This is a genomic window from Pseudomonas sp. HMSC066A08, from assembly GCF_001813025.1.
Taxonomy (GTDB): Bacteria; Pseudomonadota; Gammaproteobacteria; order Pseudomonadales; family Pseudomonadaceae; genus Pseudomonas; species Pseudomonas aeruginosa.
Genome location: NZ_KV811299.1, coordinates 310,132 through 364,920 on the forward strand (window position 1 = coordinate 310,132; position 54,789 = coordinate 364,920).

The window sequence follows — 54,789 nt, forward strand, 5'->3', positions numbered from 1 at the left end:
CCAGCTCCAACTTCGGCAACGTGTTCTCGGTACTGGTGGCCAGCGCCTTCATCCCCTTCCTGCCGATGCTGGCGATCCACCTGCTGCTGCAGAACCTGATGTACGACATCTCCCAGCTGTCGCTGCCGTGGGACAAGATGGACAAGGAGTTCCTCGCCAAGCCGCGCAAGTGGGACTCGAAGAACATCGGCCGCTTCATGGTCTGGATCGGCCCGACCTCGTCGATCTTCGACATCACCACCTACGCGCTGATGTGGTTCGTGTTCGCCGCCAACAGCCCGGAAATGCAGTCGCTGTTCCAGTCCGGCTGGTTCATCGAGGGCCTGCTCTCGCAGACCCTGGTGGTGCACATGCTGCGTACCCAGAAGATTCCCTTCATCCAGAGCACCGCGGCGCTGCCGGTGATGCTGATGACCGGGCTGGTGATGGCGCTGGGCATCTACGTGCCGTTCTCGCCGCTGGGGGCGATGGTCGGCCTGCAGCCGCTGCCGTGGGAGTACTTCCCCTGGCTGGTGGGCACGCTGCTCTGCTACTGCGTCACCGCGCAGACCATGAAGACCCTCTACATCCGCCGCTTCGGCCAGTGGTTCTGAGCGATCGGCCGGGCTTCGTCCCGGCCTTTCCCGGCGCGTCGGCCCTCGCCGTGCCGCGCAAAGCACACCGGACCCACGCATGGAGAGACGCATCATGACCCTGCACGACCGGCGCCCGCGGGCGCCCCTTTTCCAACCGCTGCCGGCCGCGCTGCGACGCGCCCTGTCCTGGCGCCTGGGCTTCGTCGCCGCCGCGCTTGCCTGCCTCCTGCTGCTGGCGCTGCTGTCCGAGGCTCGCGCCGCGGGCGGCGCCTACCGGGTCGACGACGGCGAGATCGATCCCGTCGGCGAATGCAACCTGGACGCCTGGCACCAGCGCGAACGCCACCACGGCAACCGCTACCAGTCGGTGCTGTCGCCAGCCTGCACCTTCTCCGCCCTACCATCGGTGCAGCTCGGCGCGGCGCTGGTGCGCGAGGGCGACGCAGGCGATCGGCACAGCCGCCTCAGCCCCGAGCTGAAGACACCGCTGCTGGCCCGCGACGACCTCGGCCTGGCGTTGGCCCTGGCGCTCTCGGCGGATCTCTACCTGGACCGCCGGCACGCCTTCGAAGGCGCCGGCTTCAACCTGCCGCTGAGCTACCAGCCGTTCGAGGCCCTGCGTCTGAACGCCGGGGTCGGCCTTGGGCATGCCTACGCCGAGGGCGAGCGCCGGCATCGCTGGAATTGGGGCGTGGGCATGGAGTACCGGGTCGGCCAGCCGTTGACCCTGGTCGCCGAACGCTTCGGCGAGTCGGCCGGCGACAGCGGCTGGCAGGCCGGACCGCGGCTGCACCTGGGCGAACGGCTGGACCTCGACCTGCTGGTCGGCGGCCACCTGCGCGGCGAGCGCGAGCGATGGCTGGTCTCGGGAGCGACCTTGCGTTTCTGAGCCCAAGGGCGTGCCGCGCTGCGGCGCGCTCCTCCACCGAGGAAGCAGCCATGAACGTCGTACGCAAATGCCTGGGTGCGTCTCGCCGCGCGCTCTGTGGCCTGGCAGCCCGGCTGCTGGCGAAGGCCGCGCACCTGCTGATGGTGGTCAGTGTGCGCGCATACGCCAGCGGCCGCCTGAGCCAGGTCGAAGTGAAATACCTGCTGGACTGCTCGAGCGCGCTCAACCGTGCCTCGCTCAGGCTGGCCATGGGTCAATGAACCCCTTCCCTTCACGATCCCTTCCGAACCGGGAGTTCCGCCATGCTGGGAACCATCCTCCTGATCAACCTGGCCGGTGCCGTGGCCCTCCTGTTGTGGGGTACGCACATGGTCTCCAGTGGCGTGCTGCGCGGTTTCGGCACTGCGCTGCGCAACTGGCTCGGCCGCCACCTGGGCAACCGCTGGCTGGCCCTGCTCGCCGGGCTCGGCATCACCGGCCTGCTGCAGAGCAGCACCGCCACCAGCCTGATGGCAGCGTCTTTCACCGCCAGTGGCACCCTGGGCCTGGCGCCGGCGCTGGCAGTGATGCTCGGCGCCAACGTCGGCACCACCCTGGTGGTGCAACTGCTCAGCTTCGACACCTCGTTGCTGGCGCCGCTGGCCATGCTGGCCGGCCTGCTGCTGTTCCGCCTGGGTGACGGTCCGCGCCTGGAGAGCCTTGGCCAGTGCCTGATCGGACTCGGCCTGATGCTTCTGGCGCTGGCGTTGCTCGGCCATTCCCTGCAGCAGATCGAGGCCTCGCCAGCCTTTGTCGCGGTGATCCACGGCCTCGAAGGCGATCCGCTGATCGCCCTGCTGCTCGCTGCGCTGCTGACCTGGGCCTGCCATTCCAGTGTCGCGGTGGTGTTGCTGGTGGCGTCCCTGGCCCAGGCCGGACTGGTCTCGCTGCCCATCGCCCTGGCCCTGGTGCTCGGTGCCAACCTCGGAGGCGCCTTGCCGGCGCTGGGGGTGGCCGGTAGCCGGGTGGCGCGGCGCCTGCCGTTGGGCAACCTGCTGGTGCGCCTGCTCGGTTGCCTGCTGGTGCTGCCCTGGTTGACGGCGCTGGCGCAACCGGCCCACGCACTCGGCGGTGCGGCGGCGGTCTGGTTCCACAGTGCTTTCAACCTGGCCCTGGCACTGCTGGCGATCGGCTTCACCGGACCGCTTGCGGCGCTGCTCGCGCGCCTGTTGCCGGAAGAGGCACAGTCCGACGACCCGGGCATGCCGCGCTACCTCGACGAAGCCGGGCTGGAGGTGGCCAACATCGGCCTGGCAACGCTACTCGCGAAGTCCTGCGGCTGGCCGACATGGCCAGTCTGATGCTGCGCGCCACCAGCGGCCTGTTGCAGCGACCGGAGGCGAAGGTGGCGGCGGAAATCCGTCGCCAGGACCAGGCCCTCGACCAGTTGAGTGCGGCGATCCGCGCCTACCTGGCAGACCTCGGCCAGGACGGCCTCGGCGATGGCGACGCCGATCGTGCCCAGGAAATCCTCCTGTTCGCCATCAACATCGAGCACATCGGCGATCTCGTCGCCAACAGCCTGCTGCCCCTGGCGATGCGCTGGGCCGGACGCAGCCGCGCCGGCAGCGAGTTCGAGCTGGGCCGCATGCTGCCGTTGCAGGCGGCGATCGAGGAGAGCCTGCACCTGGCGATCAGCGCGTTCCTTCGCGAAGACCTGGACGCCGCGCTGCGCCTGGTGGCGCGCAAGAAGTTGCTGCAGCGACTGGAGGCCGACGCCAGTCGCGAGCGCTTCCGTCGCCTGCGCGACGATCGCGGCGCCTGGGTAGAGTCCGGTGACGTGTTCCAGCGCATTCTCCGCGACTACCGACGCATCCACCACCATGTCACCGCCCTGGCCTATCCGCTGCTCGAACGCAGCGGCATCGATGCGATGGCGAAGCGGCCGGACGAGCCAGGGCAAGGGGAGGGATCGGCATGCGCCTCCTGATCTGCGCCGGACGCCATTTCAAGGACGCCGAACGCCTGCGCCTGGCGCTCGACCAGTGCCACGGCCTGCAACCGGTGGCGCTGCTCGGCCACCTGCTGCATGCCGGCAGCGGCCTGCCGGACGAGGCCGAGCGCTGGTGCCGCGAGCGTGGCGCGGATTCGCGCGCCTACGATTATCCGGAGCGCAGTGGCAGCGACAATGCCCTGCGCGAGTATGGCGAGGCCGTCCTCGGCGATGCCGCGCCGGACCTGGTGCTGGTGTTTCCCGGCGGGCGCCTGGCCAGCGAACTGGTACAGGTCGCGCACGCTGCCGACGTCCCGCTGATGCTCGCCTATCGCCCGCTGTCGGCGCCCTGGGCGGCGAACCAGCCATCGCGGCGGGTCAGGCGCCAGCCGTAGGCGGCCAGGACCAGCCCGCGCAGCAGCATGAAGGCGAGGAACGCCAGCCATAGCCCGTGGTTGCCCAGCCCCTGCAACAGCCAGCCGAGGGGCAGGCTGGCGGCCACCGCGACGAGCATCGCGTTACGCATCTCGCGGGCGCGGGTGGCGCCGATGAACAGGCCGTCGAGCAGGTAGCTCCACATCCCCAGCAGCGGCAGGCAGGCCAGGTACGGCAGATAGGCGTAGGCGACTTCGCGGACCCCGGCGATGTCGCTCTGCAGGTCGATGAACAGGTGGCCGAACAGGGCGAACAGCGCGGCGAACGCCAGGCTTGCCAGCAGCGACCAACCACCGGCCACCACCAGCGCGCGGCGCAGGGCGGTTCGGTCGCGGGCGCCGATGGCGTGGCCGCAGAGCGCCTCCACCGCGTGGGCGAGACCGTCGAGGGCGTAGGACGTCAGGAGCAGGCCGTTGAGCAGCAGGGCGTTGGCGGCTACCGTGGCGTCGCCGAGGCGGGTGCCCTGTACGGTGAGCAGGAAGAACACCAGTTGCAGGGCCAGGCTGCGGACGAAGATATCCCGGTTGACCATCAGCAGCGGTAGCCAGGACAGCCAGTGGCGCAGGCGTTGCCACTGCGCCCGCCCGGGGCGCCGGGCCAGGTCGCGGCGGGCCAGGGCCAGGCCGAGCAGGGCGCCGCTCCATTCCGCCAGCACCGAGGCGCGGGCCGCGCCTTGCACGCCCCAGTCGAGGCCGTGGACGAACCAGAGCACCAGGGCGATGTTGCTCAGGTTGGTGGTCAACAGGATCGCCAATGGCGCCCGTGCGTTCTGCGTGCCGAGGAACCAGCCGACCAGTGCGTAGCTGGCCAGGGCCGCCGGCAGGCCGAGCAGGCGGGTATGGAAGAAGGCGCGGGCCTCGCCGGTCAGTTCCGCCGACGGTTGCATCAGTTGCAGGGCCCAGCCGCTCAGGGGCAGGGCCAGCGCGCCGAGCAGCAGGGCCAGGAGCAGCGCCATGCCCAGGCCCTGGGCGAGGATCAGGCGCAGCGCGCCGCCATCGTCGCGGCCGGCGGCCTGGGCGGCGAAGCCGGTGGTGCCCATGCGCAGGAAGCCGAGCACGCCGACCATCAGGGTGTACAGGCTGCCGCCCACGGCTACCGCGCCGAGCTGGTAGGCGTGCGGCAGGTGGCCGACCACCGTGCTGTCCACCAGGTGTACCAGGGGAACGGAAACGTTCGACAGAATCATCGGCCCGGCCAGCGCCCAGACCCTGTGGTGGGTCGGGGCGTGGCGCCAGGCATCGCGCAACAGGTTCATGGGGTCCTCCGGATCGGCCGGGCAGTATAGCGACGGCGGCGAGACCTGCGGAAAACCCGTTTTTCATATCCGGTAACAGACCTCTGCCTGCCGTGTATTCCTTGTCCGACGCGGCTTCCAGGCCTACCGCGGGGAACCCTGCGAAAACCTGTCAGGAAGCTTGCGCAGCGCTAACCGCGGGGCTTTGCGCACCTTCCTAGAATGCCGGCGTCGGTTGTTTCCAGAGGAAGCCATGCATGCTCCTGGGGCGTTTCGTCTCGGTCGGTGCCGGTGCCACCGCCGTTCATTACCTGGTGCTGACCCTCCTGGTCGAGGGCTTCGCCGTCGGTGCCGCCGTGGCCGCTGCGACGGGAGCAGGCTGCGGGGCTCTGGCTGCCTACCTGGGGCATCGCTGGAAGACTTTCCGCCACCGTGGCCCGGTGTTCCGTTCGCTGTCGCGCTTCTTCGCCGTCAGCCTGCTTTGCGTACTCGGCAACGCCGTCCTGGTGTTGCTGCTCGGCGACCTCGCCGGACTCGACTACCGCCTGGCCCAGCTCGCCGCGACCGGCGCACTGCTGTTGGCGACCTATCACCTTCATCGACTCTGGACCTTCTCATGATGATCGAACCTTCCCTGGCGTCGAAGCTCGAGGCTCCCTGCCTGCTCAGCGTAGTAGTGCCGGTGTTCAACGAGGAGGCGGTGCTGCCGGCCTTCCACCAGCGCCTCGGCGCCGTGCTCGGCGACCTTGGCGACGATTGCGAGGTGCTCTATGTCGACGACGGCAGCACCGACCGCAGCGCGACGATCCTCGCCCAGCTACAGGCCGCCGACCGCCGGGTGGGCGTGGCCCGCTTCACCCGCAACTTCGGCAAGGAACAGGCGATGAGCGCCGGGCTCAAGCTGTCGCGCGGCGCCGCGGTGATCGTCATCGATGCCGACCTGCAGGATCCCCCGGAACTGATCCCGCAGATGCTCGACGCCTGGATCGGCGGCGCCGAAATGGTCAACATGCGCCGCCGTAGCCGGGCCGGTGAAAGCTGGCTGAAGCGCGCCTCGGCGAGCGCCTTCTACCGGCTGATCAACCGCCTCAGCGAGGTGCCGATCCCGCGCGACGTCGGCGACTTCCGCCTGCTCGACCGGCGGGTGGTCGATGCCCTTTGCGAGCTGCCGGAAGGCAATCGCTTCATGAAGGGACTGTTCGCCTGGGTCGGTTTCCGCCAGGTCGATATCGCCTATAGCCGCGCCGCTCGCGTCGCCGGCCACAGCAAGTGGCGCTACTGGCGGCTGTGGAACTTCGCCCTGGAAGGCATCACCGGGTTTTCCACCGCGCCGTTGAAGGTCGCCGGCTACCTCGGTCTGCTCAGCCTGCTGGCGGCCCTGGCGACCCTGCTCGCCGGGATCTTCGGCCAACAGGAGATCCACGAGCACTGGCCGGTGATCGCCGCGCTGTTCCTGATCGGTGGCCTGCAACTGCTGGCCATCGGCGTGTGCAGCGAATACCTCGGGCGGATGACCATGGAAGCGCGGCGCCGCCCGCTCTACCTGATCGACCGCTACCTGCCGGCGCAGGTCGGCGGGGCCAATCCGTGAGGGCGCTGCGCGGCTGGCCGCTGGCCTGGTTCCTGCTCGCCCTGGCCTTCGCCATCCGCCTGCTGAGCCTGGGCAGCTATCCGTTGATGGACACCACCGAGGCCCGCTATGGCGAGGTGGCGCGGAAGATGGCCGAACTGGGCGACTGGATCACGCCCTGGTACGACGTCGGCGTGCCGTTCTGGGGCAAGCCGCCGCTGGCCTTCTGGCTCAGCGCCGGCGGCCAGCTTCTGCTCGGCGCCAACGAGTTCGCCAGCCGCCTGCCGCACTGGCTGCTGGGCGTGCTGGTGCTGTGGCTGGTATGGGACTGGCAGGCTCGCGAAGATCGTCGGCAGGCGCGGATCGCCTGCGTCCTGCTGGGCAGTTCGGCGCTGTTCTTCGTCGCCTCCGGGGCGGTGATGACCGACATGGCCCTGGCCCTGGCGCTGGTCCTGGCCATGCGCGGCTTCTGGCTGGGCCTGCATGGCGTGGAGGGAATCCGGCGCCGCGAGGGCTGGCTGATGTTCCTCGGCCTCGGCCTCGGGCTGCTGGCGAAGGGGCCGCTGACGCTGATCCTCGCCGGACTGCCGATCGGCCTGTGGGCCATGCTGGAGTGGCGCTGGCGCGCGCTCTGGCGGGGCCTGCCATGGATCCGCGGAAGCCTGCTGATGCTCCTGGTGGCCGCGCCCTGGTACCTGCTGGCGGAGTTGAAGACGCCGGGCTTCCTCGAGTACTTCCTGCTCGGCGAGCATTGGCAGCGCTTCGTCACCGCCGGCTGGGACGGCGACCGCTACGGCAATGCCCACGCCTATCCCTACGGCAGCGTCTGGCTGTTCCTGCTGGCCGCCGCGTTTCCCTGGAGCCTCTGGCTGCCGCTGCTGCTCTGGCTGGGCTGGCGCCAGCGCGGGGAGGTGGTCGATGGCGTCGCCTCGCGCAGGCGCTACTGGCTGTTCTGGGGACTGGCGCCGTGCCTGTTCTTCACCTTCGCCGGCAACGTCCTCTGGACTTACGTGCTGCCCGGCCTGCCGGCCCTGGCGTTGCTCGCCGCCGACCTGCTGCGCGGGCCGCTGGCGCGCAGCGCCTGGCTGCGGCGTGGCGGGTTGGCTTGCCTGGCGCTGACCCCATTGCTGTTCGCGCTGTTCCTCGGCTCCCTGCTGCTGGGCTCGCGCGCCGAGCAGAAGTCCACCGCCGCGCTGCTGGCCAGCGACACCGGCTGGCGCGAGCGGCCGCTGGTGTTCTGGCCGAAGCGGCCGTACTCGGCAGTGTTCTACAGCGGCGGGCGGGCGCAACGGGCGGAGGACAGCGAGCTGGCCGGCTGGTTGCGTCGCGACGCCCTGCTGGCGATCCGCTCGCGTTCGTTCGGCGCCTTGCCCGAGGAGGTGCGCCAGCGCGTGCGCTGCCGGCCCCCGGTGGGACAGTACCAGCTATGCCAGGGCGTGGCGCCGCCTGGCTGAGACTACCTCGGCCGGTAGGCGCAGTGGCCGGGACGCGGGCCGATGCGCGGGTGGTTGCGGCAGGTGTCCGGGCGGCGGGCATAGATGGTGCACAGGCGGGTCTTGCGGTCGAGGTACAGGCAGTCGCCGTTGGCCATGCGGGTGAGGGTGAAGATCTCGCGCTTGTGGTTGAAGTGCTCGATCACGCCATCCTTTTCCAGTCGCTTGGCGATCCGCTTGGCCGGCTCCTCGCGCTCGAACTCGTCGACCAGTCGCATGCGGATCAGGTCGTCGATGCGCACTTCCACCGGCAGCGTGCAGCAGGTCGCGTTGCACTCGCCGCACAGGCCTTCGCGGTATTTCACCCAGGTATCCAGGCGGTCGGGGTCGGCGGCGGCGAGCGGGATCTTCTTCATCGACGGGCGGGTACGTGGAAAACGGGCGCGCAATGATAGTGGCTGCGCGCCCGTTGCGCTCGTCCGGGCGATGAGCGTCAGTGCCGTGGGGCCTCCCGCCATACCGGCCGGTCCTGCTCGTCCAGCGCCCAGTGCGCGGTGCCGGCGCGCAGGCGTACGCCGCCGACCCAGCGTTCGGGGGCGCCGAGGTCGAGGCGGTAGCGCCGCCCGGCCAGGACCTCGCGGCCCGCAGCGGTCAGCGCCAGCGGCTGGCGTTCCCAGGGCAGTTCCGGCGCCGGCGTGCGCAGCAGCGCGCCGGGCTCTTCCAGCAGCGCGCGAAGCAGGACGCGGAACATCAGGTCGCCGAGATAGGGCAGCGGCTCGCGCCGTGTGGTCATTTCGGCGAAGACCTGGCCAGCGCTCGGCTGCTCGCCGTCGCGGACGATCTCCAGGGTCAGCCGTTCGCTCAGCGACAGGCCGTCGCGCAGGGCCGGCAGTTCATGCAGTTGCCGACGCAGCGCCGGCCCCAGCAGCGGTAGCGCCGGGGTTGGCGCGGCGGCCAGTTGTGCCCAGCGCAGTGGCACCGGATCGCGGTAGGCGTCCCAGGCCGCGCGGGCCAGCGCCAGGGCTTCGGCGTCCAGCGGGCGACGCCGAGTCCACAGCCAGGCGAGCAGCTCAGGCGCCAGTTGGCCGATGCCGACGAAGCGCTCGACGCCTGGCACGCGGTCGATCTCGATCAGTTCCAGGTGCTCCGGCGGCGTCTGCATTCCTGCCAGCACCCGGACCAGGAACAACTGGTCGTAGGCGTCCGCCTCGCACCAGAGCGCCACCCGCGAGTATTCGCCGAGCCGCTCGAGCCCGGCGTATTCCTGGCTCTGGCGGGCCTGGGCGTCGGCCGGGTCGAGGTCGAAGGCGCGGCTCAGGTAGTCGCTGCGCAGGGCGAGGAACTCGGGCAACGGCAGGTTCGGCATCGGTCCCATGGTCAGCGGGTCGGCGAACATCCGGAAGTCGCCGCGAAAGCCGGCGAGCTTCAGGCCGTGGGCGATGTCGTTGCCGCAGCGCAGGTGCAGGGTCGCGGCCTCATCGCCGCCGACCAGGTCGGGGTGGCGGCTGGCGAAGGCGATGGCGTCGACATGCGCCTTGAGTCGCGGCCAACTGGCGAAGCCCAGCTCGCGCGCCACCTGCCACTGGGCGTCGGCCAGGCGCGGCTCCTGCCCCGGAAGCCCTGTACGGCTGGCCGGGTCGCGGCGCCACTGGCGCAACAGCTCCTTGGCGCGCTTGCGTTGCTGTTCGAGATTGATCCGGCCGTCGCCGAGAGTGCGGGAAAAGGACATACGATCTCCTCTGCAGCCTTGTCCGCCATCAGGCCTGGAGTCGCATGCGCGATGCGTGGGGTGGATCGCCTGGGCGCTGCCCTTTCCGCGGACGGGAGGCGTGGAGAACGCCGAGGCCGACTATAGGCCGGCCGACGCGTCCGCGGCAAGACGCACTCAGCCCTTGCGGATCATCCAGATGCCGGCGCCGATCAGTGCCAACCCGCCCAGCTTCAGCGCGCTGATCGGTGCCTCGCGGAAGCCGGCCCAACCGAAGTGGTCGAGGCTCATGGCCATGCCCAACTGGCCGGCGAGCACCAGCACCATGAACATCAGCGCGCCGATGCGTGGCGCGGCGAAGGCGGCGATGAAGATGAAGAACATGCCGAGGAAGCCGCCGCACCAGTGCCACCAGCTCAGCCCGCGCAATGCCGCCAGGCCGGGAAACTCGCGCTGCGAGAGGGTCAGGGCGAGCAACCCGAGGGTGCCGACGAAGAACGAGATCAGTGCCGCGGCGAGGACGCTGGACACCTGCTTGGCCAACTGGCCGTTGATCCCCGCCTGCAGCGGCAGGCAGGCGCCGGCGAGCAGGGGCAGGACGAACAGCCACCAGGGTGGAGTGGGCATGGAAGACTCCTGGAACGATGACGGCGAGCGCGCCCCGCGCATGGCGAGGGACGGGCCGGAGTGGTACGGGGAGTCGCACAGTATGCACCAGGCGGGGGCGGAGGAGGAAAACGCGAGGCCCCATCGCACGCCCTCGGATTCCGCCCGGCGGGTAACCGCGAGCGGTTGTTCGCCCTACGGCAGCCATACCACCAGCGGCGTTATCCCCCTACAAGCGCGCCGCCAGCATGGCCCCCTCGCGAATCGCCCGCTTGGCATCCAGTTCCCCTGCCACCCGCGCCCCGCCGATCAGGTGGAAGCGCAGGCTTTCCGCCGCCTGGCTGATCTGCAACTCGCGCAGCGGCTCCTGGCCGGCGCAGATCACCACGTTGTCCACCTCCAGCCAGCGTTCCTCGCCGTCGACGCGGATCAACAGGCCGCGTTCGTCGATCTTCAGGTACTCCACCCCGCCGAGCATGCGTACGGCGTTGTGCCTGAGGTGCGCGCGGTGTACCCAGCCGCTGGTCTTGCCGAGCTGCGCGCCGGGGGCGCCGGGCTTGCGCTGGAGCAGCCAGACCTGGCGCGCCGGCCGCGTCGGAGCGGGTTCGCGGAGGCCGCCGGGCTGGCTGTTGTCGAGGTCCACGCCCCATTCCGCGAGCCATTCGCCGAGCGCCCGCGGCTGGCCGTCGCTGGGTGCGGCGACGAGGAAGGCGGCGACGTCGAAGCCGATGCCGCCGGCGCCGACGATGGCGACCCGCGCGCCCACCGGCGCGCCGCGCAGCACGTCCACGTAGCTGAGTACGGTCGGTCCGCCGATGCCGTCGATCCTCGGCCGGCGTGGCTGGATGCCGGTGGCCACCACCACGTCGTCGAACTGACCGTCCAGCTCGCCCTGGCGCACCCGGTGGCCGAGGCGCAGGTCGACGCCGAGGCGTTCCAGACGCACGCGGAAGTAGCGCAGGGTTTCGCGGAACTCTTCCTTGCCGGGAATCCGTTTGGCCAGGTTGAACTGCCCGCCGATTTCCCCGCTCGCCTCGAACAGGCTGACCCGATGCCCGCGCTCGGCGGCCACGCAGGCGGCGGAGAGCCCGGCGGGGCCGGCGCCGATCACCGCGATGCGCTTCTGCGTGCGCGCCTTGCGGTAGCGCAATTCGGTCTCGAAGGCCGCCCGCGGGTTGACCAGGCAGGTGGCGCGGCGGTTGGCGAAGGCATGATCGAGGCAGGCCTGGTTGCAGGCGATGCAGGTGTTGATCTCCTCGGCCCGGCCGGCACCGGCCTTGGCCACGAACTGCGGGTCGGCCAGCAGCGGCCGGGCCATCGACACCAGGTCGGCCTTGCCGGCGGCGAGCAGGGATTCGGCGACCTCCGGGGTATTGATCCGGTTGCTGGCGATCACCGGCACCTTCAGCTCGTGGCGCAGCCGTGCGCTGACCTCGGCGAAGGCCGCGCGCGGCACCGAGGTGACGATGGTCGGCACGCGCGACTCGTGCCAGCCGATGCCGGTGTTGAGCAGGGTGATGCCGGCTTCCTCCAGGGCCAGGGCGATGCGCCGCACCTCGTCCCAGGTATTGCCACCCTCGACCAGGTCGAGCAGTGACAGGCGATAGCAGAGAATGAAGCGTTGGCCGACGATCCGCCGGATGCCGCGGACGATCTCCAGCGCCAGGCGCATGCGGTTTTCCAGCGGGCCGCCCCACTGGTCGTCGCGGCGGTTGGTGCGCGGGCAGAGGAACTGGTTGAGCAGGTAGCCTTCGCTGCCCATCACCTCTACGCCGTCGTAGGCGGCGGCCTTGGCCAGCCGCGCGCAACGGACGAAGGCGCGGATGGTCTTGCGGATGCCGCGCTCGGAGAGCTCGCGTGGGGTGAACCAACTGATCGGCGACTTCAACGGCGAGGCGGACACCGCCATCGGGTGGTAGCCATAGCGCCCGGCGTGGAGGATCTGCAGCAGGATCTTGCCGCCCTCGGCATGCACCGCCTGGGTCAGGCGACGATGGGCGGGCACCTCCAGGGCGCTGGTGAGGCTGCTGCCGAAGGGCAGCAGCCAACCTTCGCGGCAGGGCGCGAAGCCGCCGGTGACGATCAGCCCGACGCCGCCCCGGGCGCGCTCGCGGTAGTAGGCGGCGAGCTTGCCGAAGTCCCACAGGCGATCCTCCAGACCGGTATGCATCGAACCCATCACCACGCGGTTGCGCAAACGGGTGAAGCCCAGGTCCAGCGGGGCCAGCAGGTGCGGATAGGGAGCGGCGGCGAGCGGCGGGTAGGGGTTGCGCATGGCGCGGTTCCGGTAGCCAGGGACGCTTCACCATAGGAAGTTGCGCCGCCGCCGAATGCGGCCCGCTTGCCGGAACCGCCAGGCATTTCGGTCAAGCCGGCGGACTGGCTGATCGGATAGGTACTCGCTGCGCTGCGCCGCTGTGGCCCCGGGTGACAGGCGTCGAAAGCTCTCGGACAGCACTTGCGGCGCGGCGGGCGGAATGGGAACGGCGGCGCTGTTACCCGGGGTAATGCCGCGCGCCGGGGGCCTAACTTAAGCACGGCTCGACGCCTTTGGCGGCGCTGTCAGGCTGGGTTCCGGCCCGCTCAGTACGTGCCTTGCCAACTGCCTGTCCAATCCGAACGGAGTCTCGACGATGAACAAGAACAAGACGTTCCTCGCGGCGGCGCTGGTAGCGCTGGCCGCCAGCCTTCCCGTGCACGCTGCGACCGACTACACCCGCACGCGCTATCCCATCGTGCTGTCCCACGGTCTGTTCGGCTTCAAGAGCGTCGGCCCGGTGGACTACTGGCACGCTATCGTGCCGGCCCTGGAGAAGGACGGCGCGAAGGTCTTCGCCACCTCGCAATCGCCGGTGAACAGCAACGAGGTGCGCGGCGAACAGCTACTGGCGCAGGTGGAGGAGATTCTGGCCCTGACCGGCGCGGAGAAAGTCAACCTGATCGGCCACAGCCAGGGCGGCATGACCGTGCGCTACGTCGCCGGGGTGGCGCCGCACGTCGTGGCCTCGGTCACCACCATGGGCACGCCGCACAAGGGCACGCCGGTAGCCGACGCGGTGACCGGCTTCAGCGAGTTCCTCGGGCCGATCGGCACCGAGGTGATCGCCTCGGCGGTGGAGGCGCTGTTCTCGGTGGTCGACATCGTCGATGGCGGCGAGTGGGTCAAGGGCGATGCGCTGGCTGCCCTGAACAGTCTCAACACTCCCGGCACCGCGCAGTTCAACCAGCGCTTCCCGCAGGCGATCCCGGCCAGCGCCTGTGGCCAGGGCGCGGAGACGGTAGCCGGGGTGCGCTACTACTCGATGAGCGGCACCGGCTCCCTGACCAATGCGCTCGACCCGAGCTCCGCCGGCCTGGCGGTGACCGGGCTGCTGTTCGGCGAGGCCAACGACGGCCTGGTCGGCCAATGCTCCAGCCACCTGGGCAGCGTGGTGAAGGACAACTACCGGATGGACCATCTGGACGAGGTCAACCAGTTGCTCGGCCTGGTCAGCCTGTTCGAGAGCGACCCGACCCAGGTCTATCGGCAGCATGCCAATCGCCTCAGGAACGTCGGACTCTGATCCGCTCGCCGGGTCGCCGCAGCCCCAGGCGACCCGGCATTAGTCTTTGGTCTAATGGCACCTGGATATCATCTCCTGTTCGCGCGCCTCGCGGCGTTCGGACCTGTCCCGATTCCGCGCACCTTGCTGGACAAGGCTTGCGCCGCCGTGTAATGACTCCGGTCAAGGCAGAAAAACCCAGCGTTCGTGTAGGGTTCGCTGCCCCGTAGCCATGCCCGGCTGGCGTACCTCGCCAGGCTGGCTATCTTTTAACCAGAGACATCCGGCCATGTCCCGGATGTCCTTTGCCTGATGCAGGAGATGCACGATGGATATGAACCGTCGGCAATTCTTCAAGGTCTGCGGTATAGGCCTTGGAGGATCGAGCCTTGCGGCGCTCGGGATGGCCCCCACGGAGGCCTTCGCCGACCAGGTCCGCCACTTCAAGCTGGCGCACACGGTCGAGACCCGCAACACCTGTACCTACTGTTCGGTCGGTTGCGGCCTGATCATGTACAGCCAGGGCGACGGCGCCAAGAACGTCGCGCAGAACATCATCCATATCGAGGGCGACGCCGACCATCCGGTCAACCGCGGCACCCTCTGCCCGAAAGGCGCCGGCCTGCTGGACTACATCCACAGCCCGAACCGCCTGAAGTATCCGGAAGTGCGCGAGGCCGGCTCCAGCGAGTGGAAGCGCATCGAGTGGGACGAAGCCCTCGAGCGCATCGCCAAGCTGATGAAGGAAGACCGCGACGCCAACTTCGTCGAGAAGAACGAGCAGGGCCAGACCGTCAACCGCTGGTTGACCACCGGCTTCCTCGCCGCGTCCGCCTCGTCCAACGAGGCCGGCTACATCACCCACAAGGTGATGCGTTCCCTCGGCATCCTGGGATTCGACAACCAGGCGCGTGTCTGACACGGCCCGACGGTGGCAAGTCTTGCCCCGACGTTTGGCCGTGGAGCCATGACCAACCACTGGACCGACATCAAGAATGCCGATCTGGTGCTGATCATGGGCGGCAACGCCGCCGAAGCCCACCCGTGCGGATTCAAATGGGTCACCGAAGCCAAGGCGCACAACAAGGCGCGGCTGCTGGTGGTCGATCCGCGTTTCACCCGTTCCGCCTCGGTCGCCGACTACTACGCGCCGATCCGGACCGGCACCGACATCGCCTTCCTCGGCGGCCTGATCAACTACCTGCTGGAAAACGACAAGATCCAGCACGAATACGTGCGCAACTACACCGATGTCTCGTTCATCGTGAAGGAAGGCTTCAGCTTCGAGGACGGCCTGTTCAACGGCTACGACGCCGAGAAGCGAACCTACCCGGACAAGTCCTCCTGGGGCTACGAGATCGGTGAGGACGGCTATGCCAAGGTCGACCCGACCCTGACCCACCCGCGCTGCGTGTTCAACCTGCTCAAGCAGCACTACAGCCGCTACACCCCGGACGTGGTGAGCAACATCTGCGGTACGCCGAAGGACATGATGCTCAAGGTCTGGGCGGAAATCGCCGAGACCTCCAAGCCGGGCAAGGTCATGACCATCATGTACGCCCTGGGCTGGACCCAGCACTCGGTGGGCGCGCAGATGATCCGCACCGGCGCGATGGTCCAGCTGCTGCTGGGCAACATCGGCATGCCCGGCGGCGGCATGAACGCCCTGCGTGGCCACTCCAACATCCAGGGCCTGACCGACCTCGGCCTGCTGTCCAACTCGCTGCCGGGCTACCTGACCCTGGCAATGGACGCCGAGCAGGACTACGACGCCTACATCGCCAAGCGCACGGCCAAGCCGCTGCGCCCGGGACAGCTGTCCTATTGGCAGAACTACGGCAAGTTCCACGTCAGCCTGATGAAGGCCTGGTTCGGCAAGTCGGCGACCAAGGAAAACAACTGGTGCTACGACTGGCTGCCCAAGCTCGACATGCCGGGCGCCGGCTACGACGTGCTGCGCTACTTCGACATGATGTACCAGGGCAAGGTCAACGGTTACTTCTGCCAGGGCTTCAACCCCATCGCCTCGTTCCCCAACAAGGCCAAGGTCGGCGCCGCGCTGGCGCGCCTGAAGTGGATGGTGGTGATGGACCCGCTGGTGACCGAGACCTCGGAGTTCTGGCGCAACGTCGGCGAGTACAACGACGTCGACACCGCCAGCATCAAGACCACGGTGTTCCGCCTGCCCACCTCCTGCTTCGCCGAGGAAGACGGCTCGATCGTCAACAGCGGCCGCTGGTTGCAGTGGCACTGGAAGGGCGCCGAGCCGCCGGGCCAGGCGCGCCCGGACATCGCCATCATGGCCGGGCTGTTCCACCGCCTGCGCGAGATGTACCGCAAGGACGGCGGGGCCTTCCCCGACCCGATCCTCGGCCTCGACTGGTCCTACCTCAAGCCCGACGAACCGGGCCCGGACGAACTGGCCCGGGAGTTCAACGGCAAGGCCCTGAGCGACCTGGTCGACCCGGCCAACGGCATGATCCTGGCCAAGGCCGGCGAGCAGTTGCCGGGCTTCGCCCTGCTGCGCGACGACGGCAGCACGGCGAGCGGCTGCTGGATCTTCGCCGGTTCCTGGACCCAGCAGGGCAACCAGATGGGGCGCCGCGACAACAGCGATCCCTACGGCATGGGCCAGACCCTCGGCTGGGCCTGGGCCTGGCCGGCGAACCGGCGGATTCTCTACAACCGCGCCTCGGCCGACGTCAGCGGCAAGCCGTGGGACCCGGAGAAGAAGCGCCTGGTGTGGTGGAACGGCAAGTCCTGGGGCGGCACCGACGTGCCCGACTACAAGGCCGACGTACCGCCGGAAGCCGGGATGAACCCGTTCATCATGAACCCCGAAGGGGTGGCCCGCCTGTTCGCCGTCGACAAGATGGCCGAAGGCCCGTTCCCCGAGCACTACGAGCCGTTCGAGACGCCGATCGGGGTGAACCCCTTGCACCGAGACAACCGCAAGGCGATCAGCAACCCGGCGGCACGGGTGTTCAAGAACGACATGGAACTGTTCGGCACGGCCGACGAGTTCCCCTACGCGGCGACCACCTACCGGCTCACCGAGCACTTCCACTACTGGACCAAGCACTGCCGGCTGAATGCGATCACCCAGCCCGAGCAGTTCGTCGAGATCGGCGAGGCGCTGGCCAAGGAGCTGGGCATCAATGCCGGCGACAAGGTCAAGGTCTCCTCCAACCGCGGCTACATCAAGGCGGTGGCGGTGGTGACCAAGCGCATCCGCCCGCTGCAGGTGGACGGCAAGACCGTGCACCACGTCGGCATCCCGATCCACTGGGGCTTCGCCGGCATGGCGCGCAACGGCTTCCTGGCCAACACCCTGACCCCCTTCGTGGGCGACGGGAATACCCAGACGCCGGAGTTCAAGTCGTTCCTGGTCAACGTGGAAAAGGCGTGAGGTGAAACATGAGTAGTCAGGACATCCACGCCCGCTCCGCGACCACCACGCCGATGCCCTCGGTGCGGAACCAGCAGGAAGTGGCGAAACTGATCGACGTGTCCAAGTGCATCGGTTGCAAGGCCTGCCAGGTCGCCTGCTCGGAATGGAACGAGCTGCGCGACGAGGTCGGCCACAACCACGGCACCTACGACAACCCCATGGACCTGACGGCCGACTCGTGGACGGTGATGCGTTTCACCGAGCACGAGAACGAGGCCGGCAACCTCGAGTGGCTGATCCGCAAGGATGGCTGCATGCACTGCGCCGAGCCGGGCTGCCTGAAGGCCTGCCCGAGCCCGGGGGCGATCGTGAAGTACGCCAACGGCATCGTCGACTTCAACCAGGACAAGTGCATCGGTTGCGGCTACTGCATCACCGGTTGCCCGTTCGACATCCCCCGGATCTCGCAGAAGGACCACAAGGCCTACAAGTGCAGCCTGTGTTCCGACCGCGTCTCGGTGGGCATGGAGCCGGCCTGCGTGAAGACCTGCCCGACCGGCGCCATCGTCTTCGGCAGCAAGGAGGACATGAAGGAACACGCCGCCGAACGCATCGTCGACCTGAAGAGCCGCGGCTACGAGAACGCCGGCCTGTACGACCCCGAAGGGGTGGGCGGCACCCACGTGATGTACGTGCTGCACCACGCCGACAAGCCGTCGCTCTACGCCGGCCTGGCCGACCAGCCGAGCGTCAGCCCGCTGGTCAGCCTGTGGAAGGGCGTGACCAAGCCGCTGGCGCTGCTGGCCATGGGCGCCACGGTGCTCGCCGGGTTCTTCCACTATGTGCGCGTCGGTCCCAACCGCGCGGACGACGAGGAAGACCACGGGCAAGCCGAGGCACCGGTGCACCAGGTCGATCCGTCGGTACACACCTTTGACCCGCACGAGCGTCGTTGAGCCTGCGCGCGGGCGTTGCCGCCGGTCCTCCGCGACCCGGCGGCAGCGGCGGCGCTCTCGAGGAGTCGGAAATGAAAAATGAAATCCAGCGCTACAACGCCAACGAGCGCAGCAACCACTGGGCCGTGGCGATCCTGTTCTTCATGGCCGGGCTGTCCGGGCTGGCGCTGTTCCACCCGGCGCTGTTCTGGCTGACCAACCTGTTCGGCGGCGGTCCCTGGACGCGTATCCTGCACCCCTTCCTGGGGCTGGCGATGTTCGTCTTCTTCCTCGGCCTGGTGGTGCGCTTCGCCCACCACAACCGGGTGCAGAAGAGCGATATCCAGTGGCTCAAGCAGTGGCGCGACGTGGTCAGCAACCGCGAGGAGAACCTCCCGGAAGTCGGCCGCTACAACGCCGGGCAGAAGCTGCTGTTCTGGGTGCTGCTGCTGAGCATGCTGACCCTGCTGGTCACCGGCATCGTGATCTGGCGCCAGTACTTCAGCGCCTGGTTCGGCATCGAGGCGATCCGCCTGTCGGCGCTCCTGCACGCCTTCGCCGCCTTCGTCCTGATCGCCAGCATCATCGTGCACATCTACGCCGGCATCTGGGTCAAGGGCTCGATGGGCGCGATGCTCTACGGCAAGGTCAGCCGCGCCTGGGCGCGCAAGCACCACAACGGCTGGCTGAAGGAAGTCGGCAAGGGCGAGGAGCACTGACGCGTATAGTGTCGCCATCGCCCGACCGGAGGCCCCAGCGATGGGGCCTTTGCATTCATTCCGCGCCCCTCCGGGCGCCCGATCGTTGCGGCGCGGCCCACCGGCCCGCCGGCGCAGACCCGAGGAGTTCCCGTGTCACGCACCATTCTTCAGCCGGGGCAGATAGAAGCCGCCGCCAACATTCCCCCGCACCTGCACCAGCCGTCGCGCGACCTGTTCGCCCGCCGCGGCGAGCGCTTGCTGCAACTGGCCGAGGGGCACCCGATGGGCGACTACCTGCGCCTGGTCGCCGGTCTCTGCCGGCTCCAGCAGGCGCTGCTGGACAACCCGCCGGCGCTGGCCCCGCTCGACCCCGAGCGCCTGCGCAAGAGCCGCGAGCACGGCATGCCGCCGCTCGCCTACGACCTGCTGGTGCGCGAAGGCGCCTGGCTGCCCTGGCTGGATGCCCTGCTCGCGGGCTACCCGGCGCCGGCCAACGCCGCCGTCGGCGCGGCACTCGAACAATTGCGCGAAGCCGACGACGGCCAGCGCAAGGCCTGGGCCATCGCCTTGCTCAGCGGTCAGTTCGACCTCCTGCCGGCGGCCCTGGTGCCGTTCCTCGGCGCCGCCCTGCAGGTAGCCTGGAGCCATTGGCTGCTGGGGCTGGAGGAGGGCGCGGTGGTCGAGACCGAGAGCCGGACCCTGTGCCCCGCCTGCGGCTCGCCGCCGATGGCCGGGATGATCCGCCAGGGCGGCAAGGAAACCGGTCTGCGCTACCTGAGCTGCTCGCTGTGCGCCTGCGAATGGCACTACGTGCGAATCAAGTGCAGCCACTGCGAGGAAAGCAAGCACCTGGCCTACCTGTCCCTGGAGCATGACGGGCAGCCGGCGGAAAAGGCCGTGCTGCGCGCCGAGACCTGCCCCAGTTGCCAGGGCTACCTGAAACAGTTCTACCTGGAGTTCGACCGTCACGCCGATGCCCTTGCCGACGACCTGGCCAGCCTGGCGCTGGACATGCGCCTGGCCGAGGACGGCTACCTGCGGCGTTCGCCGAACCTGTTGCTGGCCCCCGGCGGCGAATAGCCGAAGACGCTGCGGGCCTGCGCCGACGCGTCTATGATGGGCGTGTCGGTGACCCTACCCTGTGGATAAGGTTTCTCCATGAGTTCCGTTCGCTTGCCTTCGGTCGACCGCCTGCTGCGCAGCGCGGCGGCCGCTCCCCTGCACCAGCGCTACGGCCGCGAGGCGTTGCTGGCGACCCTCCGCGACCTGCTCGACGAACTGCGCGAGCCGGCCCGACGCGGTGCCCTAGCCGAGATCGAACTGAGCGAGGCGGTGCTCGCCGGGCGCGCCGGCGAACGTCTCGCCGCGCAGCATGCCAGCCGCGTTCGGCGGGTGTTCAACCTGACCGGCACGGTGTTGCATACCAACCTCGGCCGCGCCCTGTTGCCGGACGAAGCCATCGAGGCGATCACCCTGGCCGCGCGCTACCCGCTGAACCTGGAGTTCGACCTGGCCAGCGGCAAGCGCGGCGACCGCGACGACCTGATCGCCGGGCTGATCCGCGAACTCACCGGCGCCGAGGCGGTCACCGTGGTCAACAACAACGCGGCGGCGGTGCTGCTGGCGCTGAACAGCCTGGGGGCGCGCAAGGAAGGGATCATCTCGCGCGGGGAGCTGATCGAGATCGGCGGCGCCTTCCGCATTCCCGACATCATGGCCCGCGCCGGCGTGCGCTTGCACGAGGTGGGCACCACCAACCGTACCCACGCCAAGGACTACGAAGCCGCCATCGGCCCGCGCAGCGGCCTGCTGATGCGCGTGCACACCAGCAATTACAGCGTCCAGGGCTTCACCGCCAGCGTGCCCACCGCGCAACTGGCGGCCATCGCCCATGGCCACGGCCTGCCGCTGCTGGAAGACCTCGGCAGCGGCACCCTGGTGGACCTGACCCGCTGGGGCCTGCCCAAGGAACCGACGGTGCAGGAAGCCCTGGCCGACGGCGCCGACATCGTTACCTTCAGCGGCGACAAATTGCTCGGCGGGCCCCAGGCCGGGCTGATCCTCGGCAACCGCGAACTGATCGGGCGGATCAAGAAGAACCCGCTCAAGCGCGCCCTGCGCGTCGACAAGCTGACCCTCGCCGCCCTCGAGGCGGTGCTCGGCCTGTACCGCGATCCGGACCGCCTCGCCGAACGCCTGACCACCCTGCGCCTGCTCAGCCGCCCGGCGGCGGAGATCCGCGCCCAGGCCGAGCGCCTGGCGCCGGCGCTGGGCGAGGCGCTCGGCGAGGGCTGGGAGGTCGCCGTGGTCGACGCCCTGGGCATGATCGGCAGCGGCGCGCAGCCGGTGGCGCGGCTGGCCAGCGCCGCGCTGTGCCTGCGTCCGCGGCAGCCCAGGCGCCTGCGCGGACGCGCCCTGCGCAACCTCGAGGAAGCCCTGCGCGGGTTGCCGCTGCCGGTGATCGGCCGGCTCGACGACGACGCCCTCTGGCTCGACCTGCGCCAGCTCGACGACGAGCCGGCGTTCCGTGCCCAGTTGCCGCGACTGCGGAGCGAGCTGTCGTGATCGTCGGCACCGCCGGGCACATCGACCACGGCAAGACCTCGCTGCTGCGCGCCCTCACCGGCATCGAGGGCGACCGCCGCCCGGCCGAGCGCCAGCGGGGGATCACCATCGACCTGGGCTATCTCTACGCCGACCTTGGCGACGGCAGCCCCACCGGCTTCATCGACGTGCCCGGCCACGAGCGCTTCGTCCACAACATGCTGGCCGGCGCCAGCGGCATCGATTGCGTGCTGCTGGTGGTGGCCGCCGACGACGGCCTGATGCCGCAGACCCGCGAGCACCTGGCGATCGTCGAACTGCTCGGCATCCGCCGGGCGCTGGTGGCGCTGACCAAGATCGACCGGGTCGAGCCGCAGCGGGTGCAGCAGGTGCGGACCCAGGTCGAACACCTGCTGGCCTCCGGCCCGCTGGCGCGCTCGCCGATCTTCCCGCTCTCCAGCAGCACCGGAGAGGGCGTCGCGGCGCTGCGCGAAGCACTCGGCGGGCTCGCCGGCGAAGTCCGCGAGCGTAGCCGCGAGGGATACTTCCGCCTGGCGGTGGACCGGGCCTTCAGCGTCGCCGGCAGTGGCATCGTGGTCACCGGCACGGCCTTCTCCGGACAGGTCGCGGTGGGCGACGAACTGCTCCTCGGCAACGCCGGACGGCCGGTGCGGGTGCGCGGCCTACACGCGCAGAACCGGCCCGCGCAACAGGCCTGGGCCGGCCAGCGCGTGGCCTTGAACATCGCCGGCGAGCGCCTCGCGCTGGAACAGATCCAGCGCGGCGACTGGCTGCTGCAGGCAGCGCTGCACGCGCCGACCACGCGGGTCGACATCGACTTCCGCCTGTTGCCCGACGAACTCCGCGACTTCACCCACTGGACCCCGGTGCACCTGCACCTGGGCACCCAGGACGTCACCGGACGCCTGGCCCTGCTCGAAGGCGAACAACTGGAGCCTGGCCACCGCGCCTTCGCCCAACTGGTGCTGAACGCGCCGATCCAGGCCCTGCACGGCGACCGCCTGGTGCTGCGCGACCAGTCGGCGCAGCGGACCCTTGGCGGCGGGCGGGTGCTCGACGGCGCCGCGCCGGCGCGCAACCGGCGAACGCCGGCACGCCTGGCACAGCTCCAGGCGCTGCGCCAGGAAAGCCTGGAGGAAGCGCTGCCGACCTTGCTCGGCGCGGCCGAGAACGGCCTCGACCCGCAACGCCTGGTGCAATCCTTCAACCGCCCGCGCGAGCACTGGCGGCTGCCGGAAGAGGTGGTCGAGGTGCAGACCCGCCTCGGCCCCCGGTTGTTCGCCGGGGAGCGCTGGTTCGCCCTGGTCGAGCAACTGCTCGCCGGCCTGCGGCGCTTCCACGAAGAGCTACCGGACGAACTCGGTCCCGACCGCGACCGCCTGCGTCGCTACGCCCTGCCGCAGCTGGAGCGGCCGGTGTTCATCGCCCTGCTCGAGGCCGCCCTGGCCGGCGGCGACGTGCACAGCAGCGGGCCCTGGCTGCACCTGCCCGGCCACGAAGTGCGCCTGAGCGATAGCGAGGAGCAATTGCGCGCGCGCCTCTGGCCGTTGCTCGAAGCCGGCCGCTACGACCCGCCCTGGGTCCGCGACCTGGCCCGCGAGCTGCGCCAGGATGAAGCCGTCATGCGCAACCTGCTGCGCAAGCTGGCACGCCTGGGCCAGTTGCAGCAGGTGGTGCGCGACCTGTTCTACCCGGAAGCCACCCTGCGTCAATTGGCCGAGATCGCCGTGCAGGTCCGCGATCCCGCCGGGCTGATCCGCCCGGCGGAATTCCGCGACCGCCTGGGCATCGGCCGCAAGCGCAGCATCCAGATCCTCGAGCACTTCGACCGCATCGGCCTGACCCGCCGCATCGGCAACGACCGCCGCCTGCGCGAGGGCTCGGCGCTGGCCGAACAGCTTCTCGGCGTGTCCACGGCCTGATGCCGAGGGGGCGCCGTCGCGCACCCCAGGCTCACCGCTGACCGCGCCTTCAACGGCAGCCTGGAAACGCCTGTGAAGCGCTTCCGGGTGGACTACGCTCTGCTCGCCGGGTCCCGCGGGCGGTTTTCCATGACATCCGGCATTTCTTCTTCGGACCTCGGCCTGATAAGCTCGCACCTCGAAGAAAATATCTTGCAAATCAAAGAGGAAGGCAATCACGCCCGGTGGCGTGGCCGGACTTCAAATCCGGTGGGGGACGGCAGCCGTTCCTGGGTGGGTTCGACTCCCACTGCCTTCCGCCAATTCTCCGCTCGCTTTCGGCGGCCATCGCGTCTCACAGGATCAAGCGTCTATCTCGGTCCATTCCAGCAGAAGCAGCGTCTCCCCCGTCCCCGTCGTCTCCCTGACCAGCGCTCCCCGCTCATTCCAAAACGCACTCCTGCCCGCCGCCTTCCAGCCACCCGTCGGCCCGCCATGGTTGGCCAGCAGCACGCCCATTCCGTGCTCGCGGGCATAACCGGCGAGCAGGGCCGAGTCGGCCGGGTAGCCGTTTTCTCCTATCAGCGCGCTGGCGATGTAGAGGCGAGCGCCGGCACGGGCGGCGTGGGCCGGGTGGCTGGGCTGGCTGAAGTCGGCGCAGACTGCCAACGCCACCGGCAGGCCGTCGATCTCCAGCAGGGGGCCGCCGTCGCCGGCTGAGAAGTGACGTTCCTCGCCCGCGTGCAGATGCTGCTTGGCATAGACGCCGAGGCTGCCGTCGGCGCCGAGGATCAGGGCGGCGATCAGTGGCTTGGCATGCTTCGGCGAGCGCAGCGGCAGGCCGACCACCGTGGTCATCCGTGCCTGCTCGGCGAGCTGGCGCAGCGGTTGCAGCAGGGGCGTATCCGCCGGCTGGGCGAGGGCGGCGGCAACGGTGGGCTCGTAGCCGGTGAGCGACAGTTCGGGAAACACCAGCAGGCGCACGCCCCGTGCCTGGGCGATACGCATCAGGCGCAGGTGGTCGTCGAGGTTGCGTGGCAGGTCGGCGGGGTGGGCGCAGCTCTGGGCGGCGGCGATCAGCGTCATGGGGCTGCCTCGGGTATGGATGGCACGAATTCGCCAGTAGAGCCGAAGGCAGCATTTCCGGGAAGAGGCGATTAGCGGCTGCGCTACGTTTGGCTGGGGAGGGCGCTTTCGTCGCCGCGAAGCCGTAAGATAACGCGCTTCATGGCGCGCCCGACGGACGGGTGCGCACCCTTGCCTCGGGAGAACAGGGATGGCCGAGATCAATCCGCTTTCAACGGACCTGCAACAGCAACTGGCGGACTTGCAGGCACAGGGGCTCGCCTTGCTTGGCGTCGCCGCGGACGAGACGCCGGCGCGGATCGTCGCCGCCGTCACCGACTACGTGCGCGATGCGAGGGCGCAGGGGCGCAGCCTCGACGACGAGGCGGTCTTCGCCCTTGGCGCGTTGATCGGGGCGCAGTACGTGCGCGGCCTCGGTTGGCATTGGGGCGACGTGACCTGGGACGGCGACCCGGACAGCGCCGCCGTGGGCGTGCTCAGCCCCGACGAATCGCTGTTCAACAACCCCATCGGCTGGGTAAGCCAGATCGCCGAAAGCGACGGCGGGGTGCCGTTCATGCTCAGCTACAACATGATCCTGGCCAACCAGGTGCCGCTGTTCGAGCGGGGCAGCGCCACCGGTCTCTATTGAGCATGCAGGCGGATCGCAGCGACGCGCCGGCGCATCCCGCCAGGCGGGGCCGACAACCTGAACGGCCGGCGTCAGGCGCCACGACCCGCCGAGCAGCGCCAACCGGCGAACGAGGTGCGGGCGACCGTGGTGGAACAGACGCTGCCTCTGAGAAACCGCGCCTGCGGCGCTTTCCAGGAAGGCAGCCTGGAACGACGCGACTGCCGAGCCCATATCGGGCTGCAATTCCGCGATTGAGTGGGCTGCGGGTTCGCGACTCGGCTGGCCTTCCTGGGAACACTTCTGAGGTTTTCGCATGACGGATCTTGAACACGCGGTGGAAAGCAACCGACGCGCCTGGGACGCGTCCGCCGACAGTCACCTGCGTGGCAGCGGCTGGCAGGAATTGTCGCTGGCGGTACAGGAAACCGGCTTCAGTTGCCTGGACGAGACCCTGGCTGGCGTGCTGCGCAATCTGGACCTGGCCGGCAAGGCGGCGGTCCAGGTCGGCTGCAACAACGGCCGGGAAGTGCTTTCGCTGTACGCCTTCGGCGTCGCGCGGGCGGTGGGGATCGACCAGTCCGCCGCCTTCCTCGCCCAGGCGCGGCAACTGGCCGAGCGCTCGCCGCACCAGCCGCGTTTCGTCGAAGCCAATGCCTACGAGCTGCCGGCCGAGCTGGACGGTCAGTTCGACCTGCTGCTGATCACCATTGGTGTGCTCAACTGGATGCCCGACATCGCGCGCTTCTTCGCCTCGGTGAGCGGCCTGCTGAAGCCGGGCGGGCAATTGGCGATCTATGAAACCCACCCGTTCCTGGAGATGCTCGAACCCGAGTCGGAGCGACCGTTCGAACTGCGCAACGACTACTTCACCGATACGCCCCACGTATCCCGGGAGGCCATCGTCTACGAAGGCAGCGGCAGCGATACCGGCATCGCCAGCTACTGGTACGTCCACCCGCTCGGCGACATCCTCGGCGGGCTGCTCGGCGCCGGCCTGCGCCTGAGTCACTTCAAGGAATACCCGCACTCGAACCGCGAGGAACTCTACGACCTCTACGAGGACGGACCGCTGGCGATCCCGATGTGCTACACGCTGGTCGCGGTCAAGGCATGACCTGCGTCGAGGCCGAGCAAGGCGCGCCGCTGCGTGTGGTGGTGGTCGGCACCAGCGGGGCCGGGAAGTCGACCTTCTCCGCCGCGCTGGCCGCCAGGCTGGGTTGTACGCATGTCGAACTCGACCGACTCTACTGGGGCCCCGGCTGGCAAGCCGTGCCCCACGAACGCTTCGAGCACGCCGTGGAGCAGGCGACGACGGCGCCGCGCTGGGTCGCCGACGGCAACTACAGCGCCGTCCGCGAGCTGCTCTGGGGCCGCGCCACCCACGTGGTATGGCTGAATTTCGGGCGCTGGACGGTGTTCTCCCGGGTCCTTCGCCGCACCCTGGCCCGGGGCCTGTTGCGCACCCGCCTGTCCCACGGCAACCGTGAATCGCTGCGGATGGCGTTCTGCTCCAGGGATTCGATCCTGCTCTGGTCATGGAACACCTTCGCAGGCAACCGCCGCAAATACGCCGGCCTGCGCGAGGATCCGCGGTTCGCGCATTTGCGCTGGGTGGAGGTTGGCGAGCCGGGGAGGCTGGGGGAGGTGATCGAGAGGTTGGTGGAAGCCGCGCTCGCACAGTCGTAGTAGTGAGCGAAGCACGCTATCCGCCTCAGCCCTGGGGCTTGCTTACCCGGCTGCGCAGCGACTCGAAATAGGCTGTATCGGCGGGGCCGCCTGGCGTCGATTCCGCGCCGGCGACCAGCGTTTCACGCAGACTCCTGGCGTGCGTTTCGCGTTCTCCCCTTACCAGGCCACTCTGTATTGTTGGGTGCCGCGTCGCCGCCAGCGCCCGGCCGAGAATCCTTGCGACGACCTCGTCCTTGCCACGGGTATAGGCCTCGCGGTCGGTGGGGTAGCGGCGGGCCAGGGCGTGCTTGGTTTCGGCGTAGAGGCGGGCGTCGTCGGGGTGGTTGCGCAGCCAGTCGCGGAACAGCAGGTAGCGGTCGGCCTGGGCCAGGGGCATGACATGGACATGGTGGGTGCGGCCATGGCCGAAGGGCGGCATGCCTTTGACGAAGAACATCCGTTGAGTGTTCGGGTTCTCGCGCCAGAACTGGTAGCCGAGTCCCTCCAGCGGGGCTACCAGCCGTTGCGGATCGTGGCCGGGCGGCGGCAGCAGGAGGATGTCGATGATCGGCTTGGCGTCGAGCCCGGGCACCGCGGTGCTGCCGACATGCTCGATGCCCAGCCCGGGCAGCGCCAGCGCCGTGCGAATGGCCTCGGCTTCGGCGGCGAAGCGTTGTGGCCAGGCGGGGTCGGCGGGCAGTACCTCGATGCGGTCGTCGTCGGCGTTGCTCCAGCGTTGGCCGTCGAAGCGGGGCGGTTGGGGTGGGGACATGGCGGGTTCCGTGGATATTCGGGAGGTTGGAGGCGATGGGGCTGGGGTAGGGCGAATAACGCCAGCGGCGTTATCCGCCTTTTGGGGCGGGAGTACGGCGCAGACCGCTCGTTGAATAACTTGTGCGTGCTTTGAGCTTGGCGGTCAAGCTGATTCGCGTGCCTGCCTTGGCCTCTTGTTTCGCCTTTCCAGGAGAGTCACCTTCTCGCTCGCCGGATGGTCGGCCGCCGATAACGTAACCAAAGCGCTTGTCCCTGCATCCGATGCCAGTTACTGCGCTCCCTCGCGACATCATTGTCCCTGGCAGCTCTCGCGCCGCCCTGCCGCTCGTTCGCCTTCGCAACGACTCCACTCGGCCTTCTGATGGCGGGTCGCCGCCCCGCCATCAGGAGAGAAAGCATGGCTTCGCGCATGCCTCAATCTTGGTTTCGGCTGGATGCTGCGGGGGCGTTTGTCGAACGCTCAGCTACTGTTCATCCCGCAATCGTTCGCTGTTTCTCCCACGCCTCCTCGTAGCGTGCCTGCGCCTCGTCCAGCAGGTATTCGATCCCGCACAGTGCGCCGGAGAGTATCTCCGGCGCTGGCGTGCCGAGGTTTTCGGCGCCGGACAACAGGCGCAACAGGTCACGGGCGGCGTTCTGGTGGGCGATGGCTTCGTCGAGGAGTTCGAGGGTGGTCATGGGGTGCTTTCCCTTGATGATGAGCGATTGCCGCCGGTCCTGCCGGCAGATTTTCTCAGTCGTTCGGGACGCCAGACCCGTCTGCCGAGTGGCAGCAGGGATACATTAGGAGGCCGGTGGAGAGCGGGCAAGGAGAGCGAGGGGCATGAAGTTGAGGGGGGCAGCCCCGATGGACGGGAAGCCCTCGTATGGCGCGGGCTTGAAGCGAGACAGGACGAAAGGGCTTACGGGATAGGGCATTGATTCTCCGTTTCGCCTGGGTGCGGCCTGAAGGCGATTGGCGGATAACGCCATTGGCGTTATGCGCCCTACGGATCTAGTCACAACCTGCCGAAGGGTTAGGCAGGTACAGGATATTTTTATGCACCTCCGCCTGATCGGCGAATAACGCCGCCGACGTTATTCTCCCTCCGCAAGCGGGGTGCGGGTAAAGCCCGGGAGTCTCAGAAATCCAGCGCCTGTACCCCTGGATGCTGCGGATCGAACCCATCCAGGCGCATACGCTCCGCGAATGCCTCCCGCGCCGTGTCTCCCAGGAGAAATGCGCCCCGCGCCGAGGCCCAGTCGTCCGGTTGCAGCCGCACCATCCAGCCCTCGCCGTAGCAATCCCGGTTGATCAGCGCCGGGCGCTTGACCACCGCCGCGTTGCTCGCCAGCAGGGTCCCGGCCAACGGGCTGCGGGCCGAGGAGGCAGCCTTGGCGAACTCGACCACGCCGAAGCTGCGGTCGCGCTCGATATGCCAGCCATCGCGCTTGGGGGTGAAGGCGAAGATTTCGCCATACAGCGCGCAGCCGTAGGCGCTCAGGCCCAGGGTCAGGCTGCCGTCGACTTCCTCGCGCAGCCACAGGTTGTAGTCCGGGGCGTAGAACAGCCCGTCGGGGAATTCCAGGCCGTGCAGGTTCGCGCTCATAGGGTCAGTACCCGCTCGGATTCGAGGATCAGCCGTGCCAGTTCGCCGCCGCTGGAGATTTCGTCGAGTTCCTCGATCAGTTCGCTTTCGTCGATGTTCACCCCGGGCTGGCGGCACATCAGCAGGCGCGCGCCGGCTTCGCGGGCTTGGCGGATGAAGTGGCGCAGCGGCTCGCCGCCGTCCAGCGCGCGCAACTGGTCGGCGACGGCGCGGCGCGCCAACTGTACGCCTTCGCCGCTGAGGAACAGGGTCACCTCGGCGTCCATGCAGGCCAGCAGGGTCGCGGTGTGGAAGGGCGCGGCGCAGCGGGCCGGGGTGCTCGGGCCGCTGGAGACGATGATGAGGACGCGCTGGGCGTGGATGTCAGGGTTCAAGGGGCTTGTCCATCTGGATCAGCGCCACGCGCCGGCCGTCCGGATCGTGGCGTCCGGCGATGGCGCGCGGCTGATAGCCGAGCTGGGTATAGAGCAGCAGCCCGGCGGCGTTGGCGTTGAAGCAGGAAATCTTCATCAGGCGCGCTTTGTACTGTTCGCGGGCGAGGTTTTCCATGACCCCGATCAGGTAGCGGGCCACGCCCAGGCCGCGCGCGGCGGGCGCCACCATCATGTTGCCGAGGGCGCAGAAGTCGCCGTGCTGCCACTGGTAGAAATTGGCGAAGCCGACCACCTGCCCGTCGTGCACGGCCACGGTGCTGCCGCGGCGTTCGGCGATGGCGGCGGCCAGTTGGGCGACGCTGAACGGCCAGATCGCCTTGGGGTAGCAATAAAAGAGTTCGTCGCGGTCCTGGGGGAAGCCGGCGACCGTCTCCAGGTCGCCGGTCTCCGCCGGGCGGTGGCTGAGCTGCATGTCAGCGCGGCGGGTATTGCGACATGACTTTCTGCACCGTCTCGCGGATCGCCTGCTCGCGCTCGGCCGGACTCGGCGGACTGGTGCGCATGATCTGCTCGCCGCTGCCGCGCCAGACCAGCTTGCCGTCCTTGCCGTCGAACAGGTCGACCTGGAGGGTGGCAACCTTGTAATTCACGGTGCGCGTCTCGGCCATCGCCGGGCCGCCCCAGTATCCTCCCCAGTAGCCGCCCCAGTAACCGCCGCCGTAGTTGGTGGTGATCTGGTCCTGGCGATCGTCGACGATCAGATAGGCGCGCACCGTGACGTCGCCCCCGGCGTTGCCCTGGGCCGGACGCAGGCCGCGCTGGTCGAGCTGCTGGGCGACGGCTTCGCGGATGCGTTGCTCGGTGAGGTCGCTCTTGATGCGTGGGTCGTCGGGGCGGTATTCGAAGGCGGGTCGCGACCAGCTCCAGCTGCGGTAGGCGGCGAAGTCGCGGGAGCTGTCGAAGTCGCGGTCGAGCTGGGTGGTTTCGCAGGCTGCGAGGCTGAGGAGCAGGCCGAGCAGCAGGATTCGGCGGATCATGGTTTTTCTCCAGTCAGAGTTCACATCCAAGCTCAGCGCCGGATGAAAGGCAAGAGGAAACGCGGGTTTGAAACGTCTTCACAAGTAACGTTGGCGAGTGCCCGCCCTATAGGGCGCGACGGGAGAATGAAATGAATCGAAGTATTGCGATCCTGCTGCTGGGCCTGTCGCTGACCGGCTGCGTCGAGGCCCGCTCGGTGGTACCGGCGGATGGCCCGGGCCCGCTGCTGGTGGCCCATCGCGCCGGCACCGCGGACTACCCGGAGAACACCCTGCTGGCGATCCGCAAGGCGTTGGACAACGGCGCCGATGCGCTATGGCTCTCGGTGCAGTTGAGCGCCGATGGCCATCCGGTGCTCTATCGCCCCGCTGACCTGGCGGTCCTGACCCAGGGCGCCGGCGCGGTCGGCCAGTCGAGCCTGGCCGAGCTGGCGCGCTTGAACGCCGGCTATATGTTCAAGGCCGAGGACGGCAGCTATCCCTACCGCCAGAAGCCGCTGCGGATTCCGACGCTGCGCCAGGCGCTGCGGGCGATCCCGCCGCAGGTGCCGGTGTTCCTCGACATGAAGTCGCTGCCGGTGGAGCCGCTGGTCGATGCCGTGGCCGGCGAGCTGGAACGGCAGAAGGCTTGGTCGCGGGTGCGTTTCTATTCCACCGAGAAGGCCGCCAACGACTACCTGGCGCAGCGCTACGCGGACCGCGCGCGACAGTTCGAAAGCCGCGATGCGACGCGCAACCGCCTGGTCGGCCTGGCCTTTGGCGAGCGCTGCGAGGCACCGCCGGCCGGCGGCACCTGGATGGGCATCGAACTGCGCCGCGAACTGACGGTGACCGAGCGCTTCACCCTTGGCGAGTCCTCCTACGAGGTGCCGGCGGCGCAGTTGTGGACGCGCAAAGCGATGGACTGCGTGCGCCGCGAGCCGGTGAAGGTGGTGATGTTCGGCATCGAGACCGCCGAGGACTACCGCATCGCGCGTGCCCTGGGCGCCGACGCGGTGATGAGCAACTCGCCCAGGAAGATGGAGGCGATCCGCCGCCGGGTGCTCGCCGATCAGCCCGGCGGGTAGCTCGACAGCGCCCGTTTCACCGCTTCGCGCAGGGCCTTGGCCTGTTCGCTGGCGGAGTCGCCGGAGTCGAACTCGGCGCTGTTGCCCCACACCGGCTGGCCGCTGCGGGCGTCGTTCAGCTCGACGCGGACCACGGTGACCTGCACGGTGTAGCTGCGGGTCACCGGGTAGCTGGCGCCATAGCCGTACCAGGGATCGCGCCAGCCGCCGTAGTTGCCGTAGTAGCCGCCGTAGTAGTCGGTGACCTGGCGGGTGCGCAGTTCGTTGCGCAGGAACGCGCTGACCTGCAGGTCGGCCGCGCTGCCCGGCCGCGCCGGGCGCAGGCCGCGCTGGTCGAGCTGCTGGCTGACGGCGTCGCGCAACTGGTTGTCGTCCAGGCCCTGGGGAAAGCCGCTGACCCCGGCGGCGGCCCAGCTCCAGCTACGGTAGCGGGCGTAGTCGCGCGGCGCCGCCGGATAGGCGCCGGGATCGAGGCCGGGATTGGCCGCGGTGGCCGGCTGCGGCGGGTAGGGCAGGGAGCTGGCGCGGTAGGGATTGTCGCCCTGGCAGGCGCCGAGGGCGGCCAGGCTGGCGAGTAACGGCAGGATCAACAGTCGCGATTGCATGCTCGACGCTCCGTGGCCGCGCTACGTCGGCGGCCCTTGCAGGCTCAGACTGCATTCTGCGCCTTTCATTGCGGGCGGCACAGCCAGTGCAGGTAGCGGCCAAGCCCGGCAAAGACCGTGTGGCGGCGGTAGGCCAGTTCCATTTCCACTAGGTCGAGCAGTTCGGCCTTGGCCTGGAAATCGCTCGGCATGTAGTCGTGGAACACCCGCACGCCGCTGCGCGCCTCGATGCGCCAACGCGCTGCCATCGCCTGTTCCAGCTCGCGCGGGTCGAGCGGGCGCTGCGGGGTCAGGCTCTGCCCCTCGCCGGCGAAGCGTTCCTTGCGCAGCTTGCGGAAGTGGCCCTTGAGCAGGTTGCGGTAGATCAGCGCGTCGCGGTTGTAGAAGGCCAGCGACAGCCAGCCGCCGGGTGCGCAGAGTTGGTGCAGCACCGGCAGGATCGCATGGGGTTCGGCCAGCCACTCGAGCACGGCGTGGCAGAGCACCAGGTCGTAGGGCTCGGTGAGCTGGCCGAGCAGTTCCTGCCAGGGCGCCTGGATGAATTCGGCGGCCTGCCCGGCTTCGGCGAAGCGCTGGCGGGCGCCGTCGAGCATGGGTTGCGCTGGCTCGGCGAGGGTTACGCGGTGGCCGCGAGCGGCCAGCCAGAGCGACATGTGGCCGAGCCCGGCGCCGATGTCGAGTACCCGCAGAGGCCGCTCCGGCAGGGCCTCGGCGAGGTCGGCCTGGAGTACCGCGAGGCGGATCGCGCCCTTGGCGCCACCGTAGATCTTTTCGGCGAAGCGCGTCGCCAGTTCGTCGAAGTGGCGGTCGCTCATGGCAGGAAGCGCCGTTCGCAGTCGGCCAGCTTGGCGCGCACCACCTGTTCCAGGTCGAGGCCGGTTTCCCCGCAGAACAGCAGCAGATAAAGGACGATGTCGCCAACTTCCTGGCCAGCGTGTTCGAGCTGCTCGGCCGACAGCGTGCGCGACTGGTCTTCCGTCAGCCACTGGAAGATCTCCACCAGTTCGGCCATCTCGACGCTGGCGGCCATGGCCAGGTTCTTCGGGCTGTGGAATTGGCGCCAGTCGTTGCGGTCGCGGATGGCGTGCAGGCGCGCGGTGAGTTCGTGCAGGTCCATGGGGGATTCTTCGCGGTGGCGGTAAGCAGCCGCATAGCTTCGGGCTTTGCGCCCGAAGCTTCAAGGCATGGCGGACCGGCGTCAGCCCTGTAGCCGGCTCCAATGCCCGGCCATGTGCGGCAGGTCGTCCTTGCCGCGCAGGCTGAACTGGCCGTCCGCCGCCGCCGCGCTGGCCAGCAGGGTGAGGCTGGCCGGCAGCAGCACCGGCTTCTGGAAGCGCACCTCGACCCGATAGCCCGAGGCCGGCAGTCGCTCGCCCAGGGCGGCCAGGCTGCGAGCCTTGTTCCACAGGCCGTGGGCGATGGCGCGGGGAAAGCCGAACAGCTTGGCGCTGGATGTCGACAGGTGGATCGGGTTGTAGTCGCCGGCGGCGCGGGCATAGCGCCGGCCAATGTCGGCGGGCGCCTTCCAGTTGTCGACCGGCTCCAGCGGCAGCGGCTCCTGCTCGGCTTTCGGCGGAATCTCGCCGGGCACCTTGACGCCGCGGCAGAGCACCTTGCTGTCACCGACCCAGAGCAGGCCAAGCTGGTCTTCCAGGCGGGTGACGATGCTGAAGGTGGCGCCCTTGTCGTGCGGTTGCAGGTTTTCCACCGCGACGCTCACGGTGAACGGGCCGAGGCCGCCGAGCGCGCGCAGCACGTCGATGCGGTTCTCCAGGTGGACCAGGCCGAGCAGCGGGAAGGGGAAGCGCTTGTCGGTGAGCAGCGCCATCTGCAGCGGGAAGGCGAGGATGTGCGGGTAGGTCGGCGGCAGCAGGCCGTCGTCGCGGAAGCCGCAGACCTGGCGGTAGCGCTCGAGGTGCTTCGGGTCCACCGTGACCTGGCTGCGCAGGCCGCGCTCGGGCAGGGCCTTGCCGCGGATGCCGCGGCGCAGTGCGGCGCGCAGGAACAGGCCGGGCAGGGCGGGTGGGGCGGGCAGGTCGAGCCAGGCGGTGGGCATTGGACATCTCCTCGAAATAGGTGGCTGTCAGCTTAGTCGAGCACCCGCAGCAGGCATTGGCCGCCTGGCCGGCGCCGCTGGCAGGGCGGTCAATTGGCTCCGGGATGCGTCTGCATCGAGATTTTCGACCACGCCGGCGGCTAGTCGATCTGAGGGTTTTTCCGTCATGCGGGATGGGTTATTTCTATGGCCTCTCCTTGAGAGGGGATGGCAAAGCTGCCTAAGATGGGCCCGCCCCATGGATAACTAGAAAAAACACCATGCGTGATCTGACCGACGATGTAGCGCTGATGCGCCCGGTGATCGACGCCCTGCGCGCCAGCGGCTGCGATCCGGACCGGGTCCTGGTCCGTGTCGGGCTGCCGCCGGGTGGCCTGCCGGCCGGCCGTTTTCCCCATTCCGCACAGAACCTGTTCTGGAAGGCCGCCGCCGACGAGTGCGGCGAAGAGCATGTCGGCCTGCACCTGGCCGAGCACCTGCCGGCGTTCCATGGCCTGCTCCTGGAATACCTGTTCCTCTCCAGCGATACCTTCGGCGCCGGCCTGCGCCATTCCCTGCGCTACGTACGCCTGCTGTCCGACACCCTGCAGGCGCAACTGGAGGTGGAGGGCGAGCGCGCGGTGCTGTCGCTGGGCGAATCGCCGGCGATCAACCGTCACTTCCCGGAAATGCTCGCCGGCGCGGTGATCCGCCTGTTCGGTGCGCTCACCGAGGGCGAGTTCAAGCCGCTGGAAGTGCAACTGATGAACGAAACCGGAGCGCCGATGGAGCGCTACCGTGCGGTCTACGGCTGCCCGACGATCCTCGGCATGCCGCGCTACGCGCTGGTATTCGATGCCGCGGTGCTGGACAAGCCCTCGCGCCACGCCGCCCCGGAACTGCTGCGCATGCATGAGTCGCTGGCGCGCCGGCAACTGGCCGAAGTGGAGCGCCTGGACCTGGTACGCCAGGTCCGCGAACTGATCGGCGAACTGCTGGTGGACGGAGGCGCCACCCTGGAGCAGGTCGCCGCGCGCCTCGGCATGCCGGCCCGACGTCTGCGCGAACGCCTGGCGATGGCCGGGGTGCGCTTCAATGACCTGGTCACCGACTACCGCTGCCGACTGGCCAAGGAACTGCTGCTGAAGACCGACGAGCGCATCGAAGTGATCGTCGAACGCACCGGGTTTTCCGAGCCGAGCACCTTCTATCGCGCGTTCAAGCGCTGGGTCGGCGAGACGCCGGTGGAGTTCCGCCGGCGCGGGCAGCAGGGGCGCGGGTAGGGCCTGTCCGAGGGGGCTACCGGTGTTTTCCTGGTGCAGGGCGCCTGCCCGTCGCCGGGGAGTCAGGGGCCGCCTCAGGCCCCCAGCAGGCTCTGCCCGCACACCCTCAGCACCTGGCCGCTGACCGCGCCGGACGAAGGCTGGGCGAACCAGGCCACCGTTTCGGCGACGTCCTGCGGCAGGCCGCCCTGGCTCATGGAGTTCATCCGCCGGCCGGCCTCGCGGATGGTCAGCGGAATGGCGGCGGTCATCTGCGTCTCGATGAAGCCCGGCGCCACCGCGTTGATGGTGATGCCGCGCTTGCCCAGCGCCGGCGACCAGGCCTGGGCCAGGCCGATCAGGCCGGCCTTGCTCACCGCGTAGTTGCTCTGCCCGAGGTTGCCGGCGATGCCGCTGATCGAGGCCAGCAACACCACCCGGCCGTTGTCATGCAGCTTGCCGCCGTCGAGCAGGGCCTGGGTCAGCACCTGCGGGGCATTGAGGTTGACGTTGATCACCGAGTTCCAGAAGTCGCTGCTCATCTTCGCCAGGGTCTTGTCGCGAGTGATCCCGGCATTGTGCACGACGATATCGACGCCCTCAGGCAGCGCGTCCACCAGTTGCTGCCCGGCGTCCGCGGCGCAGATGTCGAGGGCCACGGCCCGGCCACCGAGGCGCGCGGCGAGGCCTTCGAGGGCCTCCCTGGCCGGCGGCACGTCGAGCAGCACCACTTCCGCGCCGTCGCGCGCCAGGGTTTCCGCGATAGCCGCGCCAATGCCGCGGGCGGCGCCGGTGACCAGCGCGCGCTGGCCGGCCAGCGGCTTGCTCCAGTCGTGGACCTGGGCGCTGTTGGCGGCAAGGCGGATCACCTGGCCGGAGACGTAGGCGCTCTTCGGCGAGAGGAAGAAGCGCAGCGCGCCTTCCAGTTGGTCCTCGGCGCCCTTGCCGACGTACAGCAACTGCACGTTGCCGCCACGACGGATTTCCTTGCCCAGGGAGCGGGTGAAACCTTCCAGGCTGCGTTGCACGCTGGCGGCGACCGGGTCCTTGAGAGACTCGGGGGCGCGTCCGAGGACTACCACCTTCGGGCATGTGTCGAGGCCCTTGAGCACCGGCTGGAAGAAGTCGCGCAGCGCCACCAACTGCTCGAAGCGGCTCAGGCCGCTGGCGTCGAACAGCACCGCCTTGGCCCGCGGGCTGTGCTCGGCGGTCCAGCGCGGCAGCTCGAACTGTCCCTCGACGGCGGCGAACACCGCGTCGGTCAGCTTGCCGGCGAAGGGCAGCACGGCCTCGGCCAGCGCGCCGCTCCCGCCGATTACCAGCGGGCCGTCCAGCGGCCGCACCCGGCCGGCCTGCCAGCGCTCCAGGCGCAACGGGGAGGGAAGGCCGACGGCGCCAACCAGGCGGCGGCCGACGGGGGAGTTGGCGAAGGCGATGTAACGATCGGTCATGGAACGGGCTCCCGGTGGAAAGGCTCCAAGGCTGAAGGTGGATTCCGCCGGCCAACGATGCCGAGGGAACGCGGGTAACAGTGTGGACAACTCTACGCAGCCACCTGTTCGCCGCAATTGACCGCGCTGACCGGGATAACGGCAGGGCGGCCAATGCGACGCGACCGGCTAAGGTTAGCCTGTGCGCCACTGACCGCTCAGTTAACGGGTCGAGCCTCGGCTCGGCGTAAACGATTCCAGCAAGGAGTTCTTCCATGACCCAGCTGCGCCGGGTCGCCATTGTCGGCGGCAACCGTATTCCCTTCGCCCGCTCGAACACCGTGTACGCCACGGCGAGCAACCAGGAGATGCTCACTTCCGCCCTGGAAGGCCTGGTGGAGCGCTACAACCTGCACGGAGAGCGCCTTGGCGAGGTGGTGGCCGGCGCCGTGCTGAAGCATTCGCGCGACTTCAACCTGACCCGCGAATGCGTGCTCGGTTCGCGCCTGGCCCCGGAAACCCCGGCCTACGATATCCAGCAGGCCTGCGGTACCGGCCTGGAGGCGGCGATCCTGGTGGCCAACAAGATCGCTCTCGGGCAGATCGACAGCGGCATCGCCGGCGGCGTCGACACCACTTCCGATGCGCCGATCGGGGTCAACGAGGGCCTGCGCAAGATTCTCCTCGAGGCCAACCGTGGCAAGAGCAACCTGGACAAGCTCAAGAGCCTGTTGAAGATCCGCCCGCGCCACGTGGTCCCGGCCATCCCGCGCAACGGCGAGCCGCGCACCGGGCTGTCGATGGGGGAGTCCTGCGAACTGATGGCGCAGACCTGGCAGATTCCCCGCGACGAGCAGGACAGGCTGGCCTTCGAGAGCCACCACAAGCTGGCCGCGGCCTATGAGGAGGGCTGGCAGAACGACCTGATGACGCCGTTCCGCGGCCTGACCCGCGACCAGAACCTGCGCCCGGATATCGACCTGGAGAAGATCGGCACCCTCAAGCCGGTGTTCGAGCGCGGCTCGCGCGGCACACTCACGGCGGCCAACTCGACGCCGCTGACCGATGGCGCCTCGGTGGTACTGCTGGCCAGCGAGGAGTGGGCGAAGGCGCGCGGCCTGCCGATACTGGCCTATTTCAAGGACGGCGAGGCGGCGGCAGTGAACTTCGTCGATCGCCAGGAGGGCCTGCTGATGGCGCCGGTCTACGCGGTGCCGCGGCTGCTGGCACGCAACGGCCTGAGCCTGCAGGACTTCGACTACTACGAGATCCACGAGGCCTTCGCCGCCCAGGTGCTCTGCACCCTGAAGGCCTGGGAAGACCCCGAGTACTGCAAGACCCGCCTCGGCCTCGACCAGCCGCTGGGTTCCATCGACCGCAGCAAGCTCAACGTCAAGGGCAGCTCGCTGGCAGCCGGCCACCCGTTCGCCGCCACGGGGGGACGGATCGTCGCCAACCTGGCCAAGCTGCTCTCGGTGGCGGAGCAGGGACGCGGGCTGATTTCCATCTGCGCCGCCGGTGGGCAGGGTGTGACCGCGATCATCGAGCGGTAATCCAATAGGGCGAGCGGCCTTGTCGCTCGACGATGTAAGCAACTCCGTGACTTGGGCGGTGCCGTGCGAACGGGACCGCCTTTTTTTTGCCGGTGCCCTACGGTTCGGGTTCGTCGGCGGCGTTGGAGACAGCGAATTCGACGCTTGTACGGAGAATCCCCTCTCTCTTCAGGGAGAGAGTTGGGGTGAGGGCGGCTCCGCTATCGGCCGGGAGTGCCGCTGCGGCGGATAACGCCGTTGGCGTTATGCGCCCTACGGTTCGGGTTCGTGGCGGCGATGAAGATACGGATCCCGACGCCTGCCGGATGACACCGGCGAAGGGCTCATGCCGCACATCCGCCATTCCCGTCCTGCCCCCGCAGGCTTGCCGGGTGGCGGTCGGCGAAGGGGGTGGAGAGGATCATCGAGGTCTTGCTGATGCCGAACTTCATCAGCCGGTCGATCAGGTCTTGCAGCTCCGGCATCGAAGCCACGGCGGCCTTCATCAGCACGCAGGCGTCGCCGGTGATTCGGTGGCAGAGGGTCAGTTGGGGGATCCGGGCCAGTTCGTCGAGCACCGACTGGCAATCCTTCTCGGTGATCCGCAGTTCGATCACGCACTCGATGGGCAGGCCGAGCTTGGCCAGGTTCACCGAGGCGTGGTAGCCGGTGATCACCCCTTCGGCCTCCAGCTTGGCCACCCGGTCGGCCACCGCCGGGGGCGACAGGTTGATGCGCCGGGCCAGTTCGGCGAAGGTCAGGCGGCCGTTGTCGATCAGGGCGGCGAGGAGCGCACGGTCGTATTTGTCCATGATGGGTCCCGGTTGTCGAATCGACGGAAAGCATGGCCGATTTCCATGGAAAGAAAAGTGTTACGTCCCGATAACCAGCGGCTGTGCCTTAACCGGCGGGTGGCGACCTAATAAAATGAAGTCTTTCTCCCGCCTGCCCTGTCGAGTGCTTTCCATGCCTGCCCGTCGCATTCCGCTGTTGCTTTTCGGTGCGTTCTTCGCCCTGTACTTCATCTGGGGCTCCACTTACCTGGCGATCCGCTTCGGCGTCGAGTCCTGGCCACCGATGCTGATGGCCGGGGTGCGCTTCGTCATCGCCGGCGCCCTGATGTTCGCCTGGTTGCGCTGGCGCGGCGCGCCGCTGCCGACCTGGCGCGAGTGGCGCGGCGCGGGGGTCGTCGGAATCCTCCTGCTCAGTTGCGGCAACGGAGGGGTGACGGTGGCCGAGCACTGGGGCGTGTCTTCCGGGGTGGCGGCCCTTGCGGTGGCTACGGTGCCGCTGTTTACCCTGCTGTTCAGCCAGTTGTTCGGCCAGCGCAACACCACCCTGGAATGGGGCGGCATCGTGCTCGGGCTGTTCGGCATCGTCCTGCTCAACCTCGGTTCGAACCTCCAGGCCAGCCCTGCCGGTGCCGGCCTGATCCTGTTCGCCGCCGCATCCTGGGCCTTCGGCTCGGTGTGGAGCCGGCGCCTGTCGCTGCCGGCCGGACCGATGGCCAGCGCCGCGGAAATGCTGGTCGGCGGCGCGGTGCTGCTGGTCGGCAGCCTGGCCAGCGGCGAGCGCCTCGAGCATTGGCCGAGCACCAGCGGCTGGCTGGCGCTGGTGTACCTGATCCTGTTCGGCTCGATCATCGCCTTCAGCGCCTACCAGTACCTGCTGCGCAACGTGCGGCCGGCGGCGGCCACCAGCTATGCCTACGTCAATCCGGCGGTGGCGGTGTTGCTCGGCACCCTGTTCGCCGGCGAGCGGATCGGCGGTATCGAGGGGCTGGCGATGCTGGTGATCATCAGCGCCGTGGTGCTCATCGGCCTGCCTCAGTGGCGCGCCAGCCGCGCCGCCGCCTGAATGCCTTAAGCGATCCCTAAGGCGGGCTGCGCCATGCTGCGGTGCAGCGCCCGGATGGGCCGGGCTGACGGGGGTACGAAGATGAAAGCGCTGGTCATCGGTGTGGTCCTGGTGTTCCTTGGCGGTTGCGCCAGTCACGTGAGCCCCGGCGGCAAGGCCATCGAGTCGCCGATCAAGGAGTATTTCGGCCAGGACCCCATCGAGCGCCGGGCCTTCGGCGAGAGCGAGAACGGCGCCGAGACCGAGGATTCGCCACTGCGTTTGCGCCTGACGCCCTGAACGGTCGCCCCGGGCGCCTGACCGGACGTGCAGAAGTCGTCTCCAGCGTCTTCAATACGGGGTGACGGTCGCCGCCAGGCGGCCCCGTAGCGAAGGCCGGAGGGGCGATGGAGAGCATGCTGGACAGGCCCGAGCAGGAACTCGTGCTGGTGGTGGACGACACCCCGGACAACCTGCTGCTGATGCGCGAGCTGCTCGAGGAGCAGTACCGCGTGCGCACCGCCGGCAGCGGCCCGGCCGGGCTGCGGGCGGCCGTCGAAGAGCCGCGCCCGGACCTGATCCTGCTCGACGTGAACATGCCGGGCATGGACGGCTACGAGGTCTGCCGACGGCTCAAGGCCGATCCGCTGACCCGCGACATCCCGTTGATGTTCCTCACTGCCCGCGCCGATCACGACGACGAGCAACAGGGCCTGGCCCTGGGCGCGGTGGATTACCTGGGCAAGCCGGTGAGCCCGCCGATCGTCCTGGCACGGGTGCGCACCCATCTGCAACTGAAGGCCAATGCCGATTTCCTGCGCGACAAGAGCGAATACCTGGAACTCGAAGTTCGCCGTCGCACGCGCCAGCTGCAACAGTTGCAGGACGCCGTCATCGAAGCCCTGGCGACCCTTGGCGATCTTCGCGACAACCCGCGCAGCCGCCATCTTCCGCGTATCGAGCGCTATGTCAGGCTGCTCGCCGAGCACCTGGCGGTGCAGCGGGCGTTCGCCGACGAGCTGACTCCGGAGGCTGTCGACCTGCTGAGCAAGTCGGCGCTGTTGCATGACATCGGCAAGGTCGCGGTGCCCGACCGGGTCCTGCTCAACCCCGGGCAACTGGACGCTGCCGACACCGCCCTGCTACAGGGTCATACCCGCGCCGGGCGCGACGCCCTGGCCAGCGCCGAGCGGCGGCTCGGCCAGCCTTCCGGGTTCCTCCGCTTCGCCCGGCAGATCGCCTACAGCCATCACGAACGCTGGGATGGCCGGGGCTTTCCGGAAGGCCTGGCGGGCGAGCGAATTCCCCTGGCGGCGCGGATCGTCGCCCTGGCCGACCGCTACGATGAACTGACCAGCCGGCACGCCTACCGGCCGCCGCTGGCGCACGCCGAGGCGGTGCTGCTGATCCAGGCCGGCGCCGGCAGTGAATTCGACCCACGGCTGGTGGAGGCCTTCGTCGCCGTGGCCGACGCTTTCGCCGAGGTTGCCCGGCGCTACGCCGACAGCGCCGAGGCACTGGACGTGGAGATGCAGCGGCTGGAACAGGCGGTGGCGGAAAGCATCGAACTCACCGCGCCACCGGCCTAGTACGCCGATCGGTGCGCAGTCCGGCGGAAAGCCGGCGCGTCCGGCTGTGCTCGGCACGGCGTTTGCCGTATAACGTCAGACCCTTTGCCCTACACATTGGCCCCGAGGAACCGCGTAGCACCGATGAAGACACCCAGACGCCTGGAACCGTTGATCGAAGACGGTCTGATCGACGAGGTCGTGCGCCCGCTGATGAGCGGCAAGGAAGCCTCGGTCTATGTGGTGCGTTGCGGCGACAGCCTGCGTTGCGCCAAGGTCTACAAGGAGGCCAACAAGCGCAGCTTCCGCCAGGCCGCCGAGTACCAGGAGGGCCGCAAGGTCCGCAACAGCCGCCAGGCGCGGGCCATGGCCAAGGGCTCGAAGTATGGCCGCCGCGAACAGGAGGAAGCCTGGCAGAATGCCGAAGTGGCGGCCCTGTTCCGTCTCGCCGGGGCCGGTGTGCGGGTGCCGAAGCCCTATGATTTCCTCGATGGCGTGTTGCTGATGGAACTGGTGGCGGACGCCGACGGCGATGCTGCGCCGCGTCTCAACGACGTGACGCTGGAGCCCGACGAGGCACGCCGCCACCACGCTTTCCTGATCCGCCAGATCGTCGCCATGCTCTGCGCCGGCCTGGTGCACGGCGACCTCTCCGAGTTCAACGTCCTGCTCGGTCCGGACGGCCCGGTGATCATCGACTTGCCGCAGGCGGTCGACGCGGCCGGCAACAACCATGCGTTCAGCATGCTCGAACGCGACGTCGGCAACATGGCCGCCTACTTCGGCCGCTTCGCCCCGGAACTCAGGCAGACCCGCTATGCCAAGGAAATGTGGGCGCTCTACGAAGCCGGCGAGCTGACAACGGAAACCCCGCTCAGCGGCACCTTCGTCGAAGCCGAAGAGGCCGCCGACGTGCGCGCGGTGCTCCGCGAGATCGAGGCCGCGCAGCGCGAGGAGGCGCGTCGCCAGGCGCTGCGCCAGGCCGACGACGCGCCGCGTGGCGAGCGCGAGGAACCGCCGCCGCCCTGGTTGCAGTGAGCGGCTGGCGGATGTTTTTTCCCGCCAACTGTATCGCGACCCTTGCGCGCGCAACTGCTAGCGTGGCCTGAAGTTTTCCGGAGGCCGCCATGCCTGTTGCACATATCCTGCTCGCCTTGCTGGTGACCCTGATCTGGGGTCTGAACTTCGTCGTGATCAAGGTCGGCCTCGGCGACTTCCCGCCGCTGCTGTTCTGCGCCCTGCGCTTCGCCCTGGCGGCGCTGCCGCTGCTGGTCCTGCGCGGGCCGATGCCGGCGCCGTTCGGACGCATCCTGCTGATCGGCGTGCTCCTCGGGGTGGTCAAGTTCGGCCTGCTGTTCGTCGGCATGGCCCAGGGCATGCCGGCCGGGCTGTCGTCGCTGGTGCTGCAGAGCCAGGTATTCTTCACCATCCTCATCGCCGCCCTGTGGCTGGGCGAGCGGCCGTCGCCGCGCGGGTTGTTCGGCCTCCTGCTGGCGGCGGCGGGGCTGGTCCTGATCGGCCTGGAACGGCCGCTGGGAGACAGCCTGCTGGCATTCCTGCTGGTGGTCGCCGCGGCGCTGGCCTGGTCTTTCGCCAATATCGCCACCAAGCGTTCCGGGGCCACCGACATGCTGCGCCTGATCTGCTGGGTCAGCCTGGTCCCGCCTTTGCCCCTGCTGGCGCTTTCCTATGTATTCGAAGGTCCGCAAGCCATCGAGCGCGCCGTGCTGAACATGAGCTGGGGGGGCTTCGGAGCGCTGCTCTACATCGCCTTCGGCGCGACCACGGTGGGCTTCGCCATCTGGAGCTTCCTCCTGCGCCACTATCCGGCCAGCCTGGTGACGCCGTTCGCGCTGGCGGTGCCGGTGTCGGGCATGCTCGCCGGCTGGCTGCTGCTCGGCGAACGCCTCGACCTAGACAGCCTGCTGGCCTGCGCGCTGGTGTTCGTCGGGCTGGCCATCACCCTGTTGCCGGCCAGCCTGCTGCGACGCTTCGCCTGGCCGGTGCGGCGGCTGGGATGAAAACGGCGGAAGACATCCTCGCGCTGATCGCCGCCGATTCCTCGCGCCTGCATCTGCTCCGCGTGCTGCGCGAGGTCGGGCCGGAGGGCGCGTGGATCGGCGCCGGTTTCGTACGCAACGCGGTATGGGACCATCTGCATGGCTACGGCGAAGCCACGCCGCTGGCGGACATCGACGTACTTCATTTCGCCCCGCGGGTCCTCGACCCGCAGGCCGACGCCGACTTCGAGGTCGCGTTGCGCCGTCGCTGCGAGGCACCCTGGTCGGTGAAGAACCAGGCGCGCATGCACCTGCGCAACGGCGACCGGCCCTACCGGGATTGCGCCGATGCGCTGTGCCACTGGGCGGAAACGTGCACGGCGGTGGCGCTGCGGCTCGTCGGCGAACGCCTGGAGCTACTGGCACCGCTGGGCGTCGACGACCTGCTGGCGCTGAAGGTACGGCCCACCGCGCATTTCGCCGGCAAGCCGGAAGTCTACCGGCGGCGCCTGCGGGAGAAGAACTGGACGACGCGCTGGCCGCTGCTGGATATCAGTGGCAGCAGCCAGACGCCAGATCCTTGAGGATCGGGCAGTCGGGGCGGTGGTCGCCCTGGCAGTGCTCGACCAGGTCCTGCAGGGTGTCGCGCAGGGTGCTGAGCTCCTCGATCTTGCGATTCAGCTCGCGCACGTGCTGCGCCGCCAGGGCCTTGACGTCGGCACTGGCACGCTGGCGATCCTGCCAGAGGGTGAGCAGCTTGCCGACTTCGTCGAGGGAGAAACCGAGGTCCCGCGAACGGCGGATGAACGCCAGGGTATGCAGGTCGTTCTCGTTGTAGTGGCGGTAGCCGCTGGCGCTGCGTCCGGCTGGGCGGAGCAGCTCGATGGACTCGTAGTAACGGATCATCTTCGGCGTCAGTCCGCTTTTCTTCGCCGCTTCACCGATGTTCATCCGGGTCTCCTGGGAGGTTGCGAAGCCGCTAGCCTATCCCTTTCCCGGCCAATGCGCAGGCTATCAGATATGTGACCGCCCGCTGTCCGGACCTCTGGCCGGCGGCCGCGTCGTGTCCGGCTGGGTCTTCGGCAGGAACACCTGCACTTCCAGCCCTTTGCCCTCCAGTCCCTTGCCCAGGCCGATACTGCCGAAATGCAGTTCGACGATGCGCTTGACGATCGGCAGGCCCAGGCCGCTGCCCTCGCCGCAGCTGGTGGCGGGGCTGCGGTAGAAGCGGGTGAAGATCGCCTGCTGCTCTTCCAGGGCGACCCCGGGGCCGTTGTCGCGCACCCGCAGCACGGCGTGCTGGGCGCGATTCTCGACGCGGATCTCGACCTGGCCCCCGGCCGCTGTGTAGCGCAGGGCGTTGCCCACCAGGTTGCCGACCATCGCCTTCAGCCACAGGTCGATGCCCATCACGTGCACGGTCTCCTGGTGCAACGACAGCTCGATGTCCTTGTCGATGGCCTGGCGCGCCAGTTCGGAGAGTACGTCTTCGGCCAGGGTGGCGAGGTTGACCGGGTGGAATTGCTCCAGCAGGGCGTCACCGTCGAGGCGGGCGAGGAGCAGGATCTGCTCCATCAAGGTGCTGATCCGCTCGACGCTGCGACTGACTTGCAGCAGGCCGCGGGCGTGGGCCTTGGGGTCTTCCGAACGCAGCGCGACCTGGGCATGGGTGCGCAGGCTGGCCAGTGGCGTGCGGATTTCATGGGCGGCGTCGCTGGTCAGTCGGCGTTCGGCCTCGAGGGCGGTGCGCAGACGCTCCAGCAGGAGGTTGAGTTCGTCGATGAGGCCGCGGATCTCCAGCGGCACCGCCTCCACGGCGATCGGCTGCAGGTGTCGCGCGGAGCGCTGCTGGACCTCGGCCTGCACTTCGCGTAGCGGCGCCAGGCCGCGGGCAACGCCGAACCAGACCAGGCCGCCGAGCAACGGCAGCGCCAGCAGCAGCGGGAACAGCGAGTAGAACAGCAGCAGGTTCATGGTGTGCTGGCGGTAGATCAGGTTTTCGCTGATCCAGATCTGGAAGCCGTCGATATTCAGCTGGAGTACCCGCCAGTGGGTGCCCTGGGCTTCCACGGTGCTGAAGCCGGGGCCCTGGGCAGTGATCTCCGGCGGCAGGTTGAGGCTCGACAGCAGCGGCTGGCCGTCGCGCCACAGGGCGTAGCCGAGGGCGCTTTCGCGGCGCAGCAGGGGCAGGCCCTGAATCGCTTCGCGGCTGCGTTCGATGATCTCGGTGATCGAGCCGTCCGCGCCGGCCTGGTCTTCGGTGGCAAGGTCGAGCAGGCGCAGGGCGGCTTCGCCGAAGTCCACCATATCGTCGTCGAACAGGCGGTTCACCTGCTTCAGCGAGAGGTGGTAGGTCAGCGCCGCCACGCTCAGCCAGCACAGCACGAAGCCGACCAGCAGGTTGACCAGCAGGCGCCTGCGGACGGAGGGGACGGCGGTACGCGACATCGGGGGACTCCGGTAGGCGGTTTTCAGGGCGCCGGCTGGTCGATGCCGTAGCCGATGCCGCGGACAGTGCGGATCAACTGGTTGCCGAGCTTGCGCCGCAGATGATGGACATGGACTTCGATGGCGTTGCTCTCGACGTCGCCGCTCCAGCCGTAGAGGCTCTGCTCCAGTTGGTTGCGCGAGAGCACCTTGCCGCTGTTCTCCAGCAGCAGGCGCAGCAGTGCGTATTCGCGCGGCGCCAGTTCCACCGCCTGGCCGGACAGGGTCACCTGGTGGGTCGCCGGGTCCAGGCGCAGCTCGCCGTGCACCAGTTGCGGCAGGGCGCGGCCGGTGGTGCGGCGGGTCAGGGCACGCACCCGTGCCTGCAGTTCGTCGAGATCGAAGGGCTTGGTCAGGTAGTCGTCGGCACCGCTGTCGAGCCCGGCGACCCGGTCGGCCACCTTGTCCCGCGCGGTGAGCAGCAGCACCGGGGTGAGCCGGCCCTGGTGGCGCAGGTTACGCAGGATCTCCAGGCCGCTGCGGCGCGGCAGACCGATGTCGAGCACCAGCAGGTCGAACTCGTCGGTGACCAGCGCGTTCTCCGCGGCAACGCCGTCGGTCACCCATTCCACGGTATCGCCTTCCAGGCGCAGCCCGGCGCGGATGCCGTCGCCGAGCAGCAGGTCGTCCTCGGCCAGCAGTATTCTCATGGCAGCCTCGTTTCAGTGATTCCACAATTCCCACAGGCTCAGGCCGGCTTCCAGCAGGAGGATGGCGACAATCAGCCATTCGACCCGCAGTTCGCCCCGGAAGTAGCGGTATTCGCCGAGGCGGTCGGCGGCCAGTTCGTAGAGGTCCTGCAGCACTTCGATGCGGTCGTCCAGGGTTGCCAGGCGATCGTGCACTTCGGCCTGCATGGCCAGTTCGTTGTAGAGCCGGCGCACAGCGCCGTTCAGTTGCAGCGGCGGCTTCTCCAGGTGCGACTCCAGGCGGGCGTAGGCCATGCGCCAGAGTGTAGTGCGTCGCACCTGCCGGTTCACATGTTCCTGGCGCCGCAGGGCGGCACGGCGCGGTAGCTGGGTCAGTTCGACATCGGCCTGGGCCGGCTCCCAGGCCGCCGCGGTCTCGTCCTCCAGGCGGCGCAGGTGACCTTCGTGCCAGGCGAAGACGGCCAGGCCTTCGAGCAGCTCCCGGCAGCGTTCGGGGTTGCCGATGACCAGCGCGCGGCCGGGGCGCCACAGCACTCGCTCGCCGAACGAGGGCGCTTCCAGGGTCGGCTGGGGTTCGTCCTCGCCGGCGGCCATCCAGGCTTCCAGGCGCTGGCGCCAGGCGTGCCCGGTCTGTAGCCCGGCGTTGGCGAAGATCACCAGCAGCTCGTCGTCGACGGCGGTCTCCGGCAGTTCCGCGTCTTCGCTCAGCTCGATGCGTTGCGCCAGGACTGCCAGCGCCGGCTGCGGATCGCGCAGGGTGGCCAGCAGCGGCAGGCCGCCGCCGCCGTCCGCGGCGGAGCGGAAGCGTACCCGGTGCAGCAGACAGGGCGCGCCGTTGACGGCCAGCGGCACGCTGGCCAGGGGAGCGGCGGACATCTTCAGGTCCTCGCCAGGGCCGGCAATTGTGCCGGGCCGAACTCGATCTCCTCGATATCCGGCGGTGCGACGAAGGGTACGCCGTCTTCCAGTACCGGTCCCGGCTGGGCGAGCAGGAAGCGGGTTTCCCGGTCCATCACGAAGCAGGCCTTGAGGTAGTCGCCGTCGAGGTGGTCGAGCCACAGCGGGCCGAGCTTGCGTTCGATGCGTCGGTCGATGTCCTCGGCCTGCCAGTGGTTCGCGTCGAGCCAGTCGGAAGCCAGCAGGAAGCCCCAGGAGGAGAGGAACGAGGGCACCGTGGCGCGGTAGCTGTGGACCTGGGAGAAGACGCTGCGCAGGGTGCGGGCGAGGGCCGCGTGGGGCTTGTCGTCGCTGTGGGAGAACTCCAGTCCCTGCACCGCGACCACCCCGCCCGGCCGCAGGCGCGAATGCAGCAGCTCGTAGAACTGGCGGGTATAGAGAGCCTGGGCCGGGCCGTTGTCGAGCATGTCGACTACGTCGATGATGACCACGTCGTAGAGCGACGGGTCGCGTTCGAGATAGGCCCGGCCGTCCTCGGCGAGCAGCTCGCAGCGTGGGTCGTCGAAGGCGCCCTGGTGCCACTGGAACAGGTGTTCGCGACACAGCTCCACCAGCTCCCGGTCGAGATCGACCATCACCGCTCGCCGCACGCTGGCATGGGACAGCACCTCGCGCAGGGTGGCGCCTTCGCCGCCGCCGATGATCAGTACGTCGCGCGGCTCGTCGTGGGCGAGCATGGCCGGCTGCACCAGCAATTCGTGGTACAGCGACTCGTCGCTCTCGGCGCTCTGGATCGCGCCGTCGAGCATCAACACGCGGTCGTAGTTGTAGGTGTCGGCGATCAGCACGTTCTGCCAGCGCGTGCGGCCCTGGTAGAGCACCCGGCGCAGGCGATAGACATACTGGTCGAAGGGGTCGCTGTCCTCGATCGCGGTGATCGCGCCGTCGCCTTCCAGCAGCGGGTCCGGCGGGTAGAAGTAGAAGTGGTTCGGCGGCAGCGGCGGTAGCCCGGCGGCGACCTCCGCCGGCACCAGGCCGGTGAGGTCGACGGCGTAACGGGCCTGGCTCAGGTCGGGAGCCAGCGGGGCGCGTTCGATCGGCGTATCCATCAGGCCACCCCCGTGCCCTGGCCCAGCGCCCAGCGCAGGGTCGGGCTGTCTTCGTCGACCGGGCCATTGCCGGCCAGGCTGCGGCTGAGCAGACCCAGGCGATGGCCGCCGAGGCCGCGGTCCATGCTCGAGATCAGGTGTCGACGGCTGCCCAGGCGTTCGCTGAGCACGCGCACGGCCTGGGCGCCATCGAGCACGTCGCCGCAGGTGAACACGTCGACCGCGGCATAGCCGTACTCCGGCCAGGTATGGATCGCCAGGTGCGATTCGGCGATCACCACCACGCCGGAGATGCCGATCGGACTGAACTTGTGGAACGCCGAGGTGATGATGGTGGCGTTGGCCTGGCGGGCGGCCTCGAGCATGCTTTCCTCGATCCACTGGATATCGTCGAAGCGCTGGTCGACGCAGTCGAACAGCTCGATGACCAGTTGCTTGCCGAGCACGGTGATCGGATCGAGTCGCAACGGTTGAATTGCCATGAAGGCCTCCTGCTTCCGTTTCGGCGAGGGATGTCCTCGCGGTGGAAGGCACGATAGGCGCGGCTGACTTAAGAGGTGCTTAACGACGGTTTTTTTGCCCGGCCCGGCGCGGGCCAACGACGCCGGAGCACCCATTTCGTCTGACGTAGGGCGAAGAGCGGCATTGGCGCTATCCGCCGCTTTTGCGGGGCATGGCCCGGCGGATAACCGCGAGGCGGTTATTCGCCCTACCGGTGGGGGCGTGAGGTAGGGCGAATAGCGCCAGCGGCGCTATCCGCCGCTTCTGCGGGGCATGGCCCGGCGAATAACCGCGAGCGGTTATTCGCCCTACCGAGGCGCGCCCTTCGCCCGCGTCACCCGGTCCACCAGATAGACCACCCCGCGGTAGTCGATCCCGCCATGCTCGCTGAGGCCGATCTCGCAGGTACGGCTGGTGGACACGCCTTCCTCGCAGGACTGCACGGCATCCTTCAGGCTGCGCAGGGAGTGAGCGTTCAGTTCCGGCGTGGTGAAGCCCTTGTCGCCGGCGAAGCCGCAGCAGTGAATGCCTTCCGGGATCACCACCTCGCGGGTGCAGCGGCCGACCAGGTCGATCAGCGCCTGGCTCTCGCCGAGGTGCTGGGTGCTGCAGGTGACGTGCACCGCTACCGGTTTGTCCTGCGGGATGAACTCCAGGCGATCGAGCAGGTGACTGCGGATGAATTTCACCGGGTCGTGGATCCGCAGCCGCGGATCGTCCAGACCCTGGACCAGGCGCAGGGTGCAGGGGCTGGTGTCGCAGTAGATCGGGTCGAGACCGCCGCGGCTGGCCTGGAGCAGGGCGGCGAGCAGTTCGTCGCGCTTGTCGTCGGCCTGCTTCGCATACCCCTTGGACGCGAACGGCTGGCCGCAGCAGAGGTTGTCCAGGTTATCCGGGAATACCACTTGGTAGCCGGCCTTTTCCAGCAGACCGCGGGTCTTGTCCAGCAGCGGCTCGCGCTCTTCGTCGCCGAAGGCCGGGCCCATGGCGCGCGAGACGCAGGCGGCGAGATAGACCACCCGTGGCCGCTCGTCGCCGAGCGGGGCGGGCGGCGGCGCCAGGCGTACCGGCTGCGGCAGCGCCGGCGTCCATTGCGGCAGGCGGCCGCCGCTGGCCTGGCTGAGGCCGCGGCTGGCGCTGGCCAGCAGGGGCGCGCCAAGCAGGCGCCGGGCACCGTCGGCAGCGAGCAGGGCGAAGCGCGCAGCACGCATGGCTCCGGCAAAGTTGCGCGCCAGCCAGGTGGCGCCTTCGGCGTGGCGGGCGTCGGCACCGCGCAGCTTGCGGATCAGCTCGCCGGTGTTGATATTCACAGGACAGCGCTGGGCGCATAGGCCGGTGGCGGCGCAGGTGTCGATGCCCTGGTAGCGGTAGTCGCGCTCCAGCGCCGTGGTGTCGACGCCGGCGCGCTTCTTCGCCTGGATGTCGCGCCACAGGACGATGCGCTGGCGTGGCGTGAGGGTCAGTCCGCGCGACGGGCAGACCGGTTCGCAGAAACCGCACTCGATGCACTTGTCGACGATCTCGTCGGCGGCCGGCAGCGGCTTGAGGTTCTTCAGGTGGCTCTGCGGGTCGTCGCTGAGGACCACGCCCGGGTTGAGGATGCCGCGCGGGTCGAGCAGGCGCTTGAGCTGCCACATCAACCGATAGGCGTCCTCGCCCCACTCCAGTTCGACGAACGGCGCCATGTTGCGCCCGGTGCCATGCTCGGCCTTCAGCGAGCCGCCGTACTCCACCGCCACCAGGTGCGCCACGTCGTCCATGAACGCCGAGTAGCGGGCGATCTGCTCGGGCGAGTCGAAGCCCTGGGTGAAGACGAAGTGCAGGTTGCCCTCCAGCGCGTGGCCGAAGAGGATCGCCTCATCGTAGCGGTGCTTGTCGAACAGCTCGATCAGGCGGTTGACTCCCTCGGCCAGTCGTTCGACGGGGAAGGTGACGTCCTCGATGATCACCGTGGTGCCGGTCTCGCGCACCGCGCCGACAGCCGGGAAGGTGTCCTTGCGGATGCGCCAGAGCTGGTTGTAGACCGCCGGGTCTTCGCTGAAGTCGACCTGCTTCTCCAGCGGATATTCGGCGATGGAGGCCATGATCCGCCCGAGCTGTTCGTGCAGCAGCGTGCGGCTCGCCGCGCGGGACTCGATGAGCAGGGCGCAGGCTCCGGCGGAAAGGCTCTTCACCCATTCCGGCATGCCCTGCATGTTCTCCACCGAGCGCAGGCTGCGCCGATCGAGCAGTTCCACCGCCGAGACCGGCTGGCGCTTGAGCACCGCGACCGCCGTGCAGCAGGTTTCCACCGTGGGGAAAACCAGCAGCGCCGAGGCCTTGTGCGGGTGTTCCGGGACGGTGTCGTAGGTCACCGCGCTGATGAAGCCGAGGGTGCCCTCGGAGCCGACCATCAGGTGGGTGAGGATGTCCAGCGGCTCGTCGTAGTCGATCAGCGCATTCAGCGACAGGCCGGTGGTGTTCTTCAGCCGGTACTTGTGGCGGATCTTCGCGGCCAGTTCGGCGTTGGCGCGGGTCTCGCGGCCGAACTCGGCGAGCCGTTCCAGCAGCTCGCCGTGGCTGGCGCGGAAGGCCGTGACGCTGGCAGGGTCCTCGCTGTCCAGGCGGGTGCCGTCGGCCAGCAACAGGCGCAGGCCGGCGAGGGTGTGGTAGCTGTTCTGCGCGGTGCCGCAGCACATGCCGCTGGCGTTGTTGGCGACGATGCCGCCGATCTTGCAGGCGTTGATCGAGGCCGGGTCGGGACCGATCTTGCGGCCGAACGGCGCCAGCCAGGCGTTCGCCTGGGCGCCGATGACACCCGGCTGCAGGCGGATCTGCGCGCCGTCGGCGCGGATTTCCCGGCCATTCCAGTTGTCGCCGAGGGCGAGCAGCACCGAGTCGCTGATGGCCTGGCCGGAGAGGCTGGTGCCGGCGGCGCGGAAGGTCACCGGGACCTGCTCGCGGTAGGCGGCGGATAGGATCGCGGCGACCTCGTCCTCGCTTTCGACGCGCAGCACCAGCTTGGGAATCAACCGGTAGAAGCTGGCGTCGGTGCCGAAGGCCAGGGTCGACAGCGGGTCGTCGAAGCGGCGTTCGCGCGGTATCAGCCGCTCGACGGTCTCGAGAAAGGGAATCGGCAGGCTCATCGGCTTTCCTCGGCCCTGGGACGACGGTCACGCCCCGGGCGTTTTCAGGCTTTTCTGGCGGGCGTCTCAGGCGCCCAGTTCGCGGACCAGCGAGTCGGCGCTGATCTCGCCGATCGACTTGGCCCCGGTGAGGACCATGGCCACGCGCATTTCCTTTTCGATCAGTTCGAGCAGGTTGCGCACCCCGGCCTCGCCGGCGGCGGCCAGGGCGTAGACGAAGGCGCGGCCGAGCAGCACGCTGTCGGCGCCGAGGGCGATCATCCGCACCACGTCGAGACCGGTGCGGATGCCGGAGTCGGCAAGGATCGCCAGTTCGCCCTTCACCGCGTCGGCGATCGCCGGCAGCGCGCGGGCGCTGGACAGCACGCCGTCGAGCTGGCGGCCGCCGTGGTTGGAGACGACGATGCCGTCGGCGCCGAACTTCACCGCATCCCTGGCGTCCTCGGGATCGAGAATGCCCTTGATCACCATCGGGCCGTCCCAGAACTCGCGGATCCACTCCAGATCCTTCCAGGAAATCGACGGGTCGAAGTTGGCGCCCAGCCAGCCGATGTAGTCCTCCAGGCCGGTCGGGTTGCCGCGGTAGGCGGAAATGTTGCCGAGGTCGTGGGGCTTGCCCAGCAGGCCGACGTCCCAGGCCCAGGCCGGGTGGGTCATGGCTTGCAGGATGCGGCGCGGCGCGGCGTAGGGGCCGCTCATACCGGAATGGGCGTCGCGGTAGCGGGCGCCGGGGACCGGCATGTCGACGGTGAACACCAGGGTGGTGACGCCGGCGGCCTTGGCCCGCTCCAGGGCGTTGCGCATGAAGCCGCGGTCCTTCAGCACGTAAAGCTGGAACCACATCGGCCGGTCGATGGCCGGGGCGACCTCCTCGATCGGGCACACCGATACCGTCGACAGGGTGAAGGGCACGCCCTTCTCCGCCGCCGCGCGCGCCGCCTGGACTTCGCCGCGGCGGGCGTACATGCCGGTGAGACCGACCGGGGCGAGCGCCACCGGCATCGCCAGGGTCTCGTCGAACAGGCGGGTCTCCAGGCTCAGCTCGGACATGTTCTTCAGCACCCGCTGGCGCAGGGCGATGCCCGACAGGTCCTCGACGTTGCGGCGCAGGGTGTACTCGGCGTAGGCGCCGCCGTCGATGTAGTGGAAGAGGAACGGCGGCAGCTTGCGTTGGGCGGCGGCGCGGTAGTCGGTGGAAGCGGAAATGATCATTGGGCTCTTCCGTTGTGTCGAAAGGTTTTGCATCGAGCGCAGTGGAGCGGGACACGGCGGAAATGGCCAAGGGAGCCGGGCTTACGATCGTAGGCGAGTCTCCCCCGGGCCATTTCCTGCGCAGTATCGCCGACGCGCGGCCGATCAGGGCGCGGTCAGTGCACCAGCATGCCGGTGAATAGGTATGCCTGGGCCAGGGTGATCAGTCCGACCAGCGCGGCGAAGATCAGGCTGTGCTTCAGGGTGAAGCGGAACAGGTCGGATTCCTTGCCGACCATCCCGGTCGCGGCGCAGGCCACGGCGATGGATTGCGGGGAGATCATCTTGCCGGTCACGCCGCCACTGGTATTGGCGGCCACCAGGAGGGTGTCGCTGACCCCGATCTGGTGCGCGGTGGTCGACTGCAGGGAGCTGAACAGGGCGTTGGAGGACGTATCCGAACCGGTCAGGAATACCCCCAGCCAGCCGAGGAATGGCGAAAAGAACGGGAACGCCGCGCCGGTACCGGCCAGAACCAGGGCCAGGGTGGTGGACATGCCCGAGTAGTTGGTGACGAAGGCGAAGGCCAGGACCATGCCGATGGACAGGATCGGCCACTTCAGCTCCACCAGAACTTCCTTGAAAGTGGTAATACCAATTTTCGGTGCAATGCGCAGGATGAGCATCGATACCAGCGCCGAGAGGAAGATCGCCGTGCCGGTAGCGGAGATCGGGTCGAACTTGAACACCGCGGCGATCGGCGCGGCGCTGGTGGCGATCGGCGCGCCCTTGACCACCAGTTGGTCGAGGTGTGGGATGGCGAAGTTGAACACCAGCCAGTAGAACTCGCCGCCCGGGGCGAACAGGGCCTTGAAAGGTTTCAGGGTCCAGATGGT

Annotated in this window: 53 protein-coding genes, 1 tRNA gene and 1 pseudogene (2 of these 55 cut by a window edge); 28 read left to right on the forward strand and 27 right to left on the reverse strand. The window is 68.7% G+C overall.

Annotation, left to right across the window (positions count from 1 at the left end; genetic code table 11):
• The 5 genes and pseudogenes from mgtA to HMPREF2886_RS15205 all read left to right on the forward strand — a co-directional run.
• Positions 1–593 carry the 3' portion of a magnesium-translocating P-type ATPase gene (mgtA, locus tag HMPREF2886_RS15185; protein ID WP_033967978.1) on the forward strand. The gene continues 2,119 nt to the left of window position 1, outside the view, so the window shows 593 of its 2,712 coding nt (coding positions 2,120–2,712); its start codon lies beyond the left edge, outside the window; the stop codon is at positions 591–593.
• A gap of 94 nt (positions 594–687) precedes the next feature.
• Positions 688–1,464 (forward strand): hypothetical protein, encoded by a 777-nt coding sequence (locus HMPREF2886_RS15190; RefSeq protein WP_070747744.1) that lies wholly within the window; start codon positions 688–690, stop codon positions 1,462–1,464.
• 50 nt (positions 1,465–1,514) lie between these two features.
• On the forward strand, positions 1,515–1,724 hold the full coding sequence (locus tag HMPREF2886_RS15195) for a hypothetical protein (protein WP_003104324.1): 210 nt from the start codon (positions 1,515–1,517) through the stop codon (positions 1,722–1,724).
• Positions 1,725–1,766: 42 nt separating this feature from the next.
• Positions 1,767–3,433, forward strand: a pseudogene (locus tag HMPREF2886_RS15200) (Na/Pi cotransporter family protein).
• Positions 3,421–3,831 carry an SLOG family protein gene (locus HMPREF2886_RS15205; protein ID WP_070747747.1) on the forward strand — a complete coding sequence of 137 codons (411 nt, stop codon included), beginning with the start codon at positions 3,421–3,423 and terminating at the stop codon, positions 3,829–3,831. Before HMPREF2886_RS15200 ends, HMPREF2886_RS15205 begins: the two are co-directional and overlap by 13 nt.
• On the opposite strand, the gene HMPREF2886_RS15210 is transcribed toward HMPREF2886_RS15205, so the two are convergent.
• Positions 3,765–5,126 (reverse strand): MATE family efflux transporter, encoded by a 1,362-nt coding sequence (locus tag HMPREF2886_RS15210; RefSeq protein ID WP_070747750.1) that lies wholly within the window; start codon positions 5,124–5,126, stop codon positions 3,765–3,767. The two genes, HMPREF2886_RS15205 and HMPREF2886_RS15210, sit on opposite strands and share 67 nt — an antisense overlap.
• Positions 5,127–5,362: 236 nt before the next feature.
• On the opposite strand from HMPREF2886_RS15210, the gene HMPREF2886_RS15215 reads away from it, so the two are divergent.
• The 3 genes from HMPREF2886_RS15215 to HMPREF2886_RS15225 are packed head-to-tail and all read left to right on the forward strand — an operon-like array spanning position 5,363 to position 8,129.
• Positions 5,363–5,725: a GtrA family protein gene (locus HMPREF2886_RS15215; RefSeq protein ID WP_033967983.1), complete on the forward strand. Its 363-nt coding sequence runs from the start codon at positions 5,363–5,365 to the stop codon at positions 5,723–5,725.
• Entirely contained in the window at positions 5,722–6,696 is a 975-nt protein-coding gene (locus HMPREF2886_RS15220; RefSeq protein WP_003107470.1) for a glycosyltransferase family 2 protein, read from the forward strand. Before HMPREF2886_RS15215 ends, HMPREF2886_RS15220 begins: the two co-directional genes overlap by 4 nt.
• Entirely contained in the window at positions 6,693–8,129 is a 1,437-nt protein-coding gene (locus HMPREF2886_RS15225) for an ArnT family glycosyltransferase (protein ID WP_033977143.1), read from the forward strand. The genes HMPREF2886_RS15220 and HMPREF2886_RS15225 overlap by 4 nt, the downstream gene beginning before the upstream one ends.
• A 2-nt stretch (positions 8,130–8,131) precedes the next feature.
• Here HMPREF2886_RS15225 and HMPREF2886_RS15230 read toward each other — a convergent pair whose 3' ends face one another.
• The 4 genes from HMPREF2886_RS15230 to HMPREF2886_RS15245 all read right to left on the reverse strand — a co-directional run bounded on the left by HMPREF2886_RS15230 (position 8,132) and on the right by HMPREF2886_RS15245 (position 12,697).
• Positions 8,132–8,626, reverse strand: a complete 495-nt coding sequence (locus tag HMPREF2886_RS15230) for a YkgJ family cysteine cluster protein (RefSeq protein ID WP_074272561.1) — start codon at positions 8,624–8,626, stop codon at positions 8,132–8,134.
• Positions 8,602–9,837: a DUF1835 domain-containing protein gene (locus HMPREF2886_RS15235; protein WP_033977144.1), complete on the reverse strand. Its 1,236-nt coding sequence runs from the start codon at positions 9,835–9,837 to the stop codon at positions 8,602–8,604. Before HMPREF2886_RS15235 ends, HMPREF2886_RS15230 begins: the two co-directional genes overlap by 25 nt.
• Before the next feature lie 156 nt (positions 9,838–9,993).
• A complete protein-coding gene (locus HMPREF2886_RS15240; RefSeq protein ID WP_003095321.1) occupies positions 9,994–10,443 on the reverse strand; it encodes a DMT family transporter in 450 nt (149 codons plus the stop codon).
• Positions 10,444–10,651: 208 nt separating this feature from the next.
• Complete coding sequence (locus HMPREF2886_RS15245) at positions 10,652–12,697, reverse strand: NADPH-dependent 2,4-dienoyl-CoA reductase (protein ID WP_016253941.1); 2,046 nt, start codon at positions 12,695–12,697, stop codon at positions 10,652–10,654.
• 358 nt (positions 12,698–13,055) lie between these two features.
• Here HMPREF2886_RS15245 and lipC point away from each other — a divergent pair, with 358 nt between their 5' ends.
• The 8 genes from lipC (at position 13,056) to HMPREF2886_RS15290 (ending at position 23,780) form a co-directional block, all read left to right on the forward strand.
• The gene (lipC, locus tag HMPREF2886_RS15250; RefSeq protein WP_039027878.1) at positions 13,056–13,985 is read left to right on the forward strand and encodes a lipase LipC; all 930 of its coding nucleotides are present in this window, start codon (positions 13,056–13,058) and stop codon (positions 13,983–13,985) included.
• Between the two features lie 307 nt (positions 13,986–14,292).
• A complete protein-coding gene (gene fdnG / locus HMPREF2886_RS15260; RefSeq protein WP_010895684.1) occupies positions 14,293–17,373 on the forward strand; it encodes a formate dehydrogenase-N subunit alpha in 3,081 nt (1,026 codons plus the stop codon).
• Positions 17,374–17,381: 8 nt separating this feature from the next.
• On the forward strand, positions 17,382–18,311 hold the full coding sequence (fdxH, locus tag HMPREF2886_RS15265; RefSeq protein WP_033967988.1) for a formate dehydrogenase subunit beta: 930 nt from the start codon (positions 17,382–17,384) through the stop codon (positions 18,309–18,311).
• A gap of 71 nt (positions 18,312–18,382) precedes the next feature.
• Positions 18,383–19,009 (forward strand): formate dehydrogenase subunit gamma, encoded by a 627-nt coding sequence (locus HMPREF2886_RS15270; protein WP_003095316.1) that lies wholly within the window; start codon positions 18,383–18,385, stop codon positions 19,007–19,009.
• A 132-nt stretch (positions 19,010–19,141) separates the two neighbouring features.
• Positions 19,142–20,071, forward strand: a complete 930-nt coding sequence (gene fdhE, locus HMPREF2886_RS15275; RefSeq protein ID WP_058173442.1) for a formate dehydrogenase accessory protein FdhE — start codon at positions 19,142–19,144, stop codon at positions 20,069–20,071.
• 78 nt (positions 20,072–20,149) lie between these two features.
• Positions 20,150–21,556, forward strand: coding sequence for an L-seryl-tRNA(Sec) selenium transferase (gene selA, locus HMPREF2886_RS15280; protein WP_070747753.1), 1,407 nt, complete (start codon positions 20,150–20,152; stop codon positions 21,554–21,556).
• On the forward strand, positions 21,553–23,478 hold the full coding sequence (selB, locus tag HMPREF2886_RS15285) for a selenocysteine-specific translation elongation factor (protein ID WP_070747756.1): 1,926 nt from the start codon (positions 21,553–21,555) through the stop codon (positions 23,476–23,478). Before selA ends, selB begins: the two co-directional genes overlap by 4 nt.
• A 206-nt stretch (positions 23,479–23,684) precedes the next feature.
• A tRNA-Sec gene (locus HMPREF2886_RS15290) sits at positions 23,685–23,780 on the forward strand.
• 40 nt (positions 23,781–23,820) lie between these two features.
• Here HMPREF2886_RS15290 and HMPREF2886_RS15295 read toward each other — a convergent pair.
• Positions 23,821–24,543 (reverse strand): carbon-nitrogen hydrolase family protein, encoded by a 723-nt coding sequence (locus HMPREF2886_RS15295; protein WP_070747759.1) that lies wholly within the window; start codon positions 24,541–24,543, stop codon positions 23,821–23,823.
• 262 nt (positions 24,544–24,805) lie between these two features.
• Between HMPREF2886_RS15295 and HMPREF2886_RS15300 the strand changes: the two genes are divergently transcribed.
• The 3 genes from HMPREF2886_RS15300 (at position 24,806) to HMPREF2886_RS15310 (ending at position 26,842) form a co-directional block, all read left to right on the forward strand.
• Positions 24,806–25,174 (forward strand): hypothetical protein, encoded by a 369-nt coding sequence (locus HMPREF2886_RS15300; protein WP_073649922.1) that lies wholly within the window; start codon positions 24,806–24,808, stop codon positions 25,172–25,174.
• Between the two features lie 295 nt (positions 25,175–25,469).
• Complete coding sequence (locus HMPREF2886_RS15305; RefSeq protein WP_033967995.1) at positions 25,470–26,270, forward strand: class I SAM-dependent methyltransferase; 801 nt, start codon at positions 25,470–25,472, stop codon at positions 26,268–26,270.
• Positions 26,267–26,842 carry a P-loop NTPase family protein gene (locus HMPREF2886_RS15310; protein ID WP_070747762.1) on the forward strand — a complete coding sequence of 192 codons (576 nt, stop codon included), beginning with the start codon at positions 26,267–26,269 and terminating at the stop codon, positions 26,840–26,842. The genes HMPREF2886_RS15305 and HMPREF2886_RS15310 overlap by 4 nt, the downstream gene beginning before the upstream one ends.
• 25 nt (positions 26,843–26,867) lie before the next feature.
• Here the strand turns inward: HMPREF2886_RS15310 and HMPREF2886_RS15315 are convergent, their stop codons facing one another.
• The 6 genes from HMPREF2886_RS15315 to HMPREF2886_RS15340 form a co-directional block, all read right to left on the reverse strand.
• Positions 26,868–27,596 carry a GrpB family protein gene (locus tag HMPREF2886_RS15315; protein WP_039027881.1) on the reverse strand — a complete coding sequence of 243 codons (729 nt, stop codon included), beginning with the start codon at positions 27,594–27,596 and terminating at the stop codon, positions 26,868–26,870.
• A gap of 473 nt (positions 27,597–28,069) precedes the next feature.
• Positions 28,070–28,276 (reverse strand): hypothetical protein, encoded by a 207-nt coding sequence (locus HMPREF2886_RS15320; protein ID WP_057389513.1) that lies wholly within the window; start codon positions 28,274–28,276, stop codon positions 28,070–28,072.
• Positions 28,277–28,719: 443 nt separating this feature from the next.
• The gene (locus HMPREF2886_RS15325) at positions 28,720–29,187 is read right to left on the reverse strand and encodes a glycine cleavage system protein H (protein ID WP_033974313.1); all 468 of its coding nucleotides are present in this window, start codon (positions 29,185–29,187) and stop codon (positions 28,720–28,722) included.
• A complete protein-coding gene (locus HMPREF2886_RS15330; RefSeq protein WP_033974316.1) occupies positions 29,184–29,561 on the reverse strand; it encodes a DsrE family protein in 378 nt (125 codons plus the stop codon). Before HMPREF2886_RS15330 ends, HMPREF2886_RS15325 begins: the two co-directional genes overlap by 4 nt.
• Complete coding sequence (locus HMPREF2886_RS15335; protein ID WP_033974318.1) at positions 29,551–30,033, reverse strand: GNAT family N-acetyltransferase; 483 nt, start codon at positions 30,031–30,033, stop codon at positions 29,551–29,553. The genes HMPREF2886_RS15330 and HMPREF2886_RS15335 overlap by 11 nt, the downstream gene beginning before the upstream one ends.
• Position 30,034: 1 nt before the next feature.
• Entirely contained in the window at positions 30,035–30,598 is a 564-nt protein-coding gene (locus HMPREF2886_RS15340) for a DUF4136 domain-containing protein (protein WP_033974320.1), read from the reverse strand.
• 131 nt (positions 30,599–30,729) lie between these two features.
• Between HMPREF2886_RS15340 and HMPREF2886_RS15345 the strand changes: the two genes are divergently transcribed.
• Positions 30,730–31,665: a glycerophosphodiester phosphodiesterase family protein gene (locus tag HMPREF2886_RS15345; protein WP_039027883.1), complete on the forward strand. Its 936-nt coding sequence runs from the start codon at positions 30,730–30,732 to the stop codon at positions 31,663–31,665.
• On the opposite strand, the gene HMPREF2886_RS15350 is transcribed toward HMPREF2886_RS15345, so the two are convergent.
• The 4 genes from HMPREF2886_RS15350 to HMPREF2886_RS15365 form a co-directional block, all read right to left on the reverse strand.
• On the reverse strand, positions 31,650–32,270 hold the full coding sequence (locus HMPREF2886_RS15350; protein WP_003102259.1) for a DUF4136 domain-containing protein: 621 nt from the start codon (positions 32,268–32,270) through the stop codon (positions 31,650–31,652). The genes HMPREF2886_RS15345 and HMPREF2886_RS15350 overlap by 16 nt on opposite strands.
• Positions 32,271–32,335: 65 nt before the next feature.
• Positions 32,336–33,085 (reverse strand): methyltransferase domain-containing protein, encoded by a 750-nt coding sequence (locus tag HMPREF2886_RS15355; RefSeq protein WP_033977155.1) that lies wholly within the window; start codon positions 33,083–33,085, stop codon positions 32,336–32,338.
• On the reverse strand, positions 33,082–33,387 hold the full coding sequence (locus HMPREF2886_RS15360; protein WP_003102255.1) for a nucleotide pyrophosphohydrolase: 306 nt from the start codon (positions 33,385–33,387) through the stop codon (positions 33,082–33,084). The genes HMPREF2886_RS15355 and HMPREF2886_RS15360 overlap by 4 nt, the downstream gene beginning before the upstream one ends.
• Before the next feature lie 81 nt (positions 33,388–33,468).
• Positions 33,469–34,326, reverse strand: coding sequence for a MaoC family dehydratase (locus tag HMPREF2886_RS15365; RefSeq protein ID WP_058173443.1), 858 nt, complete (start codon positions 34,324–34,326; stop codon positions 33,469–33,471).
• A 260-nt stretch (positions 34,327–34,586) separates the two neighbouring features.
• On the opposite strand from HMPREF2886_RS15365, the gene HMPREF2886_RS15370 reads away from it, so the two are divergent.
• Entirely contained in the window at positions 34,587–35,588 is a 1,002-nt protein-coding gene (locus HMPREF2886_RS15370; protein ID WP_003095270.1) for an AraC family transcriptional regulator, read from the forward strand.
• Positions 35,589–35,662: 74 nt separating this feature from the next.
• Here HMPREF2886_RS15370 and HMPREF2886_RS15375 read toward each other — a convergent pair whose 3' ends face one another.
• Entirely contained in the window at positions 35,663–37,018 is a 1,356-nt protein-coding gene (locus HMPREF2886_RS15375; protein ID WP_058178652.1) for a 3-oxoacyl-ACP reductase, read from the reverse strand.
• Positions 37,019–37,272: 254 nt separating this feature from the next.
• On the opposite strand from HMPREF2886_RS15375, the gene HMPREF2886_RS15380 reads away from it, so the two are divergent.
• Complete coding sequence (locus HMPREF2886_RS15380) at positions 37,273–38,550, forward strand: acetyl-CoA C-acetyltransferase (RefSeq protein ID WP_003095263.1); 1,278 nt, start codon at positions 37,273–37,275, stop codon at positions 38,548–38,550.
• Positions 38,551–38,873: 323 nt separating this feature from the next.
• Here HMPREF2886_RS15380 and HMPREF2886_RS15385 read toward each other — a convergent pair whose 3' ends face one another.
• Positions 38,874–39,341 (reverse strand): Lrp/AsnC family transcriptional regulator, encoded by a 468-nt coding sequence (locus HMPREF2886_RS15385; protein ID WP_033973724.1) that lies wholly within the window; start codon positions 39,339–39,341, stop codon positions 38,874–38,876.
• Between the two features lie 154 nt (positions 39,342–39,495).
• Between HMPREF2886_RS15385 and yedA the strand changes: the two genes are divergently transcribed.
• From yedA to HMPREF2886_RS15415, 6 genes are all read left to right on the forward strand, one after another.
• A complete protein-coding gene (gene yedA / locus HMPREF2886_RS15390; protein WP_033973725.1) occupies positions 39,496–40,386 on the forward strand; it encodes a drug/metabolite exporter YedA in 891 nt (296 codons plus the stop codon).
• 33 nt (positions 40,387–40,419) lie between these two features.
• A complete protein-coding gene (locus tag HMPREF2886_RS15395) occupies positions 40,420–40,665 on the forward strand; it encodes a hypothetical protein (RefSeq protein ID WP_039027887.1) in 246 nt (81 codons plus the stop codon).
• A 107-nt stretch (positions 40,666–40,772) separates the two neighbouring features.
• Positions 40,773–41,954, forward strand: coding sequence for a cyclic di-GMP phosphodiesterase (locus tag HMPREF2886_RS15400; RefSeq protein ID WP_070747765.1), 1,182 nt, complete (start codon positions 40,773–40,775; stop codon positions 41,952–41,954).
• A gap of 123 nt (positions 41,955–42,077) precedes the next feature.
• Positions 42,078–42,971, forward strand: coding sequence for a PA4780 family RIO1-like protein kinase (locus tag HMPREF2886_RS15405; RefSeq protein ID WP_033973727.1), 894 nt, complete (start codon positions 42,078–42,080; stop codon positions 42,969–42,971).
• Positions 42,972–43,060: 89 nt separating this feature from the next.
• Complete coding sequence (locus HMPREF2886_RS15410; protein WP_023108352.1) at positions 43,061–43,954, forward strand: EamA family transporter; 894 nt, start codon at positions 43,061–43,063, stop codon at positions 43,952–43,954.
• The gene (locus HMPREF2886_RS15415) at positions 43,951–44,517 is read left to right on the forward strand and encodes a nucleotidyltransferase family protein (RefSeq protein ID WP_033977159.1); all 567 of its coding nucleotides are present in this window, start codon (positions 43,951–43,953) and stop codon (positions 44,515–44,517) included. Before HMPREF2886_RS15410 ends, HMPREF2886_RS15415 begins: the two co-directional genes overlap by 4 nt.
• On the opposite strand, the gene cueR is transcribed toward HMPREF2886_RS15415, so the two are convergent.
• The 9 genes from cueR to HMPREF2886_RS15460 all read right to left on the reverse strand — a co-directional run.
• Positions 44,486–44,884, reverse strand: a complete 399-nt coding sequence (cueR, locus tag HMPREF2886_RS15420; protein ID WP_003095248.1) for a Cu(I)-responsive transcriptional regulator — start codon at positions 44,882–44,884, stop codon at positions 44,486–44,488. The two genes, HMPREF2886_RS15415 and cueR, sit on opposite strands and share 32 nt — an antisense overlap.
• Before the next feature lie 63 nt (positions 44,885–44,947).
• Entirely contained in the window at positions 44,948–46,381 is a 1,434-nt protein-coding gene (gene pmrB / locus HMPREF2886_RS15425) for a two-component system sensor histidine kinase PmrB (protein ID WP_070747768.1), read from the reverse strand.
• A gap of 23 nt (positions 46,382–46,404) precedes the next feature.
• Positions 46,405–47,070, reverse strand: coding sequence for a two-component system response regulator PrmA (gene pmrA, locus HMPREF2886_RS15430; protein WP_039027890.1), 666 nt, complete (start codon positions 47,068–47,070; stop codon positions 46,405–46,407).
• A 12-nt stretch (positions 47,071–47,082) separates the two neighbouring features.
• Positions 47,083–47,946: an RMD1 family protein gene (locus HMPREF2886_RS15435; RefSeq protein WP_058016992.1), complete on the reverse strand. Its 864-nt coding sequence runs from the start codon at positions 47,944–47,946 to the stop codon at positions 47,083–47,085.
• Positions 47,947–47,948: 2 nt separating this feature from the next.
• Positions 47,949–49,076 carry a fused MFS/spermidine synthase gene (locus HMPREF2886_RS15440; protein ID WP_016254383.1) on the reverse strand — a complete coding sequence of 376 codons (1,128 nt, stop codon included), beginning with the start codon at positions 49,074–49,076 and terminating at the stop codon, positions 47,949–47,951.
• On the reverse strand, positions 49,076–49,558 hold the full coding sequence (speD, locus tag HMPREF2886_RS15445) for an adenosylmethionine decarboxylase (RefSeq protein ID WP_003095236.1): 483 nt from the start codon (positions 49,556–49,558) through the stop codon (positions 49,076–49,078). Before speD ends, HMPREF2886_RS15440 begins: the two co-directional genes overlap by 1 nt.
• 327 nt (positions 49,559–49,885) lie before the next feature.
• The gene (locus HMPREF2886_RS15450; RefSeq protein WP_070747771.1) at positions 49,886–52,702 is read right to left on the reverse strand and encodes an FAD-binding and (Fe-S)-binding domain-containing protein; all 2,817 of its coding nucleotides are present in this window, start codon (positions 52,700–52,702) and stop codon (positions 49,886–49,888) included.
• Between the two features lie 66 nt (positions 52,703–52,768).
• Positions 52,769–53,914: an FMN-dependent L-lactate dehydrogenase LldD gene (gene lldD, locus HMPREF2886_RS15455; RefSeq protein WP_033973736.1), complete on the reverse strand. Its 1,146-nt coding sequence runs from the start codon at positions 53,912–53,914 to the stop codon at positions 52,769–52,771.
• A gap of 155 nt (positions 53,915–54,069) precedes the next feature.
• Positions 54,070–54,789 carry the final stretch of a lactate permease LctP family transporter gene (locus HMPREF2886_RS15460; RefSeq protein ID WP_039027893.1) on the reverse strand. Its footprint extends 963 nt past the window's final position, so 720 of the gene's 1,683 nt are visible here — the last part of the coding sequence; its start codon lies off the right edge, out of view; the stop codon is at positions 54,070–54,072.

Excerpts from the sequence above, each read along its gene's own strand:
- HMPREF2886_RS15315 (WP_039027881.1), bottom strand. The coding sequence starts at position 27,596 with ATGTCCCCACCCCAACCGCCCCGCTTCGACGGCCAACGCTGGAGCAAC.
- HMPREF2886_RS15320 (WP_057389513.1), bottom strand. The coding sequence starts at position 28,276 with ATGACCACCCTCGAACTCCTCGACGAAGCCATCGCCCACCAGAACGCC.
- HMPREF2886_RS15435 (WP_058016992.1), bottom strand. The coding sequence starts at position 47,946 with ATGTCCGCCGCTCCCCTGGCCAGCGTGCCGCTGGCCGTCAACGGCGCG.
- HMPREF2886_RS15195 (WP_003104324.1), top strand. The coding sequence starts at position 1,515 with ATGAACGTCGTACGCAAATGCCTGGGTGCGTCTCGCCGCGCGCTCTGT.
- HMPREF2886_RS15230 (WP_074272561.1), bottom strand. The coding sequence starts at position 8,626 with ATGGCGGGAGGCCCCACGGCACTGACGCTCATCGCCCGGACGAGCGCA.
- HMPREF2886_RS15210 (WP_070747750.1), bottom strand. The coding sequence starts at position 5,126 with ATGAACCTGTTGCGCGATGCCTGGCGCCACGCCCCGACCCACCACAGG.
- selA (WP_070747753.1), top strand. The coding sequence starts at position 20,150 with ATGAGTTCCGTTCGCTTGCCTTCGGTCGACCGCCTGCTGCGCAGCGCG.
- HMPREF2886_RS15395 (WP_039027887.1), top strand. The coding sequence starts at position 40,420 with ATGCTGCGGTGCAGCGCCCGGATGGGCCGGGCTGACGGGGGTACGAAG.
- lipC (WP_039027878.1), top strand. The coding sequence starts at position 13,056 with ATGAACAAGAACAAGACGTTCCTCGCGGCGGCGCTGGTAGCGCTGGCC.
- HMPREF2886_RS15410 (WP_023108352.1), top strand. The coding sequence starts at position 43,061 with ATGCCTGTTGCACATATCCTGCTCGCCTTGCTGGTGACCCTGATCTGG.
- HMPREF2886_RS15415 (WP_033977159.1), top strand. The coding sequence starts at position 43,951 with ATGAAAACGGCGGAAGACATCCTCGCGCTGATCGCCGCCGATTCCTCG.
- lldD (WP_033973736.1), bottom strand. The coding sequence starts at position 53,914 with ATGATCATTTCCGCTTCCACCGACTACCGCGCCGCCGCCCAACGCAAG.
- HMPREF2886_RS15375 (WP_058178652.1), bottom strand. The coding sequence starts at position 37,018 with ATGACCGATCGTTACATCGCCTTCGCCAACTCCCCCGTCGGCCGCCGC.
- HMPREF2886_RS15205 (WP_070747747.1), top strand. The coding sequence starts at position 3,421 with ATGCGCCTCCTGATCTGCGCCGGACGCCATTTCAAGGACGCCGAACGC.
- HMPREF2886_RS15405 (WP_033973727.1), top strand. The coding sequence starts at position 42,078 with ATGAAGACACCCAGACGCCTGGAACCGTTGATCGAAGACGGTCTGATC.
- HMPREF2886_RS15235 (WP_033977144.1), bottom strand. The coding sequence starts at position 9,837 with ATGTCCTTTTCCCGCACTCTCGGCGACGGCCGGATCAATCTCGAACAG.
- speD (WP_003095236.1), bottom strand. The coding sequence starts at position 49,558 with ATGGCAATTCAACCGTTGCGACTCGATCCGATCACCGTGCTCGGCAAG.
- HMPREF2886_RS15370 (WP_003095270.1), top strand. The coding sequence starts at position 34,587 with ATGCGTGATCTGACCGACGATGTAGCGCTGATGCGCCCGGTGATCGAC.
- HMPREF2886_RS15310 (WP_070747762.1), top strand. The coding sequence starts at position 26,267 with ATGACCTGCGTCGAGGCCGAGCAAGGCGCGCCGCTGCGTGTGGTGGTG.
- HMPREF2886_RS15215 (WP_033967983.1), top strand. The coding sequence starts at position 5,363 with ATGCTCCTGGGGCGTTTCGTCTCGGTCGGTGCCGGTGCCACCGCCGTT.
- HMPREF2886_RS15245 (WP_016253941.1), bottom strand. The coding sequence starts at position 12,697 with ATGCGCAACCCCTACCCGCCGCTCGCCGCCGCTCCCTATCCGCACCTG.
- pmrB (WP_070747768.1), bottom strand. The coding sequence starts at position 46,381 with ATGTCGCGTACCGCCGTCCCCTCCGTCCGCAGGCGCCTGCTGGTCAAC.
- HMPREF2886_RS15360 (WP_003102255.1), bottom strand. The coding sequence starts at position 33,387 with ATGGACCTGCACGAACTCACCGCGCGCCTGCACGCCATCCGCGACCGC.
- cueR (WP_003095248.1), bottom strand. The coding sequence starts at position 44,884 with ATGAACATCGGTGAAGCGGCGAAGAAAAGCGGACTGACGCCGAAGATG.
- HMPREF2886_RS15270 (WP_003095316.1), top strand. The coding sequence starts at position 18,383 with ATGAAAAATGAAATCCAGCGCTACAACGCCAACGAGCGCAGCAACCAC.
- HMPREF2886_RS15355 (WP_033977155.1), bottom strand. The coding sequence starts at position 33,085 with ATGAGCGACCGCCACTTCGACGAACTGGCGACGCGCTTCGCCGAAAAG.
- HMPREF2886_RS15340 (WP_033974320.1), bottom strand. The coding sequence starts at position 30,598 with ATGATCCGCCGAATCCTGCTGCTCGGCCTGCTCCTCAGCCTCGCAGCC.
- HMPREF2886_RS15365 (WP_058173443.1), bottom strand. The coding sequence starts at position 34,326 with ATGCCCACCGCCTGGCTCGACCTGCCCGCCCCACCCGCCCTGCCCGGC.
- HMPREF2886_RS15450 (WP_070747771.1), bottom strand. The coding sequence starts at position 52,702 with ATGAGCCTGCCGATTCCCTTTCTCGAGACCGTCGAGCGGCTGATACCG.
- HMPREF2886_RS15380 (WP_003095263.1), top strand. The coding sequence starts at position 37,273 with ATGACCCAGCTGCGCCGGGTCGCCATTGTCGGCGGCAACCGTATTCCC.
- HMPREF2886_RS15305 (WP_033967995.1), top strand. The coding sequence starts at position 25,470 with ATGACGGATCTTGAACACGCGGTGGAAAGCAACCGACGCGCCTGGGAC.
- HMPREF2886_RS15295 (WP_070747759.1), bottom strand. The coding sequence starts at position 24,543 with ATGACGCTGATCGCCGCCGCCCAGAGCTGCGCCCACCCCGCCGACCTG.
- HMPREF2886_RS15345 (WP_039027883.1), top strand. The coding sequence starts at position 30,730 with ATGAATCGAAGTATTGCGATCCTGCTGCTGGGCCTGTCGCTGACCGGC.
- yedA (WP_033973725.1), top strand. The coding sequence starts at position 39,496 with ATGCCTGCCCGTCGCATTCCGCTGTTGCTTTTCGGTGCGTTCTTCGCC.
- fdxH (WP_033967988.1), top strand. The coding sequence starts at position 17,382 with ATGAGTAGTCAGGACATCCACGCCCGCTCCGCGACCACCACGCCGATG.
- HMPREF2886_RS15440 (WP_016254383.1), bottom strand. The coding sequence starts at position 49,076 with ATGGATACGCCGATCGAACGCGCCCCGCTGGCTCCCGACCTGAGCCAG.
- HMPREF2886_RS15240 (WP_003095321.1), bottom strand. The coding sequence starts at position 10,443 with ATGCCCACTCCACCCTGGTGGCTGTTCGTCCTGCCCCTGCTCGCCGGC.
- HMPREF2886_RS15385 (WP_033973724.1), bottom strand. The coding sequence starts at position 39,341 with ATGGACAAATACGACCGTGCGCTCCTCGCCGCCCTGATCGACAACGGC.
- HMPREF2886_RS15220 (WP_003107470.1), top strand. The coding sequence starts at position 5,722 with ATGATGATCGAACCTTCCCTGGCGTCGAAGCTCGAGGCTCCCTGCCTG.
- HMPREF2886_RS15325 (WP_033974313.1), bottom strand. The coding sequence starts at position 29,187 with ATGAGCGCGAACCTGCACGGCCTGGAATTCCCCGACGGGCTGTTCTAC.
- HMPREF2886_RS15350 (WP_003102259.1), bottom strand. The coding sequence starts at position 32,270 with ATGCAATCGCGACTGTTGATCCTGCCGTTACTCGCCAGCCTGGCCGCC.
- HMPREF2886_RS15400 (WP_070747765.1), top strand. The coding sequence starts at position 40,773 with ATGGAGAGCATGCTGGACAGGCCCGAGCAGGAACTCGTGCTGGTGGTG.
- HMPREF2886_RS15190 (WP_070747744.1), top strand. The coding sequence starts at position 688 with ATGACCCTGCACGACCGGCGCCCGCGGGCGCCCCTTTTCCAACCGCTG.
- pmrA (WP_039027890.1), bottom strand. The coding sequence starts at position 47,070 with ATGAGAATACTGCTGGCCGAGGACGACCTGCTGCTCGGCGACGGCATC.
- HMPREF2886_RS15335 (WP_033974318.1), bottom strand. The coding sequence starts at position 30,033 with ATGCAGCTCAGCCACCGCCCGGCGGAGACCGGCGACCTGGAGACGGTC.